51 protein-coding genes, 7 tRNA genes and 3 rRNA genes (2 of these 61 only partly in view) are annotated in these 57,671 nt (G+C 57.4%); 22 read left to right on the top strand and 39 right to left on the bottom strand.

Features of this window, described 5'->3' with window-relative positions:
- The 26 genes from rpoB to tyrS all read right to left on the bottom strand — a co-directional run.
- On the bottom strand, positions 1-3,584 hold the 5' portion of the coding sequence (rpoB, locus tag ACF8YQ_RS02595; RefSeq protein ID WP_206854965.1) for a DNA-directed RNA polymerase subunit beta. The gene continues 493 nt to the left of window position 1, outside the view; the window shows 3,584 of its 4,077 coding nt (coding positions 1-3,584); its start codon is at positions 3,582-3,584; the stop codon falls past the left edge of the window.
- A gap of 242 nt (positions 3,585-3,826) precedes the next feature.
- The gene (gene rplL / locus ACF8YQ_RS02590) at positions 3,827-4,201 is read right to left on the bottom strand and encodes a 50S ribosomal protein L7/L12 (RefSeq protein ID WP_011784240.1); all 375 of its coding nucleotides are present in this window, start codon (positions 4,199-4,201) and stop codon (positions 3,827-3,829) included.
- A gap of 40 nt (positions 4,202-4,241) precedes the next feature.
- Positions 4,242-4,772 (bottom strand): 50S ribosomal protein L10, encoded by a 531-nt coding sequence (rplJ, locus tag ACF8YQ_RS02585; protein ID WP_014420483.1) that lies wholly within the window; start codon positions 4,770-4,772, stop codon positions 4,242-4,244.
- 226 nt (positions 4,773-4,998) lie between these two features.
- Complete coding sequence (gene rplA, locus ACF8YQ_RS02580; RefSeq protein ID WP_014420482.1) at positions 4,999-5,697, bottom strand: 50S ribosomal protein L1; 699 nt, start codon at positions 5,695-5,697, stop codon at positions 4,999-5,001.
- 1 nt (position 5,698) lies between these two features.
- On the bottom strand, positions 5,699-6,130 hold the full coding sequence (rplK, locus tag ACF8YQ_RS02575) for a 50S ribosomal protein L11 (protein ID WP_014420481.1): 432 nt from the start codon (positions 6,128-6,130) through the stop codon (positions 5,699-5,701).
- A gap of 117 nt (positions 6,131-6,247) precedes the next feature.
- A complete protein-coding gene (gene nusG / locus ACF8YQ_RS02570) occupies positions 6,248-6,781 on the bottom strand; it encodes a transcription termination/antitermination protein NusG (RefSeq protein ID WP_011784236.1) in 534 nt (177 codons plus the stop codon).
- Between the two features lie 12 nt (positions 6,782-6,793).
- Entirely contained in the window at positions 6,794-7,162 is a 369-nt protein-coding gene (gene secE / locus ACF8YQ_RS02565) for a preprotein translocase subunit SecE (RefSeq protein WP_011784235.1), read from the bottom strand.
- Between the two features lie 33 nt (positions 7,163-7,195).
- Positions 7,196-7,271: transfer RNA gene (locus ACF8YQ_RS02560), tRNA-Trp, on the bottom strand.
- 44 nt (positions 7,272-7,315) lie between these two features.
- Positions 7,316-8,512 (bottom strand): elongation factor Tu, encoded by a 1,197-nt coding sequence (tuf, locus tag ACF8YQ_RS02555; protein ID WP_396622526.1) that lies wholly within the window; start codon positions 8,510-8,512, stop codon positions 7,316-7,318.
- 52 nt (positions 8,513-8,564) lie between these two features.
- Positions 8,565-8,640 (bottom strand) — tRNA-Thr (locus tag ACF8YQ_RS02550).
- Between the two features lie 13 nt (positions 8,641-8,653).
- A tRNA-Gly gene (locus ACF8YQ_RS02545) sits at positions 8,654-8,728 on the bottom strand.
- A gap of 10 nt (positions 8,729-8,738) precedes the next feature.
- Positions 8,739-8,822 (bottom strand) — tRNA-Tyr (locus tag ACF8YQ_RS02540).
- A 40-nt stretch (positions 8,823-8,862) separates the two neighbouring features.
- A tRNA-Thr gene (locus ACF8YQ_RS02535) sits at positions 8,863-8,938 on the bottom strand.
- A gap of 31 nt (positions 8,939-8,969) precedes the next feature.
- Entirely contained in the window at positions 8,970-9,614 is a 645-nt protein-coding gene (locus tag ACF8YQ_RS02530; RefSeq protein ID WP_396622525.1) for a hypothetical protein, read from the bottom strand.
- Entirely contained in the window at positions 9,614-10,342 is a 729-nt protein-coding gene (locus ACF8YQ_RS02525; protein WP_396622524.1) for a type III pantothenate kinase, read from the bottom strand. The genes ACF8YQ_RS02530 and ACF8YQ_RS02525 overlap by 1 nt, the downstream gene beginning before the upstream one ends.
- Entirely contained in the window at positions 10,339-11,298 is a 960-nt protein-coding gene (locus ACF8YQ_RS02520) for a biotin--[acetyl-CoA-carboxylase] ligase (RefSeq protein WP_396622523.1), read from the bottom strand. Before ACF8YQ_RS02520 ends, ACF8YQ_RS02525 begins: the two co-directional genes overlap by 4 nt.
- Before the next feature lie 104 nt (positions 11,299-11,402).
- Positions 11,403-13,796 carry a DUF6160 family protein gene (locus ACF8YQ_RS02515; RefSeq protein WP_396622522.1) on the bottom strand — a complete coding sequence of 798 codons (2,394 nt, stop codon included), beginning with the start codon at positions 13,794-13,796 and terminating at the stop codon, positions 11,403-11,405.
- 12 nt (positions 13,797-13,808) lie between these two features.
- Positions 13,809-14,366, bottom strand: a complete 558-nt coding sequence (locus tag ACF8YQ_RS02510; protein ID WP_396622521.1) for a hypothetical protein — start codon at positions 14,364-14,366, stop codon at positions 13,809-13,811.
- Entirely contained in the window at positions 14,363-15,322 is a 960-nt protein-coding gene (locus ACF8YQ_RS02505; protein WP_396622520.1) for a hypothetical protein, read from the bottom strand. The genes ACF8YQ_RS02510 and ACF8YQ_RS02505 overlap by 4 nt, the downstream gene beginning before the upstream one ends.
- A 107-nt stretch (positions 15,323-15,429) precedes the next feature.
- Positions 15,430-16,632 (bottom strand): DUF6160 family protein, encoded by a 1,203-nt coding sequence (locus ACF8YQ_RS02500; RefSeq protein WP_396622519.1) that lies wholly within the window; start codon positions 16,630-16,632, stop codon positions 15,430-15,432.
- A 341-nt stretch (positions 16,633-16,973) separates the two neighbouring features.
- Positions 16,974-17,088, bottom strand: a 5S ribosomal RNA gene (gene rrf, locus ACF8YQ_RS02495).
- Positions 17,089-17,171: 83 nt separating this feature from the next.
- Positions 17,172-20,063, bottom strand: a 23S ribosomal RNA gene (locus ACF8YQ_RS02490).
- 311 nt (positions 20,064-20,374) lie between these two features.
- Positions 20,375-20,450 (bottom strand) — tRNA-Ala (locus ACF8YQ_RS02485).
- A 123-nt stretch (positions 20,451-20,573) separates the two neighbouring features.
- Positions 20,574-20,650: transfer RNA gene (locus ACF8YQ_RS02480), tRNA-Ile, on the bottom strand.
- Positions 20,651-20,738: 88 nt separating this feature from the next.
- A 16S ribosomal RNA gene (locus ACF8YQ_RS02475) occupies positions 20,739-22,279 on the bottom strand.
- Together the 16S, 23S and 5S rRNA genes with 2 tRNA genes alongside form the textbook arrangement of a ribosomal RNA operon.
- 477 nt (positions 22,280-22,756) lie before the next feature.
- Positions 22,757-23,959, bottom strand: coding sequence for a tyrosine--tRNA ligase (gene tyrS / locus ACF8YQ_RS02470; protein ID WP_396622518.1), 1,203 nt, complete (start codon positions 23,957-23,959; stop codon positions 22,757-22,759).
- A gap of 304 nt (positions 23,960-24,263) precedes the next feature.
- On the opposite strand from tyrS, the gene ACF8YQ_RS02465 reads away from it, so the two are divergent.
- Together ACF8YQ_RS02465 and ACF8YQ_RS02460 are read left to right on the top strand one after the other, a co-directional pair.
- On the top strand, positions 24,264-25,643 hold the full coding sequence (locus ACF8YQ_RS02465; protein WP_396622517.1) for an OapA family protein: 1,380 nt from the start codon (positions 24,264-24,266) through the stop codon (positions 25,641-25,643).
- A 2-nt stretch (positions 25,644-25,645) separates the two neighbouring features.
- Positions 25,646-26,746: an anhydro-N-acetylmuramic acid kinase gene (locus ACF8YQ_RS02460; protein WP_396622516.1), complete on the top strand. Its 1,101-nt coding sequence runs from the start codon at positions 25,646-25,648 to the stop codon at positions 26,744-26,746.
- Position 26,747: 1 nt separating this feature from the next.
- Here the strand turns inward: ACF8YQ_RS02460 and erpA are convergent, their stop codons facing one another.
- From erpA to argC, 4 genes are all read right to left on the bottom strand, one after another.
- Positions 26,748-27,080 carry an iron-sulfur cluster insertion protein ErpA gene (gene erpA / locus ACF8YQ_RS02455; protein ID WP_011784224.1) on the bottom strand — a complete coding sequence of 111 codons (333 nt, stop codon included), beginning with the start codon at positions 27,078-27,080 and terminating at the stop codon, positions 26,748-26,750.
- 83 nt (positions 27,081-27,163) lie between these two features.
- On the bottom strand, positions 27,164-27,610 hold the full coding sequence (locus tag ACF8YQ_RS02450; protein WP_396622515.1) for a polymer-forming cytoskeletal protein: 447 nt from the start codon (positions 27,608-27,610) through the stop codon (positions 27,164-27,166).
- Between the two features lies 1 nt (position 27,611).
- On the bottom strand, positions 27,612-28,352 hold the full coding sequence (locus tag ACF8YQ_RS02445) for a DUF6776 family protein (protein WP_396622514.1): 741 nt from the start codon (positions 28,350-28,352) through the stop codon (positions 27,612-27,614).
- Positions 28,353-28,362: 10 nt separating this feature from the next.
- Complete coding sequence (argC, locus tag ACF8YQ_RS02440) at positions 28,363-29,400, bottom strand: N-acetyl-gamma-glutamyl-phosphate reductase (RefSeq protein WP_396622513.1); 1,038 nt, start codon at positions 29,398-29,400, stop codon at positions 28,363-28,365.
- 154 nt (positions 29,401-29,554) lie between these two features.
- Here argC and ACF8YQ_RS02435 point away from each other — a divergent pair, with 154 nt between their 5' ends.
- The 5 genes from ACF8YQ_RS02435 to hemL are packed head-to-tail and all read left to right on the top strand — an operon-like array spanning position 29,555 to position 34,508.
- Positions 29,555-31,330: a chloride channel protein gene (locus ACF8YQ_RS02435; protein ID WP_396622512.1), complete on the top strand. Its 1,776-nt coding sequence runs from the start codon at positions 29,555-29,557 to the stop codon at positions 31,328-31,330.
- A 3-nt stretch (positions 31,331-31,333) separates the two neighbouring features.
- Positions 31,334-31,756: a protoporphyrinogen oxidase HemJ gene (hemJ, locus tag ACF8YQ_RS02430; protein WP_396622511.1), complete on the top strand. Its 423-nt coding sequence runs from the start codon at positions 31,334-31,336 to the stop codon at positions 31,754-31,756.
- A gap of 41 nt (positions 31,757-31,797) precedes the next feature.
- Complete coding sequence (locus ACF8YQ_RS02425; RefSeq protein WP_396622510.1) at positions 31,798-32,559, top strand: hydroxymethylpyrimidine/phosphomethylpyrimidine kinase; 762 nt, start codon at positions 31,798-31,800, stop codon at positions 32,557-32,559.
- On the top strand, positions 32,547-33,215 hold the full coding sequence (thiE, locus tag ACF8YQ_RS02420) for a thiamine phosphate synthase (RefSeq protein WP_396622509.1): 669 nt from the start codon (positions 32,547-32,549) through the stop codon (positions 33,213-33,215). The genes ACF8YQ_RS02425 and thiE overlap by 13 nt, the downstream gene beginning before the upstream one ends.
- 12 nt (positions 33,216-33,227) lie before the next feature.
- The gene (hemL, locus tag ACF8YQ_RS02415) at positions 33,228-34,508 is read left to right on the top strand and encodes a glutamate-1-semialdehyde 2,1-aminomutase (protein WP_396622508.1); all 1,281 of its coding nucleotides are present in this window, start codon (positions 33,228-33,230) and stop codon (positions 34,506-34,508) included.
- A gap of 46 nt (positions 34,509-34,554) precedes the next feature.
- On the opposite strand, the gene ACF8YQ_RS02410 is transcribed toward hemL, so the two are convergent.
- The 4 genes from ACF8YQ_RS02410 to ACF8YQ_RS02395 all read right to left on the bottom strand — a co-directional run bounded on the left by ACF8YQ_RS02410 (position 34,555) and on the right by ACF8YQ_RS02395 (position 37,626).
- Positions 34,555-35,826 carry a tetratricopeptide repeat protein gene (locus ACF8YQ_RS02410; protein WP_396622507.1) on the bottom strand — a complete coding sequence of 424 codons (1,272 nt, stop codon included), beginning with the start codon at positions 35,824-35,826 and terminating at the stop codon, positions 34,555-34,557.
- A 114-nt stretch (positions 35,827-35,940) separates the two neighbouring features.
- Positions 35,941-36,345 carry a hypothetical protein gene (locus ACF8YQ_RS02405; protein WP_396622506.1) on the bottom strand — a complete coding sequence of 135 codons (405 nt, stop codon included), beginning with the start codon at positions 36,343-36,345 and terminating at the stop codon, positions 35,941-35,943.
- Complete coding sequence (locus ACF8YQ_RS02400) at positions 36,342-37,028, bottom strand: zf-HC2 domain-containing protein (protein WP_396623266.1); 687 nt, start codon at positions 37,026-37,028, stop codon at positions 36,342-36,344. Before ACF8YQ_RS02400 ends, ACF8YQ_RS02405 begins: the two co-directional genes overlap by 4 nt.
- A gap of 10 nt (positions 37,029-37,038) precedes the next feature.
- Complete coding sequence (locus tag ACF8YQ_RS02395; protein ID WP_286714531.1) at positions 37,039-37,626, bottom strand: RNA polymerase sigma factor; 588 nt, start codon at positions 37,624-37,626, stop codon at positions 37,039-37,041.
- Between the two features lie 196 nt (positions 37,627-37,822).
- On the opposite strand from ACF8YQ_RS02395, the gene ACF8YQ_RS02390 reads away from it, so the two are divergent.
- A complete protein-coding gene (locus ACF8YQ_RS02390; RefSeq protein WP_396622505.1) occupies positions 37,823-38,761 on the top strand; it encodes a DUF4382 domain-containing protein in 939 nt (312 codons plus the stop codon).
- 60 nt (positions 38,762-38,821) lie between these two features.
- Here the strand turns inward: ACF8YQ_RS02390 and ACF8YQ_RS02385 are convergent, their stop codons facing one another.
- On the bottom strand, positions 38,822-39,400 hold the full coding sequence (locus tag ACF8YQ_RS02385; RefSeq protein ID WP_396622504.1) for a tetratricopeptide repeat protein: 579 nt from the start codon (positions 39,398-39,400) through the stop codon (positions 38,822-38,824).
- The gene (mrcB, locus tag ACF8YQ_RS02380) at positions 39,397-41,715 is read right to left on the bottom strand and encodes a penicillin-binding protein 1B (protein WP_396622503.1); all 2,319 of its coding nucleotides are present in this window, start codon (positions 41,713-41,715) and stop codon (positions 39,397-39,399) included. Before mrcB ends, ACF8YQ_RS02385 begins: the two co-directional genes overlap by 4 nt.
- A 130-nt stretch (positions 41,716-41,845) precedes the next feature.
- Between mrcB and ACF8YQ_RS02375 the strand changes: the two genes are divergently transcribed.
- The 3 genes from ACF8YQ_RS02375 (at position 41,846) to ACF8YQ_RS02365 (ending at position 44,242) form a co-directional block, all read left to right on the top strand.
- The gene (locus ACF8YQ_RS02375; protein ID WP_396622502.1) at positions 41,846-43,426 is read left to right on the top strand and encodes an AAA family ATPase; all 1,581 of its coding nucleotides are present in this window, start codon (positions 41,846-41,848) and stop codon (positions 43,424-43,426) included.
- Between the two features lie 79 nt (positions 43,427-43,505).
- Entirely contained in the window at positions 43,506-43,874 is a 369-nt protein-coding gene (locus ACF8YQ_RS02370; RefSeq protein WP_396622501.1) for a pentapeptide repeat-containing protein, read from the top strand.
- Entirely contained in the window at positions 43,871-44,242 is a 372-nt protein-coding gene (locus ACF8YQ_RS02365; protein WP_396622500.1) for a Rieske (2Fe-2S) protein, read from the top strand. The genes ACF8YQ_RS02370 and ACF8YQ_RS02365 overlap by 4 nt, the downstream gene beginning before the upstream one ends.
- Here ACF8YQ_RS02365 and sfsA read toward each other — a convergent pair.
- Positions 44,226-44,957, bottom strand: a complete 732-nt coding sequence (gene sfsA / locus ACF8YQ_RS02360; RefSeq protein WP_396622499.1) for a DNA/RNA nuclease SfsA — start codon at positions 44,955-44,957, stop codon at positions 44,226-44,228. The genes ACF8YQ_RS02365 and sfsA overlap by 17 nt on opposite strands.
- 172 nt (positions 44,958-45,129) lie before the next feature.
- Here sfsA and dksA point away from each other — a divergent pair, with 172 nt between their 5' ends.
- The 11 genes from dksA to pgi all read left to right on the top strand — a co-directional run bounded on the left by dksA (position 45,130) and on the right by pgi (position 57,125).
- Entirely contained in the window at positions 45,130-45,570 is a 441-nt protein-coding gene (gene dksA / locus ACF8YQ_RS02355; RefSeq protein WP_011784204.1) for an RNA polymerase-binding protein DksA, read from the top strand.
- Positions 45,571-45,617: 47 nt separating this feature from the next.
- Entirely contained in the window at positions 45,618-46,535 is a 918-nt protein-coding gene (gene gluQRS, locus ACF8YQ_RS02350; RefSeq protein WP_396622498.1) for a tRNA glutamyl-Q(34) synthetase GluQRS, read from the top strand.
- A gap of 4 nt (positions 46,536-46,539) precedes the next feature.
- A complete protein-coding gene (locus tag ACF8YQ_RS02345; protein ID WP_011784202.1) occupies positions 46,540-46,716 on the top strand; it encodes a hypothetical protein in 177 nt (58 codons plus the stop codon).
- Positions 46,706-49,669 carry an ATP-binding protein gene (locus tag ACF8YQ_RS02340; RefSeq protein ID WP_236040640.1) on the top strand — a complete coding sequence of 988 codons (2,964 nt, stop codon included), beginning with the start codon at positions 46,706-46,708 and terminating at the stop codon, positions 49,667-49,669. Before ACF8YQ_RS02345 ends, ACF8YQ_RS02340 begins: the two co-directional genes overlap by 11 nt.
- 7 nt (positions 49,670-49,676) lie before the next feature.
- Positions 49,677-51,071 (top strand): sigma-54 dependent transcriptional regulator, encoded by a 1,395-nt coding sequence (locus ACF8YQ_RS02335; RefSeq protein WP_014420452.1) that lies wholly within the window; start codon positions 49,677-49,679, stop codon positions 51,069-51,071.
- A gap of 327 nt (positions 51,072-51,398) precedes the next feature.
- The gene (locus tag ACF8YQ_RS02330) at positions 51,399-51,686 is read left to right on the top strand and encodes a hypothetical protein (protein WP_141068050.1); all 288 of its coding nucleotides are present in this window, start codon (positions 51,399-51,401) and stop codon (positions 51,684-51,686) included.
- 93 nt (positions 51,687-51,779) lie between these two features.
- Positions 51,780-53,147: a polynucleotide adenylyltransferase PcnB gene (pcnB, locus tag ACF8YQ_RS02325; RefSeq protein WP_396622497.1), complete on the top strand. Its 1,368-nt coding sequence runs from the start codon at positions 51,780-51,782 to the stop codon at positions 53,145-53,147.
- Positions 53,144-53,641 carry a 2-amino-4-hydroxy-6-hydroxymethyldihydropteridine diphosphokinase gene (folK, locus tag ACF8YQ_RS02320; RefSeq protein WP_396622496.1) on the top strand — a complete coding sequence of 166 codons (498 nt, stop codon included), beginning with the start codon at positions 53,144-53,146 and terminating at the stop codon, positions 53,639-53,641. Before pcnB ends, folK (ACF8YQ_RS02320) begins: the two co-directional genes overlap by 4 nt.
- 137 nt (positions 53,642-53,778) lie before the next feature.
- On the top strand, positions 53,779-54,573 hold the full coding sequence (panB, locus tag ACF8YQ_RS02315; protein WP_222534976.1) for a 3-methyl-2-oxobutanoate hydroxymethyltransferase: 795 nt from the start codon (positions 53,779-53,781) through the stop codon (positions 54,571-54,573).
- Positions 54,570-55,418, top strand: coding sequence for a pantoate--beta-alanine ligase (gene panC / locus ACF8YQ_RS02310; protein WP_396622495.1), 849 nt, complete (start codon positions 54,570-54,572; stop codon positions 55,416-55,418). Before panB ends, panC begins: the two co-directional genes overlap by 4 nt.
- Positions 55,419-55,463: 45 nt before the next feature.
- Positions 55,464-57,125: a glucose-6-phosphate isomerase gene (pgi, locus tag ACF8YQ_RS02305; protein WP_396622494.1), complete on the top strand. Its 1,662-nt coding sequence runs from the start codon at positions 55,464-55,466 to the stop codon at positions 57,123-57,125.
- Here pgi and folK (ACF8YQ_RS02300) read toward each other — a convergent pair.
- Together folK (ACF8YQ_RS02300) and folB are read right to left on the bottom strand one after the other, a co-directional pair.
- The gene (gene folK / locus ACF8YQ_RS02300; RefSeq protein ID WP_396622493.1) at positions 57,099-57,623 is read right to left on the bottom strand and encodes a 2-amino-4-hydroxy-6-hydroxymethyldihydropteridine diphosphokinase; all 525 of its coding nucleotides are present in this window, start codon (positions 57,621-57,623) and stop codon (positions 57,099-57,101) included. The genes pgi and folK (ACF8YQ_RS02300) overlap by 27 nt on opposite strands.
- On the bottom strand, positions 57,620-57,671 hold the final stretch of the coding sequence (gene folB / locus ACF8YQ_RS02295) for a dihydroneopterin aldolase (RefSeq protein ID WP_014420448.1). The gene runs 320 nt beyond the window's last position; only the last 52 of its 372 coding nucleotides appear in the window; its start codon lies off the right edge, out of view; it ends in the stop codon at positions 57,620-57,622. The genes folK (ACF8YQ_RS02300) and folB overlap by 4 nt, the downstream gene beginning before the upstream one ends.

The raw sequence follows: 57,671 nt of genomic DNA, 5'->3' as shown, positions 1-57,671 counted from the left end.
CCACCACGCAGGTTGTTGCACAGCTCGAAAATCTCTTTGTCAGTCAGACTGTCAAGGTCAACCTTGAACACTTCGTCCGAGTGATTGTAGATCTCGTCCAGCAACTTGCGAAGCTCAGCCACCTTACGCTGCTCATCCAGCATGCGGCTGATCCGCTCACCCAGACCTTTCGCCGCAGCACCAAGGTGAGTTTCAAGTACCTGACCAACGTTCATCCGCGAGGGTACACCCAGCGGATTCAGAACGATATCGACGGTATTGCCAAACTCGTCGTAGGGCATGTCTTCAATCGGCATAACCGCAGAGATAACACCCTTGTTACCGTGACGGCCAGCCATCTTATCGCCCGGCTGAATACGACGCTTGATTGCCAGGTAAACCTTAACAATCTTGAGTACGCCAGGAGCCAGATCGTCGCCCTGCTGAAGCTTGCCCTTCTTGTCGTCAAAGCGAGCTTCGTGCTCTTTCTTGCGATCCTCGAGGCCCTGCTCGGATTTCTCCAGCAACTCGTTCAAAGCTTCGTCTTTCATGCGCAGCTTGAACCAGTCGGCTCGCGGCAGTTCCGCCAGATAGGCTTCTTCCAGCTTCGCACCCTTTTTCAGGCCCGGACCACTGATCACTTCCTGACCTTTCAGAGCGGCCATCAGACGCTCGAACGTCGCACCTTCAACAATGCGGTACTCGTCTTTCAGGTCCTTACGGTACTTGTCCAGCTGCTCTTTCTCGATCGAAAGCGCACGGGCATCTTTCTCGATACCGTCACGGGTGAATACCTGAACGTCAATGACCGTACCACGGGTACCGGTCGGCACACGCTGAGACGTGTCCTTAACGTCAGACGCTTTTTCACCAAAGATGGCACGCAGCAGCTTTTCTTCCGGGGTCAGCTGGGTTTCGCCTTTCGGCGTTACCTTGCCCACCAGAATATCGCCGGGGCCCACTTCAGCGCCGATGTAGACAATGCCGGACTCATCCAGCTTGGACAGTGCGCTTTCACCGACGTTCGGAATATCTGCGGTGATTTCTTCGCTGCCCAGCTTGGTATCACGAGCCACACAGGTCAGTTCCTGAATGTGGATGGTGGTCAGACGATCTTCCTGAACCACTTTCTCGGAGATGAGAATGGAGTCCTCAAAGTTGTAACCGTTCCAGGGCATGAACGCGATGCGCATGTTCTGACCCAGAGCCAGCTCACCCAGATCCACAGAAGGACCATCCGCCAACACATCGCCACGGGCAATCACGTCACCCTGACGCACGATAGAACGCTGGTTGATACAGGTGTTCTGGTTGGAGCGGGTGTACTTGGTGAGGTTATAGATATCCACACCTGCATCACCGGCTTCGGTTTCTTCGTTGTTGACGCGAACCACGATACGGGCCGCATCCACGCTTTCGATCACACCACCGCGACGCGCAGTTACACACACGCCAGAGTCCTGAGCCACCGTGCGCTCAACACCGGTACCCACCAAAGGCACCTGCGACTTCAGGGTCGGCACCGCCTGACGTTGCATGTTCGCACCCATCAGGGCCCGGTTGGCATCGTCGTGCTCCAGGAACGGGATCAGAGACGCCGCGACCGATACAACCTGGCGCGGAGACACGTCCATGAAGTTAACCGCTTCCGGCGGAGCCACGGTAAATTCGTTCTGGTGGCGAACGGTAACCAGCTCGTCGGTCAGACGCTTGCCTTCATCGGTAGCGGCGCTGGCCTGGGCGATCACGTAGTTGCTCTCTTCAATCGCAGAGAGGTAAACCACCTCGTCGGTCACCACACCATCAACCACCTTCCGGTACGGACTCTCAAGGAAGCCGTAGGAGTTGGACCGGGCGTAGGTTGCCAGCGAGTTGATCAGACCGATGTTCGGGCCTTCCGGAGTTTCGATCGGGCACACGCGGCCGTAGTGGGTCGGATGTACGTCACGGACTTCGAAGCCGGCGCGTTCACGGGTCAGACCACCTGGGCCCAACGCGGAAATACGACGCTTGTGGGTAACCTCGGACAGCGGGTTGTTCTGATCCATGAACTGGGACAGCTGGCTGGAGCCAAAGAACTCTTTCACAGCGGCCGCAACCGGCTTGGCGTTGATCAGGTCCTGCGGCATCAGGCCTTCGCTTTCGGCGAGACTCAGACGCTCACGCACTGCACGCTCAACACGCACCAGACCAACACGGAACTGGTTTTCGGCCATTTCACCCACGCAACGCACACGACGGTTGCCCAGGTTATCAATGTCGTCCACCTGGCCCTGGCCGTTACGGATGGCAATCAAGGTCTTCAGTACGTCGATGATATCGTCGTGCGTCAGCGTACCTTCGCCGGTGCTTTCTTCCCGGCCCAGGCGACGATTCAGTTTCATCCGGCCAACGGCGGACAGATCGTAACGCTCTTCGGAGAAGAACAGGTTGTTAAACAGATTCTCCGCAGATTCCTTGGTAGGCGGTTCGCCCGGGCGCATCATGCGGTAAATTTCCACCAACGCTTCGAGCGGGGTGCGGGTCGGGTCGATACGTAGGGTATCCGACATGAACGGACCGCAATCCAGGTCGTTGGTGTACAGCGTTTCAATGTCTTCAACACCGGCATCAAGGATCTTGGTAACCACTTCCTCGGTCAGTTCGGTGTTGCATTCTACCAGCACTTCGCCGGTAGACTGATCGATCATGTCCTTGGCCAGGACACGACCGTAGAGATACTCGGTCGGTACTTCCAGCTCGGTGATACCGGCTTTTTCCAGCTGCTTGATGTGACGGGCAGTGATCCGGCGGCCTTCTTCAACAATCACGTTGCCGTCATTGTCTTTGATGTCGAAGGTTGCGATATCGCCCCGCAGACGGCTTGGTACCAGCTCCAGCTTGCACACTTCCGCGCCCAGGCTGAACTTACTGGTTTCAAAGAACATCTCGAGCATTTGCTCGGAGGTATAGCCCAGACCACGCAACAGAATGGAGGCCGGCAGCTTACGACGGCGGTCGATACGAACGAACACGGCGTCCTTCGGATCGAACTCGAAGTCCAGCCAGGACCCACGGTAAGGAATCACCCGGGCTGAGTACAACAGCTTGCCGGAGGAATGGGTCTTACCCTTGTCGTGATCGAAGAACACACCAGGTGAACGGTGGAGCTGGGAAACAATAACGCGCTCGGTACCGTTAACAACAAAGGTACCGTTCTCGGTCATCAGGGGCATTTCGCCCATGTAGACTTCTTGCTCTTTGATGTCCTTGATCGCCTTGTTGGACGATTCCTTATCATAAATGATCAGGCGGACCTTCACCCGTAGCGGCGCGGCGTAAGTTACGCCCCTGAGCTGACATTCCTTGACGTCAAAGACTGGCTCGCCGATTCGGTAGCTCACATACTCGAGCGCGGCGTTGCCAGAATAACTGACGATCGGGAATACGGATTTGAATGCTGCATGAAGACCAGTTTCCCGGCGGTCTTCAGGCGCAGTTTCCATTTGGAGGTAGTCCCGGAACGAATCCAGCTGAATAGACAGCAAATAGGGGACTTCCATCACGGAAGGCAATTTACTAAAGTCTTTGCGAATCCGCTTTTTCTCAGTGTAGGAGTAAGTCATCTGCATTCCCCAGCTTTAGACCTGATACCTGGTATCAAGAAGCAATCAAATGTTCTGCTTCGGGGCCGAGTTGCTCGGCTTATCGCGCCGTCTTGAACAAGACTCTGGCTGTAGGTTATAGATCTGACATCAACCTGCAATTGCACACCAGACTCTATAGCATATACAACAGAAAAAGGCCGGTGGCACGAAGCCACCAGCCCGTCCATGCTTAACGCACGGTGTCGATCAACAGCCGACTCTTACTTGAGCTCAACAGAAGCGCCTGCTTCCTCAAGCTTCTTCTTGGCTTCTTCAGCCTCGTCCTTGCTTGCGCCTTCCTTAACAGTAGAAGGTGCGCCGTCAACCATTTCCTTGGCTTCTTTCAGGCCCAGGCCAGTCAGTTCACGAACGGCCTTGATAACGTTTACTTTCTTCTCGCCAGCGCCGGTCAGAACTACGTCGAATTCGGTCTTCTCTTCGGCGGCTTCGCCAGCAGCGGCAGCAGCCGGAGCGGCAGCAACAGCGGCAGCAGCAGAAACGTTAAACTTCTCTTCCATTGCTTCTACGAGCTCAACAACTTCCATTACGCTCATTTCAGCAATTGCATTCAAAATATCGTCTTTAGACAGAGCCATGACTTTCTCCCAAAAATGTAAAAAATGGTGTTCAACAGAATCAAGCAGCGTCTTGCTTCTGGTCCCGGACTGCAGCTACAACACGTGTGATCCTGCCCGGAATATCGTTCAGGGTACGTGCAAGCTTGGTAACTGGTGCCTGTGTAACAATGGCCAGCTTGGTCAACGCTTCGTGCAGCGTCGGCAGCGTAGCCAGGCGATCAATCTGTTCTGCACCCATCAGCTCACCGCCGACAGCCAGACCCTTGATTTCGAACGCCTCTTTCTCTTTGGCAAAATCCTTCAGCAGGCGCGCAGCGGCACCCGGATCTTCCATTGAGAAAGCCAGAATGGTCGGACCAACCAGCGCCGGATCAATGCACTCGAACTCGGTACCACGAATCGCGATCTTTGCCAGGTTGTTACGAACAACCTTCAGACGCACGTTTTCGGCACGAGCCTTGGCACGCAGCGCCGTCATGTCACCGGAGGTGACACCACGGTAGTCAGCCAAAACCACAGACAGAGCAGTACCAGCAGTCTCGTTGACTTCAGCGACGATCGCTTTCTTGTCTTCGAGTCTAATTGCCACTGGTTTTCTCCTCGATTTCGCCGGCTTATGCCAGCAAACCCATCTATGTCCCTCGCGGGACGCCTAACGGTGTTTGGGTTCAGAGAGAACGTCGTCACACCGTCTGCGCAGGCGTTGCTTTAACCCTTGAGGCGCCCTCAGGAGGGCGCTGCGGGGGCCTGCGGTCTTTGACAGCCTTGGCTTCCGCCCAGACTACAAAGTAACTACCGCTCAGAGCCTCAGATGCTCAGATGCTCAGAGTACCCTGATCGATAGTCAGGCCAGGACCCATCGTGGAAGAGATGGTGATCTTCTTCAGATACACACCCTTCGACGATGCAGGCTTGGCCTTTTTCAGATCTGCCACCAGAGCTTCAAGGTTTTCCTTGATGTTCTGCGCAGAGAATTCAACGTTACCCAGCGGAGCGTGGATAATGCCGTTTTTATCAGTACGGTAGCGAACCTGGCCGGCTTTGGCGTTCTTGACCGCAGTCTCAACGTCGGCAGTTACAGTACCAACCTTCGGGTTCGGCATCAGGCCGCGCGGACCAAGGATCTGGCCCAGCTGACCAACCACACGCATGGCATCCGGAGTGGCAATAACCACGTCGAAGTCCATATTGCCTTTTTTCACTTCGTCAGCCAGATCATCCATACCTACCACGTCTGCACCGGCAGCAGTGGCTTTCTCGGCATTGGCACCCTGAGTAAACACAGCTACACGAACAGTCTTGCCAGTACCGTGCGGCAGAACAGTGCTGCTACGTACGACCTGGTCAGATTTACGCGCATCAACACCAAGGTTAACGGCCACGTCTACAGACTCTTTGAACTTGACGTTCTGGCCCAGCTCGGCCAACAGTGCTACCGCCTCATCAACGGTGTAGGCACGGGTAGAGTCTACTTTTTCACGAATCAGCTTCTGACGCTTGCTCAGCTTTGCCATCTTACAGACCCTCCACGTTCAGGCCCATGCTGCGGGCAGTTCCGGCAATGGTACGAACCGCTGCTTCCATGTCGGCAGCAGTCAGATCCGGCTCTTTGGTCTTGGCAATTTCTTCCAGCTGAGCACGGGTTACCGTACCCACTTTGTCCGTGTTCGGACGACCGGAACCGCTCTTGATGCCAGCCGCTTTTTTCAGCAGCACCGGCGCCGGCGGGGTCTTGGTAACAAAGGTAAAGCTGCGATCACTGTATACGGTGATGACAGTCGGAATCGGCAAGCCCGGCTCCATGCCTTGAGTCTTGGCATTAAAGGCCTTACAGAATTCCATGATGTTTACGCCGCGCTGACCCAGGGCCGGACCAACGGGGGGACTCGGGTTGGCCTGACCGGCAGCAACCTGAAGCTTGATATAGGCTTCAATTTTCTTTGCCATGATAGTTCTCCTGTGGGTTCTGACGCCTCTCGGCTCCCCGTTTATATAACTGCCTTCAGCAGACACAAAAAGCCCGCGTCGCCGTGGCGCGCGAGCTCTCAGGTTTTCAGGCTACGCTCAGTCTTTCTCGACCTGACCAAACTCCAGCTCTACCGGAGTTGAACGGCCAAAGATCAGGACCGCAACCTTAACTCGACTCTTCTCGTAGTCGACTTCCTCAACAACGCCATTGAAGTCTGCAAACGGACCTTCAACAACGCGTACAATCTCACCCGGCTCGAACAAGGTCTTCGGCTTGGGCTTGTCAGCACCGCTTTCTACACGACGCAGGATTGCCTCAGCCTCGCGTTCGGTAATCGGTGCCGGCTTGTCCTTGGTACCACCAATGAAGCCGAGTACCCGAGGAGTATTCTTGACAAGATGCCATGAGGCATCATCCATTTCCATCTGGACCAATACGTACCCGGGATAGAACTTGCGCTCGCTCTTGCGCTTCTTGCCATCGCGCATTTCGACGACTTCCTCGGTCGGAACCAGGATCTCGCCAAACTTGTCTTCCATGCCTTCGAGCGCCACACGCTCCTTCAGAGTGCGCATCACGTGCTTTTCAAAGCCAGAATACGCATGAACGACGTACCAGCGTTTAGCCATTGCCCACTCCCGTTAGCCGATGAAGCCGGCGACCAGCCAGCTGATCAGCGAATCCATACCCCACAAGATCAGAGCCACAACCAGAACAAACACCACAACAATAATCGTGGTCTGAACCAGCTCAGGCCTGGTGGGCCAGACGACTTTCCGGATCTCTACGCGTGCTTCCTTCAACAGGGTGGCAAAACGACGGCCACGCTCGGTCTGCAGCGCAACAAATGCAGCAACAAGACCCAGCCCAACAAGAGCCAGAACCCGATACAGCACAGACTCGGCACTGAAATACTGATTACCAACCACACCAACGGCAATCAGAACAAAAACAACCAGCCATTTCAGAGCATCGAAACGGCTGGTCGACTGAACGGCTTTTGACTCCATAGGAATCAGCTTATGTATCCGGATGTTGAAAAATGGCAGGCCAGGAGGGAATCGAACCCCCAACCTGCGGTTTTGGAGACCGCTGCTCTGCCAATTGAGCTACTGGCCTGCACCGAAACAACTCAGCGCAACAACAAACGAGTAACCCGAAGGTTACTCGATGATCTTGGAGACCACGCCGGCACCAACGGTACGACCACCTTCGCGAATCGCGAAGCGCAGGCCATCTTCCATGGCGATCGGAGCGATCAGGGTGACGGTCATTTTCACGTTGTCACCCGGCATTACCATTTCTACGCCTTCCGGCAGTTCGCAAGAACCGGTCACGTCAGTGGTCCGGAAGTAGAACTGCGGACGGTAGCCCTTGAAGAACGGAGTATGACGACCACCTTCTTCTTTGGACAGTACGTACACTTCACACTCGAACTTGGTGTGCGGCTTGATGGAGCCCGGTACACACAGAACCTGACCACGCTCAACGTCGTCACGCTTGGTACCACGCAGCAAAACACCGACGTTCTCACCGGCACGACCTTCGTCCAGCAGCTTGCGGAACATCTCAACACCGGTACAGGTGGTCTTGGTGGTGTCGCGGATACCCACGATTTCCACTTCGTCACCAACCTTGATGATGCCACGCTCTACACGGCCAGTTACTACGGTACCACGACCGGAGATGGAGAATACGTCCTCGATCGGCATCAGGAACGGCTGATCGATCGCACGCTCCGGCTCAGGGATGTAGGCGTCCAGGGCTTCTACCAGCTTCTTAACCGCGGTAGTACCCATCTCGTTGTCGTCTTTACCTTCCAGAGCCATCAGGGCAGAACCGGTGATGATCGGAGTGTCGTCACCCGGGAAGTCGTACTGGCTCAGCAGGTCACGAACTTCCATCTCAACCAGCTCCAGCAGCTCCTCGTCGTCTACCATGTCGGCCTTGTTCAGGAACACGACAATGAAAGGAACGCCAACCTGACGGGACAGCAGGATGTGCTCACGAGTCTGCGGCATGGGGCCGTCAGCTGCGGAGCAAACCAGGATCGCGCCGTCCATCTGTGCCGCACCAGTGATCATGTTCTTCACATAGTCAGCGTGGCCCGGGCAGTCTACGTGGGCGTAGTGACGGGTCGGAGAATCGTACTCTACGTGAGAGGTCGCGATGGTAATACCACGCGCACGCTCTTCCGGTGCGTTATCGATCTGATCGAAAGCACGGCTCTCGCCAGTGCCCCAAACTTCGTGACATACACGAGTCAGGGCGGCTGTCAGAGTGGTCTTACCATGGTCAACGTGACCGATGGTGCCCACATTTACGTGCGGCTTGTTACGCTCAAACTTTGCTTTAGACATTTCGACCAATCTCCCTAATCAACCAGGATCGCAACGTTGACCGGATAAAAAATGGAGCTCATGACCGGAATTGAACCGGTGACCTCATCCTTACCAAGGATGTGCTCTACCGACTGAGCTACATGAGCATTGAAACCAAATTGGAGCGGGCAGCGGGAATCGAACCCGCGTCATCAGCTTGGAAGGCTGAGGTAATAGCCACTATACGATGCCCGCGAGCAATTAGTGGTGGAGGGGGCAGGATTCGAACCTGCGAAGCTTTCGCGTCAGATTTACAGTCTGATCCCTTTGGCCACTCGGGAACCCCTCCCGAACAAATCCGCAAAAGCGAACCTGCTTAAAACTTAAAGTGGAGCTGGCGGACGGAATCGAACCCCCGACCTGCTGATTACAAGTCAGCTGCTCTACCAACTGAGCTACGCCAGCTCACATTCGCCTGTTCAGCGAGGGCGGTATACTACGGATTTTTTTCCGGCCTTGCAACACCTTCACAAGCATTGCTTTCAACGAAATCGAACTCGTAACCGGTTTCCGCTTCAACCGCTTGAACCCATTCACTTTCTGCCATGGATTCAACCTCAAAAACGAGCGCGTATCCTAAACGATTTCGAGGGAACTTGGCCAGCACTACATTCAGATTTGCCTGTTTTTTTTCTGCCATTACCGATTGCGCAGCCTCAAGGGATTCGAACAGCCCCAGGGAAATGGCGTTACGGTACTCTCCACGGGAAACAATGTACGATTCCACGCCCTGAAGATAGAGCTCACGGAACTGGGCTCGCGCTGCTTCCGGCGGCTGCGGAGGAATCAATACCCAATGCAGGGGCGGTAACTCCTTCTCAACCTCAACAATGCCGACTCTATGCTTGAGACCGGCCGCCACATTCTCGGCGTCATCCCTCGCCTCAAACATTCCGAGCGTTATCCGTAGACAACTCTCTTCCCGGGAGAGGCTCTCCATGGTCTCGGAAGCCACTTTCAGACTGGAGACACGTGGCAGGATTCCAGATGAAACGCCGACATAACGGGATGGCTCGATCCAGGCCGGCACAAACCAAACGGCCAGATTGAGAGCTGCCAACAGAAACGCCAGCCACTTCATCACAGAACGCCCGCGCTGGCGATTCGCTCAAGACCGTCAAGCACCATACCCTCAATTACGTTTGCCTCAAGACCAAGGGCCTGCAAACGCCGGGCATCGCCACCGGTCAGGTAGATCGCAGAGAGTCCAAAGGCTTTTGCATCGTGATGAATCCTCTGGACAAGGGCCTCAGTGAGCCAGGCCAGACCGTGGTTGACGCATTCGCCGGTCGATTGTCCCGGGCGGGTGTCGAGTTGCTCACTCTGCTCAAATCCAATTCGTGCCGCATCCACTTTTAGACTACGGCGCATCATCTGGAGCCCAGGAAGAATGTAGCCACCGAGGTGTCGCCCGCCCGCATTGACATAGTCCACGGTGACGGCGCTACCGGCATCGACAACGGCGAAAGAAGCCTTACACCTGACCCAACCAGCCAGCATGACATGCCATCGATCAGCCCCCATGCGCGACACATCCCCATAGGAATTGGACAGGCCGTCGCGCGTCGACTCAGCCCAGCAATATTCAACAGGCACCTTGGCCCGGGCAAGCAACAGTTCATGAAGTTGCGCGCGGGCGCTTTCCGAGGCCACCGTCGACACCAGAATTCTGTCAATGTCAGACCAGTAGCCTGAAAGTCCGATCAGGGGCTCAGCATCTGCCATGACCGCTGCCCCTTCAAGAGGGCCGCCTGTTCCAGTCAGTCGCCATTTCAGGCGGGTATTACCAGCGTCAATCAACAAAATCATTCAGACACCCGCAAACTGATATCGCCCGCCCGCACCGGTATTTCGCCCTCTGCTGTTTTCAGGAGGTAGTTCCCGGTTTCGTCGATACCGCCTCCCACGCCCTTTAATTCACCGTCACGAGTGACGAGGGGCAGGCCGTTAAAGATATCACGGCGCTGCCAGCGCTCCCGGAATTGCCGGAAGCCGCCAGCCTCAAATTCTGTCACTGCTGCCAGAATGTGAGTAATCATCCCGGCAGCGAGTTGGTTGCGAACCCAGGCCTGGTCTGGCCAACGCTTGTCCAGGCTCGTCCAGGGCTGATCAACGTCTTCAGCTTGAGTCATATGCACGTTGATACCGATTCCTGCGATCACCTGAACACAACCTTCCTGGAGTTCGCCCTGGATTTCTACCAGGATCCCACCAAATTTCTGGCCCTGGGTAAACAGGTCATTGGGCCACTTGAGCCCTACCTCACCGCCCCCAACCTGCTCAATGGCATTGGCGACGGCAATGCCAAGGGCCAGACTGAGGCCATCCAGGGCCGAGAACCCACCTTTTATCGACAACCCAAGGCTCAGGTAGAGGTTCTGGCCCTTGGGGCTGGCCCAGTTCCGACCTCTTCGACCACGGCCGGACGTCTGACAGTCAGATAACACCACCGGGAGTGGCGCCGACGTCAGTAGGCGCGCAACCTCGGCGTTTGTGGAATCCACTTCATCCAGAACAGTGAGCTGTATCCGCTCTCGAACCGAAGCATTGAGCTGACCAAGAATGATGTCACGGTCAAGCAGGTCCAGTGCGGACACCAGCTGGTAACCCTGCCCGCGAATGGTCCGTATGTCAGTTCCGTCGGCGATAGCCTTGCGGATATGCTTCCACACCGCCGTCCGGGAAACGCCCAGCTTCTGGGCCAGCGATTCACCGGAATGGATTTCACGATCACTGAGCAGGGACAGCAATGCATTGGATTTCATCAATGAGCTTCCAGACGGGGAATAAACAAGCCCGGATTAAACAACAGGAGGGGATTGAAAAGCAAAGGGGCAGCACTGGCCTTACCCCTTTACCGGTCGCGACGTCAGGGGATAGGTGTCGCGGTCAGGTTTGCGCGAATATTCACGTTCTGCAGCACGGCGCCGAACACGGCGGTCTGGGCGCCACCCACAGGATGAACCAGATCGATATTATTTATGGTCAGTTCCTTGAAACGGGTTTCCGCCTTGACCGCGAATCCCAGTGGACGGTTCAGACGATCAGCCTCCGAAGGAGAGGACACATACCGATAACCCTGAGGGGCCGAGGCATCCATAATCTTTTCGTCACCACGGGCGCCATTCACCCCCAGCGAGTCCGCTCCATTTTCTTTCTTCACGACTCGGGTCTGGTAAACGTCAACGGATAGATCGGTTTGAATACCGTAGGTGTTGTCGTCGACGCCATCACCATCGAAATCACCACCGTCACTCGTGTATATGTTGTCCAGAACCAGGCGGGTTCCGGAACCATTCACGGCCTGCCCCTGGCCATCGACGGTCCGATTGGTTTCCCACAACAGCGAATTCCGCTTCTCGCTGCTCTGAGCACGGGCGAGGATGTTCTTCATCTCGATCGTGACACCTTCCTCGCCCCGCATTTCCCACTCACCGCCCGATGCCGAACAGGCCGAGGCCGAAGCACCAGCGCCACCCACACAGACGTTGCCGGCACCACCAGGCTTGATCAACGTCGTGCTCCCCTGTTCAAAACGCTGGATCTTCAAACGCCCAAGGCTCTCTCCATCGACACCATTACCGATCCGGACATTGCCGATATCCATGGTGCTCCAGGACTCTTCCGTTGCCAGCGCCAATCCTTCATCGGTAACATCCAGAGTCATGTTACGAACATGACCATCATAGGTCATATCGGTCAGCCAGAGACCTTTCTGGGGCTGCTCACCGTTACCTTCGTCATAAGGAGCGGCAATCACTGCAGCACGACCGTCACGAATGTGAATATCCGAATTAATCGTCAGGCCCTCACCGGAAGCGCCACCGGCTCCGAGCGTCATATGGCCGTCCAGCGTAAAGTCGTAGGCGGGATAGATGCCGAGCGCCAACAACAATTCTGTGCCACCCTGCAATGGCGCATCATCACTGCCAACGCGCATCCCATTAATACGGTAACCGGCCTCAAGCCCCTCAAAACCAATTCTCAAGCCGTCATAGAATCGGGTTCCCCCCTGAATACCGTCACGGGTAACGTTCACGGTAATATCACCCTGCCCCCAGGACTGAAGGCCGCTGATAATCACCCTGTTGCCGTCCTCGGTATAGCTCAGATCAGAAAGCCTGAGACTCCACTGGGCAGCCAGCCTCAAACCCTGGGCACCGGCATCGGCATGCCCTCCGCCCTGCAGGTAAAGCGCATTGGTGTAGCTGCGTCCACCAAATACCTGGTCTTCCAACAGAAAGCTCAGGTTGAAGGCCCCAAAGCTCTTACCAGCAGCGCCAATCTCAATGGCTCCGACCTCAAACTCGCCTTCCATTCGCCCAAGCGTTAAACCCACTGCCGGTCGGCCGCGCCAATCCTCATCCACATCCAGACGAAGGTCCTGAATTCGGTAGGAACCAGTGATGTCTCTCAGGGCGAGTGCATGGCCATCATCGTGATAGAGGAAAGACGCGCTATGTATGGTTGTCTCGTTATCAAACCTCAAACCCTCCCCTGCGCGGCCTCCTGCGGATATACCGGTCGTTGAGGACAGTTCGTACTGGCCAGAGAGACCGCCATAGCTGGGCAGCAGGTCACCGTTACCATTGGTGCTACGGCCATATATGGCAGGATCGCTGGAATATCGAATAGCACCGACCTGCCAGCTACCAGTCACTCTGGGAGCCGTCAGTTCCAGGGTCTGGCCCACCCTTTCCAGAGTTACCCCCAAGGCCTCAACGGACATCGTAATATCGTCCAGAAACACCGAATTGCCGTTGGTTCTGTAGCCCAGGCGGCCGCCCGTCATGGTGTACGCGGAATCAAATTCATAGCCATTTCCACCAGCGGTCTGCTGGCGCAGGCTCAAGGTGCCTTGAAGGCTATGGTCAAAGAAAATACCCCCCATGCTGACACCCGGCGCGCCGGCCAGCCTAATGTCCGAGAATTCGACCCGCCGGTCTTCCACCAGGTATTCAAGATTCAACGCGGCATCGCTGCCAATGTCGATCCTGGTTCGGTGAAATGCGCCCTGCCCGGGCACCTCGGAGGAACCCACACGCATACCTTCCAGATGGACGCCCTTTCCATCGTCGTAATAGGAAAGCTTGTCGGCGGCCATGGTCAGGTCAGTTTCGATGGTGATCCCGCTCTGGCCTCGTATCTCAGACAGCGCCCGGTCATCAAGGCTCTGGAGGTCTGCAGCGGTTATCATCGAATAGCTGCCGAGGCTCAGGGCGACCGCACTCAGTGGCAGGATTCCGGAAAGCTTACGAGTCATGATGCCTCCTGGCTAAGGGGTTCCGTCCGGAAAAACCAGAAGGTTACCCTGCATGATCACGTCCCCCTGCATTTCCACCGCAAAGATGTCGGTTTGCTGAAAGCCGGGGTCTGTTGGTCGTGGCGTGCTACTGGACGCGATTTTGAACTGTACGTCAGAAAACCGGACAACATTTGGCAAGCCCAGCTCAATCACATCACGGTCAAAGAGTGCACCATCCCCACCAAAGCCGGAATCGATCGAACGCACCCTCAGAGTCAGGCCCTCAAAGGCGAACATCCCCCGAATTTCATCCAGTACCATCCATCCGCCATCCTGCTTCAGCCGATAGGCAAAGCGAGCACCGCATTTCTTATCTGCCTCATCACACCGGCCAAAGTAATTGTTCTGAACCGGACCTCCCATTTCGTTTATGCTGATGTCGCCAGACAGATAGATCCCTCCCTGGCCGGAGACATCAGCCAGGGCGTCGTCCCCGAGCGGCGACATCTCGGAATACGCCAAGGCAGGAAGCAGTGCCGTAAAGAGCAGGCAAAACCGTGTAGCTGAACAACAAGTCAGACGGATCATGGCGCCAAGTCCTTGGTTCTGATTTCCAGGTGCTGAATGAGCATTCCTTCGATGCGGGCGGAGCCAAAATCCCGGTCACCGACACCAAAGTTGCCGATCCGGAGATTGCTCCGGTATTCCGGATTGGTGTAATAGGCTTCATAGAAGTCCCAGGTTGCGGTATCGCTGCCATCCCGAAGCCCGTTGGCGGCAATCTGCCCGGGTGCCGGTGTAGCAATAGCATCTACCTCCAGCACGAAATTACCCGTACCGTCGACATCAAAAAACACAGGCTGAAGCTCGTTACCGATCGCCAACTGAAGGACAAAATCGGACATGGTGATGCGGGAGCCACACTCGCTGCCATCCTGGGTGCAGGCGTTGATGGTTAGCTCCGGAGAGTAGAAGTTCAGCTTGAACTGGCCGGCCATTTGCTGGCGAGCGTCATCGCCCCAGAGGCGCAGGTAACTCCCGTCAATCACTGCACTTTTCGCATGTATATTCAGGTTGGCAGAGCGATCGTCACCCACGGCGACATTCATTTGCATTCCCATATCCGCTCGCTCGCCAATCCAGGATTCAGTTGCGGGGCGGCTTGAACAGGTACCGCTGCCAGCAGCCGCAGAGCCACCCAGGCAATCGTAACCCTCGGCCGCGCTGAGCATCGCGGGCCCGGCGATTTCCAACACCGATTTATCTCTGACCCCGATCGTGTTGCCGTCCACCACATCAATTCGCCAGGGATGCAGCAAACGCCCCAGGTTGACCGGGGTCAGATTCTGACCATAGGCGGAATCAGCGCCCGCGATATACAAATGATTCACGGTGATATCCACGTCCTGCCCGTCCGTGCTTTTGATGCCCGTGATTCGGAATATACGGGCCTGGTTGCCATTGGCATCCGGCGCGTCGGTTCCATGGGAGAAGGCAAAGTTATCGAGAACCAGGCCTATGCCGGCGCCATCGATCTCGGACATCTCGGACTCATTAAGAGTCACCATCTCAGCCTGGAGGGGCAAAGACCACAAGAGCGCTAACGACAACATTGAAGTGCAGGGGAAGTTGCAGAACCCGAATCCTCTCATCAGAACAGCCCCCGGCCACGGTCTATGTACTCAGTCCGATAACGGTCCGTGCCGTACAACGCCTCATTCAGGTTTACCTCGGTGGCGCCATTGGGGATATTGAAGAATGCGCCGGACGTCGCCCGAATAAAGTCCTCTACCGTGATGTCGGTTTTCTTGACGTCCTTCAGCCAATCCAGATCTTTGGTCTGAAACGAAATAAACGCACCATCGGCGGGACCGGTAATTCGCCGCTCACCATTGACCTCCTCAACCTGGCCAATCGGGAAGCTGTTGTAAATATCCAGATCAAAGCAGGAGTCTATACCCAGCACCATGCAATCCTGGGCATAGACATAGATGTCACCAGCACCACAGCTGAAGAAGGAACAATCCGGCACCTCGATCTCCGAACTGGATCCCCAGCCAATCAGGTTCTTCAGAGACCAGCGGGTGAATCCGGCGGCACCTTCGAGAACGAACTTTTCCCCGTTCGGAATACCGATATACTCCGCACGGATGGGATCAAGCTCGCCAATGCGCGGGTCGCCTTCCGCTCCGTAGACCAGCTGAGCCTTGGTGGCGAGCGGGCTGCCGGATTCGAGCAACGGAGTTAGAAGTACAATCAACTGATCAAAGAAATTGCCCATTGAGTTCGCTTCCCGGAGGCCCTCACCCCGATCGATAATGTCAACATTGACGTTACCGGTCAGTGTTTCGATCTTGCCGGAAAGAATACCCATGGACTCACCAAAGCCCAGACGAACACCTACCACCTCGTTGGTGGTCTCATCAAAGGCAAACTCGAAGAACGGGCTATCGATCATGAACGGAACAATTTCATTCTCGCCATAGGCTGAGCCATCGGGGCGATATTGTCGCGGGGCATCAGGGTTCTTGCTGTAGTAGGCCTGGTTATTGATGTACCCGAGCGCAAAATCGCGGATCAGTACATCGGAAGAACCCTGCTTCTCCCCCGCTCGCTCATATCGCCCCATCTCGAGAACATCGACATTGGTCTGGATTTCGATATCCATACCGAGATTGACACGGGTATAGGAGGTATTTTCGTTGGGATCGGGATGGTACTGGCGGTCTATGGAGACAAAGGCCTGACCTGTCACCTCGGACAGCTGGGCATCAGAAATGGGCTGCAAATCTGCATGGGCAGCCGAAGACAGCGCCATGGACAGCGCGAGGAATAGTCTTTTACGTGTACTCATAGCCATACCTGCCCGCCGCTTGTTGTTATTGACGGCAATGATCGAATGACTGATGAGTGTCTCTGAAGCTGGCTTTATAGTTTTTTCTTCGCCAGTCTTAAACGAATGTTAACGTTATTTATCGGGTGTAACTGTGCGGCTGGTCACAAGGGGGTCTGATGACCTGCATTGCTCGCGCTGGCGCGCTCGGCCCTTTGGGCCCGCCGTCGCTGCGCTCCCGCGTCCTGCGGCGTGCGTAGCACGCCTTGTCACATGGGGGGGTTGTGTAGTGCACAGCAGGGCCTCGATCCAAAATAAAAAAGCCCCGGCAGCAATTGCTGTCGGGGCTGTTTTATTTAGGAGCCTGACGATGACCTACTCTCACATGGGCAACGCCACACTACCATCGGCGCAGGTCTGTTTCACTTCTGAGTTCGGGATGGGATCAGGTGGTTCCAGACCGCTATGGTCGTCAGGCAAAACGGTTGATCACTGGGGGACGAGATGGAACTGAGTGATGTTGATTTCGTTGCGTCATCCGCAATTGTCTTGGGTGTTATATAGTCAAGCCGCACGAGCAATTAGTACCGGTTAGCTCAACGCCTCGCAGCGCTTACACACCCGGCCTATCAACGTCCTGGTCTTGAACGGCTCTTCAGGAGGCTCGAGGCCTCGGGGAGATCTCATCTTGGAAGGGGCTTCCCGCTTAGATGCTTTCAGCGGTTATCCTGTCCGAACATAGCTACCGGGCAATGCCACTGGCGTGACAACCCGAACACCAGAGGTTCGTCCACTCCGGTCCTCTCGTACTAGGAGCAGCTTTCCTCAAATCTCCAACGTCCACGGCAGATAGGGACCGAACTGTCTCACGACGTTCTAAACCCAGCTCGCGTACCACTTTAAATGGCGAACAGCCATACCCTTGGGACCGGCTTCAGCCCCAGGATGTGATGAGCCGACATCGAGGTGCCAAACACCGCCGTCGATGTGAACTCTTGGGCGGTATCAGCCTGTTATCCCCGGAGTACCTTTTATCCGTTGAGCGATGGCCCTTCCATACAGAACCACCGGATCACTATGACCTACTTTCGTACCTGCTCGACGTGTCTGTCTCGCAGTCAAGCGGGCTTGTGCCATTACACTAACCGCACGATGTCCGACCGTGCTTAGCCCACCTTTGTGCTCCTCCGTTACGCTTTGGGAGGAGACCGCCCCAGTCAAACTACCCACCACACAGTGTCCTCAACCCCGATAAGGGGCCAGAGTTAGAACCTCAAACATGCCAGGCTGGTATTTCAAGGTTGGCTCCACCGGAACTGGCGTCCCGGTTTCAAAGCCTCCCAGCTATCCTACACAAGCATGCTCAAAGTTCACTGTGAAGCTATAGTAAAGGTTCACGGGGTCTTTCCGTCTAGCCGCGGATACACCGCATCTTCACGGCGATTTCAATTTCACTGAGTCTCGGGTAGAGACAGCGCCCCCATCGTTACGCCATTCGTGCAGGTCGGAACTTACCCGACAAGGAATTTCGCTACCTTAGGACCGTTATAGTTACGGCCGCCGTTTACCGGGGCTTCGATCAAGAGCTTCGCACGAATGCTAACCCCATCAATTAACCTTCCGGCACCGGGCAGGCGTCACACCCTATACGTCCACTTTCGTGTTTGCAGAGTGCTGTGTTTTTAATAAACAGTCGCAGGGGCCTGGTATCTTCGACCGGCTTCCGCTCCACCCGCAGGGGTTTCACGTACACACCGGCGTGCCTTCTCCCGAAGTTACGGCACCATTTTGCCTAGTTCCTTTACCCGAGTTCTCTCAAGCGCCTTGGTATTCTCTACCTGACCACCTGTGTCGGTTTGGGGTACGGTCTCGAATAGCCTGAAGCTTAGAAGATTTTCCTGGAAGCAGGGCATCAATGACTTCGCGCCCTTGGGCACTCGTCGTCGCGTCTCGGGATTGTGGACCCGGATTTGCCTAAGTCCACTCCCTACATGCTTAAACCGGGGCAACCGTCGCCCGGCTCACCTAGCCTTCTCCGTCTCTCCATCGCAGCTATCCAAGGTACGGGAATATTAACCCGTTTCCCATCGACTACACCTTTCGGTCTCGCCTTAGGGGCCGACTCACCCTGCGCCGATTAGCGTTGCGCAGGAACCCTTGGTCTTCCGGCGTGCGGGTTTTTCACCCGCATTGTCGTTACTCATGTCAGCATTCGCACTTCTGATACCTCCAGCATGCTTCTCAACACACCTTCGCAGGCTTACAGAACGCTCCCCTACCCCGCATACAAAGTATGCAGCCGCAGCTTCGGTGACCAGTTTGAGCCCCGTTACATCTTCCGCGCAGGCCGACTCGACTAGTGAGCTATTACGCTTTCTTTAAAGGGTGGCTGCTTCTAAGCCAACCTCCTAGCTGTCTGAGCCTTCCCACATCGTTTCCCACTTAACTGGTACTTTGGGACCTTAGCTGGCGGTCTGGGTTGTTTCCCTCTTCACGACGGACGTTAGCACCCGCCGTGTGTCTCCCGGATAGTACTCACAGGTATTCGGAGTTTGCATGGGGTTGGTAAGTCGAGATGACCCCCTAGCCCAAACAGTGCTCTACCCCCTGTGGTATTCGTCCGAGGCGCTACCTAAATAGCTTTCGGGGAGAACCAGCTATCTCCGGGCTTGATTAGCCTTTCACTCCGATCCACAAGTCATCCCCTGGCTTTTCAACGACAGTGGGTTCGGTCCTCCAGTGCCTGTTACGGCACCTTCAACCTGCTCATGGATAGATCGCCCGGTTTCGGGTCTATGCCCAGCGACTAATTCGCCCTATTCAGACTCGGTTTCCCTACGGCTCCCCTAAACGGTTAACCTCGCCACTGAACATAAGTCGCTGACCCATTATACAAAAGGTACGCCGTCACAGAACAAGTCTGCTCCGACTGCTTGTACGCATACGGTTTCAGGGTCTATTTCACTCCCCTCACAGGGGTTCTTTTCGCCTTTCCCTCACGGTACTGGTTCACTATCGGTCAGTCAGGAGTATTTAGCCTTGGAGGATGGTCCCCCCATGTTCAGTCAACGTTTCTCGTGCGCCGACCTACTCGATTTCACTGAACTCAGGTTTCGGATACGGGGCTATCACCCACTATGGCGGCACTTTCCAGAGCCTTCTCCTACCAGTTGTTCAGCTTAAGGGCTGGTCCCCGTTCGCTCGCCGCTACTTAGGGAATCTCGGTTGATTTCTTTTCCTCAGGGTACTTAGATGTTTCAGTTCCCCTGGTTCGCCTCTTACACCTATGGATTCAGTGTAAGATACCAACCCGAAGGTTGGTGGGTTTCCCCATTCAGAGATGTCCGGATCACAGCTCGTTTGCCAGCTCCCCGAACCTTATCGCAGGCTTCCACGTCTTTCATCGCCTCTGACTGCCAAGGCATCCACCGTATGCGCTTAGTTGCTTGACTATATAACCCCAAGACAACTGATCACGAATCCACACTCTTCACCAGGCAAGCCTGATTCCGAGGCATCTTCGAGACAGCCACTTGAAGCAATAGAACAACCACTTCAACGACAACACCGGATAACGCTTGAAATCGCTATCACTTTGAACATTTTCTCTCGGAGATAATGAGAGAAAAATATTCGTGTTCTATCTCGTCCAATTTGTTAAAGAGCAAATCTGACCCAGTGATCAGAAAGAAGGGCTTCGAACTTTCATCAAGTTGAAACACTTGTTTCTGCACACTGCTAACCGAAGTTAGTCAGTAAAGTTTGGTGGAGCCGAGGAGGATCGAACTCCTGACCTCCTGCGTGCAAGGCAGGCGCTCTCCCAGCTGAGCTACGGCCCCTTTTCGAAACCACTCACCGAGTTGACTGTCGCCTTACTCGGAAAATCGTTCAGATCTAGGCGCGGCAAGGCGAAGCATACAATCCGTATGCGAGTCTTGGCGCAACGACGAGCTGAGCGATTTTGGTGGGTCTGGGTGGACTTGAACCACCGACCTCACCCTTATCAGGGGTGCGCTCTAACCACCTGAGCTACAGACCCAAAACACGGGCCTGATAGACCCATCTGCTCTCTTTATTAGCCAACCAAGTAATTCGTGTGGACTCTGACCGAAGCATTCGGCTTCGTTTAAGGAGGTGATCCAGCCGCAGGTTCCCCTACGGCTACCTTGTTACGACTTCACCCCAGTCATGAACCACACCGTGGTAATCGTCCTCCCGAAGGTTAGACTAACTACTTCTGGTGCAATCCACTCCCATGGTGTGACGGGCGGTGTGTACAAGGCCCGGGAACGTATTCACCGCGACATTCTGATTCGCGATTACTAGCGATTCCGACTTCACGGAGTCGAGTTGCAGACTCCGATCCGGACTACGACGCGTTTTAAGGGATTGGCTCACTCTCGCGAGTTGGCAGCCCTCTGTACGCGCCATTGTAGCACGTGTGTAGCCCTGGCCGTAAGGGCCATGATGACCTGACGTCATCCCCACCTTCCTCCGGTTTGTCACCGGCAGTCTCCCTGGAGTTCTCAGCATTACCTGCTAGCAACCAGGGATAGGGGTTGCGCTCGTTACGGGACTTAACCCAACATCTCACGACACGAGCTGACGACGGCCATGCAGCACCTGTCTCAGAGTTCCCGAAGGCACCAATCCATCTCTGGAAAGTTCTCTGGATGTCAAGGCCAGGTAAGGTTCTTCGCGTTGCGTCGAATTAAACCACATGCTCCACCGCTTGTGCGGGCCCCCGTCAATTCATTTGAGTTTTAACCTTGCGGCCGTACTCCCCAGGCGGTCAACTTAGTGCGTTAGCTGCGCCACTAAGACTTCAAGAGTCCCAACGGCTAGTTGACATCGTTTACGGCGTGGACTACCAGGGTATCTAATCCTGTTTGCTCCCCACGCTTTCGCACCTCAGTGTCAGTGTTGGTCCAGGTAGCCGCCTTCGCCACTGGTGTTCCTTCCTATATCTACGCATTTCACCGCTACACAGGAAATTCCACTACCCTCTACCACACTCTAGTCTGACAGTTCGAAATGCCGTTCCCAGGTTAAGCCCGGGGCTTTCACATCTCGCTTACCAAACCACCTACGCGCGCTTTACGCCCAGTAATTCCGATTAACGCTTGCACCCTCCGTATTACCGCGGCTGCTGGCACGGAGTTAGCCGGTGCTTCTTCTGTAGGTAACGTCAAGCCTCATGGGTATTAACCATAAGGTTTTCCTCCCTACTGAAAGTGCTTTACAACCCGAAAGCCTTCTTCACACACGCGGCATGGCTGGATCAGGGTTGCCCCCATTGTCCAATATTCCCCACTGCTGCCTCCCGTAGGAGTTCGGGCCGTGTCTCAGTCCCGATGTGGCTGATCATCCTCTCAGACCAGCTACGGATCGTCGCCTTGGTAGGCCTTTACCCCACCAACTAGCTAATCCGACTTAGGCTCATCCAATAGCGCAAGGTCCGAAGATCCCCTGCTTTCTCCCGTAGGACGTATGCGGTATTAATCCGGGTTTCCCCGGGCTATCCCCCACTACTGGGCAGATTCCTAAGCATTACTCACCCGTCCGCCGCTCGTCAGCGGGAAGCAAGCTTCCCCTGTTACCGCTCGACTTGCATGTGTTAAGCCTGCCGCCAGCGTTCAATCTGAGCCATGATCAAACTCTTCAGTTTAAATCATACAAGAACCCGAAAGCTCTTAATTCTTGCTCAAGACAAAACTCAATTTCGACGAGTCACTGTCCTGATATTTCGTGTCCGAAATACCTCGGCCAGCGCCCACACGAATTACTTGGTTAACTTTTTAAAGAGCGTTTGAGCTGTTGCTCAATCAAGGCCGCGTATTCTACATCGTTCCGCTACCCTGTCAACCGTTTATTTTTCGCTGTTTTCGCTTCCGAAAACCGCCGAAAAACTCTCCGGCTTACTGCCTGTTTCGAGGCGCGCATTCTACACTGAACCGCCTTCCTGTCAACCGCTTTCTGAAGTTTTTCTGAAACATTTTCTTCAGCGCTTTCAAGCAGTTATCGCTCAGGCTTTGCCTCTTTTCAGTGGCCTGCCCCTCAAGCGAGATGCGCATTCTACAGACCTCAGCCGAGGAGTCAACGGCCAATCTGAAAAAAATTCAGATTGGCCAAAACGCCACGAAAATCACTCGACAATGATCACCCGAGCAATCTTCTTTTTACCCGCCTGGATGACACACTCATCCCCTGCTACGAACATGCGCTGCCCCTCAAACTGCTGGCCATCCACATAAACCGCTCCACGCCCAAGCACGTCACGCGCCGCAGCACCGTTCTTCACCAGACCAGCAAGACGCAGAACCGCAGGCATCGGAATCTCACCCTGACCTTCCAGCGAAACCTCCACGACCGGTACGTTGTCCGGAATCTCACCGAGAGCAACCCGATTACCCGCCGACTTATGAGCCGTCTTTGCGGCCTCCTCATCATGGAAGCGGGTAATCAACTCTTCAGCGAGCACCTTCTTATAGTCCTGAGGGTTTTCGCCGCCGGCAACCGCGGCTTTGAATTGCTCGATCTCAGCCATCGGCCGGAAACTGAGCAACTCGAAGTAGCGCCACAGCAACTCATCTGGCATGGAAAGCAGCTTGGTATACATCTCCCCCGGGGAGTCGCTGACCCCCACATAGTTACCGAGAGACTTGGACATCTTCTGGAAACCATCCAGCCCCTCAAGGATAGGGACGGTCAGGATGGCCTGCGGTTTCTGGCCGTAATGCTTTTGCAGAATCCGCCCCATCAGAAGATTAAACTTCTGATCAGTGCCACCCAACTCAATATCAGCTTCCAGCGCCACTGAGTCGTAGCCCTGCACCAGAGGATAGAGGAATTCATGAATAGCGATTGGCTGCTCGGAACGATAGCGCTTGGTAAAGTCATCGCGCTCAAGCATACGGGCAACCGTATATTGCCCGGCCAGGCGAATCATATCCGCCGCTGTCATCTTGCTCATCCACTCGGAGTTGAAGACAACCCGGGTTTTTTCCCGATCCAGAATCTTGAACACCTGCTCTTTATAGGTAATCGCATTGTCGCGCACCTGATCTTCAGTAAGCGGAGGCCGGGTAGCACTCTTTCCTGTGGGGTCACCGATCATGCCGGTAAAGTCACCAATCAGGAAAATAACTTCGTGCCCAAGGTCCTGGAACTGACGCAGTTTGTTTATAAGAACCGTGTGGCCGAGGTGCAGGTCTGGCGCGGTTGGGTCGAAGCCGGCCTTCACTCGCAGCGGCCGACCTTCTTTCAGCTTTTCAACCAGGTCTTCCTCTGGAATCAGCTCATCAATACCCCGTTTGATAATCGCCAGCGCTTCATCTATTGATGCCATGAACCCCTCACCCCGTCTGTGACAATAAAGCGGGAGCCGGTTACAGAGGTCTACAAAAGAAATCTGTGAGTTACCAGCACCCTTGGTACAGTAGAAATGCTCAGAAAACGACCAATCAGAGCATGAAAAGCCCGGGATTATAGCAGCGGCAGCGCAGTTTGTACGACCAGCACAGCCGCTCGACTGTAATGTTGGACACTGTCGCAATTCTGTTATATGCGGTACTCTGTTGGTCTATACTTGACCTGGCGCTTTAATAAGCCGGTACAAATTACTGGATTACCGATTAAAACGGGTGAGCCACGTGCTGAAAACATTCCCCAAAACACACATTACCCTGGCGGCAGCCGCCACGGTGATCGTCTCTGCTGCTGTCCTGATGAGCCCAAGTGCAGACGTTGAAGCCAAGCGGATGAGCTACACCGTCGACCTGGAACAGGGCCTGATTTCCGGGGCATCCTCACAGGAAGCCAGCACCCAAGCCGCCGCTCCGGAGGCTGAGACAACAAGCCAAACAACTGAAAGCCAGAGCCAACCAATGGCAGCTCAGGCAGACGTTGGACCCGAGCCTGATATTCAGTGGCAGGAATTCACCATCAAATCTGGCGACACACTCTCCACGTTGTTCCGGAAAGCCGGATTTAACGACGGCCTGATGCTTTCGGTGATTCACGGTGACGGCGAGGCCGACAAGCTCCAACGCCTTTATGCCGGCGAGGATATCCGGTTCGGCGTTAACTCCGAGGGCGAGCTGGTTGCGATTGAACTCCAACGCTCTTTGTTGGAGTCCCTCAAAATCGCGCGTACGGAAGATGGCTTTCTTGGTGAGACCGTCGTTCGCGAACCTGAAGCCAGACCGGCATTCGCCGCAGGCGTTATCGACGGGTCTTTATACCTCTCAGCCAGAAACGCCGGGCTGAATGATCGCCTGACGATGGAACTGGCCGGCATTTTCGGCTGGGACATCGACTTTGTATACGATGTCAGAAAAGGCGACAGCTTCGAAGTGGTTTACGAAGAGCTTTATATTGATGGCGAAAAGTTTGATACCGGCCGAATTCTCTCTGCCCGCTTTATCAACCGGGGAGAAGATAACCTTGCGCTGTTATATACCGATGCGAACGGAGAAAGTGACTACTATTCACCCGACGGCAAGAGCATGCGCAAGGCCTTCCTGAGAGTGCCGATCAATGCCCGCGTTTCCTCGCCCTTTAACCTGCAACGCCGCCATCCGGTTCTCGATGTGGTTCGTCCACACGAAGGTACCGATTATGCGGCACCTCCGGGCACCCCAATCAAGGCCGCCGGCAGCGGCCGGGTGAAGTTCGCCGGCTGGAAAGGCGGCTACGGCCGAACTGTAGTGCTGCAGCATGGCGACAACATTACAACACTCTACGCTCACATGAGCCGTCTGGGCAAAGGCATCAAGAATGGTACCCGGGTCAAGCAGGGAGAAACCATTGGCTATGTCGGTTCATCCGGCATGGTGACTGGCCCCCACCTGCATTATGAGTTCCGGATCAACGGTGCGCCGAGAAACTCCAGAACAGTCAAACTCCCCGACGCCAAGCCGGTACCGGACAGCGAGATGGCCAGGTTCCAGAAGTTCACTGAACAGCGCCTGGCACAGTTCAACGTGTTCCGCGAAAGCAATCAGCAGCTGGCGCTGGCCTCGGATAACTGAGCATGGACTACTGGCTAGGCCTGATGTCAGGCACCAGCATGGACGCAGTTGATGCGGTGCTGGTGTCTTTCGACACGGACAGCCTGGCCGTCCACGAAACCTTCTCTCTACCCTATACCGACGCGCTGCGCCAGCGATTGCTGCTGGCAACGCGCAACCAGGCAGACCCCGATGAGCTGGGTGAACTGGACTCCCTTGTTGGCCAGCATTTTGCGGAAGCCGGTGCCCAACTGATTAAAAAGTCCGGCGTTGATCCTCAAAAGATCCGGGCCGCAGGCAGCCATGGCCAGACCATTCGCCACCAACCAACCGGAAACGCCCCCTTTTCCCTTCAGATCGGCAACGCCGCGTGGCTATCCGAACGCCTGGGAATCACCACAGTTGCCGATTTCCGACGTCGGGACATCGCCGCCGGCGGACAGGGCGCTCCCCTGGTACCCGCTTTTCATCGCTGGCTCTTTGCCTCACCCACTCAGGATCGATGCATTCTGAATCTCGGCGGTATCGCCAACATCACCTGGTTGCCGGCCAGCTCGAGAAAGCCGGTCGTCGGCTTCGATACCGGCCCGGCCAATGCTTTGCTGGATGCCTGGTGCCTGGACCAGACCGGGCGGCATTTTGATGAAGACGGCCACATGGCCAGTGAGGGTGCTACCCATTCCGAGCTGCTTGCCAGCATGCTGTCAGACGCCTACTTCAGCAAACCAGCCCCGAAAAGCACGGGCAAAGAGCGCTTCAATATCGACTGGGTGCGCACGCATCTTCAGCGTTTCGACGAGATCCCCGCCGAGGATGTGCAGAGAACCCTGCTGCAACTGACGGTGACAACCATTCTCCAGCAGTTACCACAGGAAAATGCGGACATGGCCGTGTATGCCTGTGGTGGTGGCACCTTCAATCGATTACTGATGAGAGAACTCAAGGTAGGCCTTGGGTCCGCCGCACTGCACACCACGGCGGATCTTGGTCTTGACCCCCAATGGGTAGAGCCGGTGGCGTTCGCCTGGCTGGCCCGACAGACCATCACACAGTTGCCGGGTAACGTGCCCGAAGTCACCGGCGCTTCGGGCGAGAGAATACTGGGGGCGATTTACCCGCCCTGAGTCAGATGGAAAATGAGCTGCCGCAACCGCAGGTCGAACTCGCATTCGGGTTCTGAACCACAAACTGTGAACCCTGAAGCCCTTCCTGATAATCGATAGTAGCCCCTACCAGATACTGATAGCTCATGGAGTCAACCAGCAGCTTGACGCCGTCCCGCTCGATGACGGTGTCATCCTCTTCCTGACTTTCATCAAATGAAAAGCCGTACTGGAATCCGGAGCAGCCGCCGCCTGTCACAAACACGCGCAACTTGAGATCGGGATTTTCTTCTTCCTCGATCAACTCGCGCACCTTCGCGACGGCGTTGTCGGTGAAAAACAACGGCGTGGCCATTTGTTGCTGAACTACACTCAAAGTCTGCCTCCGGCATGATATTGCTGTCAGGAAATTATGGTATTCCTGACTAAAACAATCAACTATTCGGACTTGTCCTCATCTTCACCTGCGATTGAACTCTCTGACTGCTTTTGCTCATGCGTCAGCAAACCACTGGTTTCATCCTTGCGCACCAGATTGCCGTTGACCGAGGCGCCCATGGCCATCTCAATCAATTGGTAATAGACATTGCCGGTAACAACCGCTTTCTCTGCCAGCTCGAGGTGGGCAGAGGCATGCACGTCACCCTTTACCTTGCCATTGATGATGATATGGGGAGCCACGACGTCGCCAACGATTTCCCCCACCTCTGACAAACGCACCACCGCATCGGAGCCTTCTTCGGCCACAACCCGGCCCTTGATGGTGCCATCCACGTGAAGGCCACCGGAGAAATGAACATCGCCCTCAACGGTCGTCTTGCCGGAAATCAGGGTATCAAAATGGCCGGGGGAACGGCGGGGTTTCTGCTTTTTCTTGCCAAGCATCTCAGTTCTCCGTTAAATCTTTCCAATCAAAGGTTCGTTCAGCCTGGGATGCCTTGCGGCCCTCCGCCTGGGCGACGACCTGAATCTCATAGGGCTCAAAGCTCTCAGGAAGGCGCAGGCTGCCCTCCACATCCTGGAAGTAGCGGAACCGGAATTTCACGCCCAGATCATCAATTTCATCCGACAGATCCCTCAGCGCAATCACCTCTTTCTCGCCATCCAGACGACCGATGACATTCACGGCCACCAGGCCCGAAATATAGCTCTTGTTATTGCCAACCTGAGTCAGCACCATTTTGAAATCGAAAACACCAGACTCCCTGGCCGGGCTCAGCGTAAAACTGTCTACCTGCAGGCCCTTGCTGGTTTCCGAGGGCGCCATGATATTGCGGTAGAAGGTAAGATCCGCCTCCAGCTCCAGGATGCGGGTTTCCAGGCCGACAATCGTGTTTCGTGCCTCCCGCAGTGCCTGCTCATCGATCGCGCGCCCACGTTCGAGATTCACCAACCCCTGGCGTGCCTCCCGGTATTGCTCCCGAAGGTTCTCCACCTCCTCCACCAGTTGCTCGGCAGACGCTTCCGCCGAGCTGAAACGGAAACCGCCCTGGGCGAGCCCGGCGGCATATCCGGCCACAGCCGCAATGACGGTGAATGTCAGCAGAATCAAGCTTCGACGCAACCGGTAACCTGGCCGATGGCGGATAACAACGTATTCATCCGCCGGTTTTCGAGGATCACTCACGTGCCCGACCTCACGGCAGCAGAGCCGGAGCGTTCAGCCCCATGGTTTCATCCAGGCCGAACATGATATTCATATTCTGAACCGCCTGGCCGGCGGCGCCTTTTACCAGGTTGTCGATCACCGATGACACAATCACGATATTACTGTCTTCCTGGCGGTGTAATGCCATCCGGCAATGATTGGCACCACGAACACTGCGGGTCTCCGGATGACTGCCGAACGGCATGACATCAACGAACGGCTCATTTTTATAACGCGCCTCATACAGAGCCTGAAGTCGGTCAAAATCCTGCGGGTTTTCAAGCTCGGCATACAGCGTGGCTTCGATGCCGCGGATCATCGGTATCAGATGCGGCACAAAGGTAACACCAACACCTTTGCCTGCGGCGGCCGTCAGGCCCTGGCGGATCTCCGGCAAATGCCGATGCCCGGAAGCCCCGTAGGCCTTGAAACTCTCGCCTATTTCACCGTGGAGCATGCCAATCTTGCCTTGCCGGCCAGCACCGCTGGCGCCGGACTTGGCATCGGCTATCAGCCGTGCAGGATTGACCAGACCGTGTTCCAGCAACGGCAGGAATCCCAGCTGTACAGCTGTCGGATAACACCCTGGATTCGCAACCAGCTGAGCGTCACGGATGGCCTCGCGGGCCACTTCCGGCAAGCCGTACACCGCTTTTTCGGCCCAGTCGGCACTCTCGTGGGGCATGCCATACCAGTTTGCCCAGGTATCAAGATCCTTCAGGCGGAAATCCGCCGACAGATCGACGACGCGAACACCTGAGGCCATCAATTCCGGAACCATGCGCATGGCAACGCCGTGAGGCGTGGCAAAAAACACCAGATCACAGCTCGCCAGCACCGATACGTCGGGCTCGGAGAACTCAAGGTCATAATGGCCTCGCAGATTGGGATACATATCGGCCACGGGCATACCCGCTTCCGATCGCGAGGTGATGCAGATAACCTCTGCTTCCGGGTGGACGGCCAGAATTCTCAGCAGCTCTACACCCGTGTATCCGGTTCCGCCGACGATGCCTACTTTAATCACTCTTATCTCCAACGTGGTCTGGACAGAATTGGGAAGTCAGGGCACGTAGTCTAACATGATAAACCAAGGACTTATTGCAGCCTGCGGGCCCGCCGTTACAATGTTGTCAGAAATCTGCTGATAATCCCGACACTCCAACCGGAACACCCCGCCAATGCGTAGCATCAGGCAACAGATTACCGAGAATCTGATCCCCGTATTTCGGCGGAAGCTCTCCGGCGTTGATGCGTTACCGCAATTGGCGGTTCTTGGCCTGCTCTCCGGCATTGTGACCGGCGGCGTGATCCTGCTGTTCCGACTCGCTATTGAATGGCCACTGGAGCACTTCCTGCCGGGCCAGGGTTCAGAGAGTTTCGAAGAGCTGGACCTGCTCACCCGCGGTCTTCTGCCCCTGGCCGGGGCTCTGGGGTTGGGCCTTTTTTTGCACAAACTCGGCCTGCACGACCGCAAGGTCGGCATTGTCCATATCATGGAGCGGCTGAACTACCATCAGGGCTACATCTCCTTCCGCAGTGCCATGGTTCAGTTTGTTTCCGGGGTTACTACGGTCATCACCGGGCAATCCGCCGGCCGGGAGGGACCTGCCGTACATCTGGGTGCGGCCTTTTCCAGCCTGCTCGGGCAATGGATGCGGCTACCCAACAACAGCATTCGCACGCTGGTCGCCTGCGGTTGTGCCGCTGCCATTTCCGCCTCCTTCAACACCCCCATCTCCGGCGTAATTTTCGCCATGGAAGTGGTGATGATGGAGTACACGATTGCCGGCTTCACCCCGATTATCCTGGCGGCGGTCAGCGCTGCTATCGTCACCCAGGCGGTTTACGGCACCGAACCGGCGTTCAGTGTCCCGGCTCTGACCATGAATTCGCTGCTGGAGATTCCCTGGATTCTCGCCATTGCCGTTATTATCGGCATCGCGGCGGCCGGATTTATCCAGCTGGTAGACAGTATGGGCCGTTACCATCACCGCCCGGTCTTGCTACGAATTGCCGTGGCCGGCCTGTTGATGGTGCCCTTCGCCCTGGTGATCCCGGAAACCATGGGCATCGGCTACGATACCGTGAGCGAAACCATTCATGGTGAACTGGGATTCTGGTTACTGCTCGGCGCGGGCAGCGCCAAGCTGATCATCACCGGATTGTCCATCGGACTGGGCATGCCCAGCGGTGTTATCGGCCCCACCATCTTCATGGGCGCCACCCTGGGCGGCGCCATGGGACTGATCGGTGCCCAGATGTTCCCGGACATTGCCTCATCGGTGGGGTTTTACGCCATGCTGGGTATGGGGGCGATGATGGGCGCCGTGCTGCAGGCGCCACTGGCGGCATTGATGGCGCTGATGGAGCTCACCCGGAATCCGAACATCATACTGCCAGGCATGCTGATGATTACTACCGCCAGCCTGGTGACCAGCGAAGCCTTCGGCAAGAAATCCCTGTTCCTGACCATCCTCAAGAGCCAGGGCCTGAGCTACCAGAACTCCCCCGTTATCCAGGCACTGAGGCGGGTTTCGGTTGGCGCCATCATGGAACGGAATATTCTTCGAACCGAACGCGCGCTCACGCCTGAGGAAGCCAAGAAAGCCCTGAAATCGGAACCGAAATGGCTTCTGGTGGAGGGCAGCAACGGCCCCACCGCCCTGCTACCGGCGGTCGACCTGGCCCGCTTTCTTGAGGACACCGAGAAACAGGCCGCCGAGGAAGGCACCGAATTACCGGAATCCATTGATCTGATGGAAATCCCCGCCAACCGGCGGGATGTGGCACCGGTTCAGTACCAGGCAACACTGGAAGAAGCCCTGCAACAATTCGACAGCACCCAGGCTGAGGCGCTATACGTACAACGCCATGTGGCCCCCATGATTCAACGGGTTTATGGTGTTGTGCTGCAAACGGATATCGAAAGCTACTACCAATACCGACGGAGTTAACGAATGCTTTGGGTGAAAGCCTTCCACATTATTTCCCTGGTCTGCTGGTTCGCCGGCATTTTCTATCTGCCCAGACTGTTCGTGTATCATGCCGCCTGCGAGGATGAACCAGGCAAAGAGCGGTTCAAGGTGATGGAACGCAAGCTTTACCGTGGCATCACTACGCCTTCCATGGTCGCCACGGTTGTATTCGGTGTCTGGCTGCTCAGCTACAACTGGTCCGGCTATTTCAGCCAGGGTTGGCTGCATACCAAGCTAACGCTGGTGGCTTTGCTGATCATCTACCACTTCTACTGTGGTCACCTTGTCAAAGTGTTCCGGGATGATCAGAACACCCGTAGCCACGTGTTCTACCGCTGGTTTAATGAGCTGCCGGTGTTTGTCCTGCTCGCTGTCGTGATTCTTGCTGTTGTTAAACCATTCTGAGGAGATCGGCCATCAAAAGCTTCACCCGCCCCCACGTACTGGTGCTCTCCGGGCTGGATCCGTCTGGTGGCGCCGGCATACAGGCAGACATACAGGCCATCACATCCATCGGCGCCCATCCGCTACCCGTGCTCACCTGCCTGACCGTGCAGGACACCCGCAACGTATATGGCGCCGAGCCCGTCAGCCCGGACCTGATCAAACAGCAACTGGAGTGCCTTGCCCAGGATACGCCCATCCACGCCATCAAAACCGGGGCTCTCGGAAATGCCGAAGTGGTGGAGGTACTGGTGGAGTTTGTGCAGAAGCATTCGGGCGTGCCTTTGATTGTCGACCCGGTGATCAAGGCGGCTGGCGGTGGCGATCTGGCTGATGATGCGCTTGTCACAGCCATGAAAGACAAACTGTTTGCCAGGGCTGAAATGATTACGCCCAACGGCATTGAACTGGCTCAGCTCGGCGGCAGCGACAATCCGGTAGAGGCCGCCCGCAACCTTTTGCAGACGGGCTGTGAGTCCGTGCTTGCCACCGGCGGCCACGGCACCGGCATCCACATCATCAACACACTGTATAACCACGCCCCGGAGCCCATGGAATGGGAGGTAGAACGGGTTGGCAGCAATGAATATCACGGCACCGGCTGCACGCTGGCAGCGGCCATTGCCGCCGGCCGGGCCATGGGACTGTCACCAAGAGCCGCGATTTCCCAGGCGCAGAATTACGTGCATCGGGCGCTGCTGCATGCACTGACGGTTGGCCAGGGCCAGCGGGTTCCCGACCGGGGTATTCTGTGGGAACGGTAAAGTCTTTGCTTCGACCCGGCCTGTACGCCATCACCGATAACCGGCTGACGCCTGCCGACATCCTGATTGCTTCGGTAGAGGCGGCTCTGGCCGGAGGCGCGCGGCTGGTTCAGTATCGGGACAAGGGATCGACAGCCTCTGAACGGCTGGTTCAGGCCAGGAACCTCAACAGCCTGTGCCAGGGGTTCGACGTTCCGTTACTGATTAATGACGACCCGGAACTTGCCGTCAGAGTCGGCGCCGCTGGGGTTCATCTGGGTCAGGATGATTGCTCACTGGTCGACGCCAGGCGCTTGCTCGGGGAGCATGCCATTATCGGCATCACCTGCCATCACAGCCTGAATCTGGCCCAGACAGCCGCTGACGGCGGTGCGGATTACCTGGCCTTCGGCCGCTTTTACGATTCGACTACCAAGCCCGGTGCGCCGCCGGCTTCGCCGGACGTTTTAACCGAGGCAAAAGGCCTCGGGTTACCCATTACAGCCATAGGCGGAATCACCGGCAACAATGCGGAGCCCCTGATCCGTGCCGGGGCAGACCTGGTTGCCGTAGTCGGCGGCCTGTTCGGCGGCCAACCCTCAGACATAGAAGCCCGGGCCAAGGCATTTCACCGCCTGTTCGCCCGGCATCATCCACTTTTTTCACTTTCCGAATAACAGGAGACAACCGTGAATCATTCCGAAACCCTCTTTGAACAGGCCCAGAAATATATTCCCGGCGGCGTAAACTCCCCGGTTCGGGCATTCCGTGGTGTTGGCGGTACTCCGGTCTTTTTCAAACACGCCGAGGGCGCCTATCTCTATGACGAGGATGACCGGCGGTACATCGATTTTATTGGTTCCTGGGGCCCGATGATCCTGGGCCATTCCGATCCCCGCATCAAAGCGGCGCTGCACGCTCAGGTGGATCTGGGTGTGGGTTACGGGGCCCCGACCGCCATTGAAACCGAGATGGCGAAAAAGGTATGCGAGCTGGTGCCTTCCATCGAACTGGTGCGCATGGTCAACTCCGGCACCGAGGCCACCATGAGTGCCATCCGCCTGGCCCGCGGCTACACCGGCCGCGACAAGATCGTGAAATTCGAAGGTTGCTACCACGGTCACGTAGATTCCCTGCTGGTCAAAGCCGGTTCCGGCGCCCTGACCCTGGGTGTACCCAACTCACCTGGAATTCCGGCCAGCCTGGCGGAGCACACCCTGACCCTGACCTACAACGACGTTGACGAGGTTCGTGATACCTTCCGCCAGATGGGCGACCAGATCGCGGCCATTATCGTTGAGCCCGTAGCCGGCAATATGAACTGCATCCCGCCCGTGCCCGGCTTCCTGGAAGCGCTGCGGGAAGTGTGCGATGAGCACGGGACGGTGCTGATCTTCGATGAGGTGATGACCGGTTTCCGGGTATCGCTCGGCGGCGCCCAGGCATTCTACGGGGTGAAACCGGACCTGACGGCTCTGGGCAAGGTGATTGGCGGAGGACTGCCCGTCGGTGCATTCGGCGGCAAACGCGAAATCATGGAGCATATCTCGCCGCTGGGCCCGGTTTATCAGGCCGGCACCCTGAGCGGTAACCCGCTGGCAATGACCGCCGGGCTGACCACGCTGAATGCGATTTCCGAGCCCGGGTTCCACGATCGGCTGACGGAAAAAACCAATCGGGTGAAGGATGGCTTCAAGGCGGCAGCGGATGAAGCCGGCATCCCACTGGCGGTTCAGTCCGCGGGTGCCATGTTCGGCTTCTTCTTTACAACCGAACCATCCATCACGCGCTTTGACCAGGTGATGGCCTGTGACGTGGAACGCTTCAAGGCATTCTTCCAGGGCATGCTGAAGGAAGGCGTTTACCTTGCGCCCTCAGCATTCGAGGCAGGCTTTACTACCGCAGCGTTGTCAGATGAGGATATTGAATTCACTCTGGCAGCTGCGCGCAAGGTCATGAAAACGTTGTGAGGCACCATTGCCCCCGGGATCAATCCGGGGGCAAACCTCGGCTGGGCTAGAATACGCCCTCGAGGGAGAGCAACAGCGTATGCCGACGAAAATCGTATTCGTTGAGCTCACTATGCTGATGACGGAAAAACCATTGCGGCCTTAATAACCAGCGCGCAGTGAGATCATACTCAGCCATCAGCCCTACTCCGGTCAGGACGTCTTCCCACCTGCGCTCCACCAACATCCCCGACTCAACCCAGCGATGCGGCTTGCCATAGCGACTGTGGCGAACCGATAGCTCACCCGCCAGGGCCAACTCCGACGACAGCTGGTAATTCGCTTCCAGTATAAGCTCGTGCCTTGTGGGCGATACGCTGACAAACCGTTCGGGCACGTCCAGATCTTGCCGGTTGTTCAGTTCCAGGCGGTACTCGCCTGCCAGGTCCAGATCACCAAACGGATAACCCAGCCCTGCCTTCAGCTGGTACCACTGGCCATCGTAGGCCTGGTAGCCGTCACCACCATTCACCTGCTCCACGGCAAACGCCACGTCACACCTCAGATCTTCGGCAGGTGAACACTCGGCAGACCGGGCCAGAAACTCAGCACCCCAGCGGGTTTCCAGACTATCTCCGTCAAGCCACGAACGCGACACCACGGGCCGAATACCAACCGCCCAAAGCCCCCAGGCACGCATGACACCGAAGCGCGCCTGTAACAACTGCTGATCGTAATCGCCGTCCTCGGCATAGTGTCGGGCAAACGCGATCAGATCCAGCGAGAGCCAACGGTGGGCATCCAATGCATAGTCAACCGAACCGGCGGCTATCACTTCGCCAAGTGCACTTCCCTGATTACTGGCGGAGTCTTCAGGGGTTGCCGAGAGATTGCTGTCGTAACCTGCGCCGAGGGACAAATAACCATAGGCATCCACTCGGCGCTCAGCCCGAAGAAGTGCCGGACCGTCGAGTTGTGCCAACTGCTCCTCGGCAAGACGCTGGACAGATTCCGGTGGTGAAGCCGCGAGGCTCGCCTCAAACCATCTACGGGCTTCCCCCGGCCGATCATCAGCAAGGGCGACCAGGCCCAGGTTATACGTGGCCAAGGCGCGATCGTCGCTGTCCAGTAAACGGGAAAACCACTGCCGGGCCGCCGGATAATCTTGCAGCCGATAACAGACCACACCCAGATTGTAATGCAGTGACGGAGACTGAACGCCCAGCTCTGCAGCCAACTGGAAACTTTCCCGGGCCTGACCAAGGTTGCCTTGCTGAAACTGGACCACGCCCTGGGCCAGAGCTTCGCTTGCCCCATCAGAGAAAGCGGATGGTGCCAACAGGGGCTGACCAAGAAGAAACAAAAAGATGAAGAGGAGACGCAAAGACAACCCCGGGTTCAGTCAATAAATAGAAAACCGTTGACGGAAACCGAGGTTACCACAAGCTTTGAGTTACGGCTTCGAGGATTGAGGCGGACGTTCCGGCTTTTTGCCAGGATCAATATCGGGGCGCTTGTCGGAACCAGGCCGCTCCGGCCGGTTCTCACGAACGTCGCGGGCACGCTCTGACATGGACTGACCAAAATCCCGCCCTTTTTCACGGGCCTGCTCGCGAATTTGCTGGCCCGGCGGCTCACCATCGCCACGTCCAAGCCCGGAGGAACGACGCTCCAGTGCCGGCAGCTCCGGTAGCTCCGGTAACCGAATTTCACGGGCAACCGATTCCGTTACGTCCTCATTCTCACCAACCAGCCGCATGGTGACGTCAAGATCGTCCCGGCCAAACGCCGGCGCGGACATCAGGGCAAGTATAAGGCCAGCGGTTGCGAAGCCAAGGGATCCGTTATAACCACTCATGTTGCAGGCTCCTTAACATCCACAGGGGCATGCCGGCTCGCCCCCGGGTAATCGGGTATGGTGGCCCGAAAAACTTTCTGCCGGCCCTCAGCATCCAGTTCGGCAACAAGCTCGCCGGCCCCGGGGAACAGAATTCGCAGAGGCAGGGCCAGCACATTGGCACCCTGCTCCAGGCTCACCTGCCAGCGCACCTGATGCTGCCCGGGCAAGCCTGCGATTTCCACATGAGGCGGCAGATTCAAGGTAAGGGTAACGTCATCCAGGGGCTCTCCCGCCGTGAATGCAAGGCGTACGGTTCTCTCCACCGGCGCGACAACGGGGGTGTCCACCACCTCCGCCAAAGCGATAGCCTCATGACCAGTCTCATCAGGCTGCCACAGTTCGGACTGTCCGATGAACAACCCCAATGCCAGTGCTGCCGCCACCGCACCACCCCAAGCCATATGGACACGCCGGCCCGCACCGGAAGACAGCTCCCGAAACACACGCGATTCAAAATCCGGGGCCGGCGGAGGCACATCAAACTGCGTCGCCATCCGGGACATCAACTCTTCTTCCATATCACAACGACGCCGGCACCGAGGGCAACGTTGCAAATGCTCACACACCACTGCCGCCTCATTCTCGGGGAGTGTCGCCCTGACATAATCAGGTAATTGTGATCGAGTGCTTCGACAGGACATGGTCATCACCTCACTCCTCAACACGCCGGATGTCGCTTCCCGGTTCCATGCGCTGCTGCAGGTATTTTCTCAGCGTGGCCCGGCTGCGATGCAGCCGTGATTTCACGGTACCAACCGCAACGCCCAGTACTTCAGCCACGTCTTCCTGTCGCCAACCGTCAACATCATGCAGAAGCAGCAAGGTTCGCTGATCTGGCGAAAGCTGCTCCATAGCCTCGTCCAGCATTGGCCCGAGGCGCGACTGATCGAAGGCATGCTCTGGTGTGGTGCCATCAGACTCCAGCGCATCGAACCAATCCGACTGATGATCCGCCTCCATGAGTTCACTGGCTGCCCGGTCGGCACGGCGCCCCTTGCGGCGAACCGAATCCACAAACTGGCGATAAAGCACACGGTTCAGCCAGGGCCGAAGTTGTTCCACCGTCTCCAGTTCGGATAATCGGGGATACAGTTTGACGACTACATCCTGCACCAGATCCTCGGCATCCTGACGTGTTCCGGTTAAACGGTAGGCAAACGCATACATCCCCTCGAGGTAGGGCTGAACCAACCGATGGAAACGTTTCTGTGCGGAGGGGCGGAAAGGAAAAATTGCCAAAGACCAACTGCCTGATCGAAATTCTGGAAGCGGGCAGTCTATCGCACGCCCACCCTGAGTGCACTTCAGGCAATGATGACGGATTTATGGCCGGATGTTAATGCAACAACCGGAACCTTTTTCGAACCCTCTGCGTTGGGTTCTGACTGGCACCCAACGACAAGGCCAGAACTGGACCAAAAAACCGGAGGGTTTTATGAAGCAAATGAGCAGAGTATTTGTCGTTTCTGCGCTGGCCAGCGCACTGGTGGCATGCGGTGGTAGCGGCGGTTCCTCATCATCGGGTGAGACCGGCTCGGTCTCCGTTGGACTGACCGACGCCCCGACCATGGAGCTGTCCAGCGTCAACATCGCGTTCAATGCCATCCGGCTCAAGCCGGCCGACGGTGACTGGCTGGAATTCAGCCTCGATGAAACCGGTGTGGTTGACCTGCTCACGCTGCAAGGCGGTGTAACCGAGCCACTGATCACCAACGAGGAAGTGCCGGCCGGGGTCTATAACGAAATCCGGCTGATTATCGACACTGACAGCTCGACGGTAACAACTCCGGATGGCGGCACCGGGACCTTGGCAGTTCCCTCTGGCGAACAGAGCGGCCTGAAGCTAAAAGGTGACTTCGTGGTGGCGGCTGATTCCAGCAACAACTTCACCATCGATTTCGATGTGCGGAAATCCATTGTAAATCCACCCGGAAATGCCCTGGCTGATTACATGCTCAAGCCTGTGCTTCGGCTGGTAAACAATCTTGAGGTCGGTGAAATAGAAGGCACGGTTGATTACACAAATATTGTGCAAACCCGAGGTACTGCCGATACAAATGGTGAATTAACCGACTGTAGCCCCAATTACGAAGGTGCCGTTTACGTATACGAAGGGGCTGACGTCCAACCGATTGACCTTAACGTCACTCGCGATGGCACCAACCCGTTGATGGTGGTTCCGGTCACCGCTCAGGAATCTGGATCTCTCTATGAGTGGACCGCAGCATTCCTGACCGAAGGCCAGTACACCATCGCCTACAGCTGCCAGCTGGACAACAACGAGACCGATGAAGTTCTGGAGTTTGATGGGCAACAGAACGTCTCCGTTGTTGCCGGTGAAACAACCGTGGCAGACCCCATACCACAGCCCTGATTTTGCTGTGGCGTTCAGAGACCAGGGACGGTCTCTGAACATTCATTCCGTCAACCCGGGTTACAACGCAGCAGCCCTGGCCTCAGCCTGATCGGCCCCCGCCACGTTACCGCGAGCCCGGCGGATATCCGCCAGCAGCAACCAGCCAGAACGCTGCATACGTTCATCGTTGCCCGCCAACGAGAGTCCCTTCAGAGTAAACTGCTCCGCAGCCCCCAGATTGTCCCCGGCAACGTAGGCCTCTGCCAGTTTGAAATAGACTTCAGCAGATCTTGGCGCAATGCGCTGGGCACGTTCCAGTCGGGCGATGGCGCCGGCGGAATCACCCTGCCGAAGGCGCTGATCAGCATCACGCACCAACGTGAGCGCGGCGGCCGGCAACTGGTCACCGGATTCGCTGTAGCTGGGCGCCCGGGTGCTCGGCGAGTCCGGCTCAGTGACCGTCGGTTGCTCACTCTTGCGCCATACCTGTTCGTCCTGCTCTTCAGGAATATTAGTGCGTGGTGGTTCCGGCGCCGAACGGCGGTCATCGCCCCCCACGGGCACATAGATGGAGCCACCACCCGGCCCCGTGGCGCAACCGGCCAGGCCGACAAACAGGGCCAGACAGGCTGACCGTGCAATAACATGTTTATTCATTGAAACAATCCTTCAAACCAACCTCGAATTTGCCGGCCAAGACTGCCGTTACAGCCCGCGTGCTGTTCCGGCTCGCTGCCGGCGATAAACGGTATCAGCCGGGCATTGTCGCAGTTTTCTCCGGTCAGCGCCTGCTCACCCGGATTCACCCAGTGATACTGAACGCCATCCGGCATCACCGGTGAGAAACCGTGCTGGGGAATCTGTGCCATGGTGGCAGACCAGACCGGCAAGGCGCCGGAAGCCCCGGTCAGCGCGGTCGGGCCGTTATCATCACGGCCGACCCAGGCGACCGCCAGCAGGTCGCCACTGAAACCGGCGAACCAGGAATCACGGCCATCGTCGGTGGTACCGGTCTTGCCCGCCAGTGTCAGGGAATCCGGTAACCGGTAGTAGGCTGACCGGCCCGTGCCTTCCTGCATGGTTTCCTGCATAACATACTGCACCAGATGCACCGCGGCAGGATCGGCCACCTGATCCACTTTCAGGCTATACCGGGACAAAGGCTCATTCGCGGCATCGGTGACTTCCCGAATGGTACGCAGGGGCGTATTGAAACCGGAGGTTGCCAGCCCTTGATACAGCTGTGCGACATCCACCGGCGACAGGGAAATGGAACCCAGAAGCATCGACGGATAATCCGAAATAGGCGTGGTCACCCCAAAGGCCCTCAGCGTCTCCTGCACCGCCGGTATGCCCACATCCAGCCCTACGCGCACGGCCGGCAGGTTGTACGAACGGGACAGAGCTTCATGCAAGGGCACCAGGCCACGCTCCTTGCCATCATAGTTCTGCGGCTGCCAGCGCCGACCATCGTCAAACTCGAGGGTGAAGGCCTTATCCTGAACCGGCGAAATCAAGGTGTAGCGCTCCGGCTGAGACAGCGCCGTCAGGTAGATAAACGGCTTCACCAGCGAACCGATAGGCCGGCGGGCATCCACTGCCCGGTTAAAACCGGCGAAGCGGGGGTCTTTGCCCCCCACCAGCGCCAACACCTCGCCGGTATCCTTGGCGGTGACGACCACCGCCGCTTCCAGCGCCTCAGCCACCTCACCCGAGGCCAGGCGAGGCAAGGTATCGGTTGCGGCCTTCTCAGCGGCCTGCTGAACTTCCGGATTCAGGGTGGTGAATATTCTCAGGCCCTCGCTCTGCAGGTCTTCCTCCCGGTAGTCCCGCGCCAGGTGTCGGCGCACCAGGTCGATATAGGCCGGGTAGCGATTATCGGTATAGGACGGTTTTGCGCTGAGGCCGAGAGGCCTGGCACTCGCCTGCCTGGCCTCTTGCCCGGAAATCACCCCGGCCTCGGCCATTTCGTCCAGCACCAGGTTACGCCGCGCTTTGGCCCGCTCCGCATGCCGACGCGGATTGTAATAACTGGGGCCTTTGACCATGCCGATCAGCAGGGCAATCTGATGGACATCAATATCCTTCAGCGACTCGCCGAAGAAAAACTGGCTGGCCAGGCCAACACCATGAATGCTGCGAGTGCCTGCCTGGCCCAGATAGACTTCATTCAGGTAGGTTTCGAGGATGTCGTCCTTGTCGTAATGCAACTCCAGCAATACCGACATCAGGGCTTCGTTGCCCTTGCGCAGAAGGGTTTGCTCCCGGGTCAGGAAAAAGTTCTTCACCAGTTGCTGGGTCAGTGTACTGCCACCCTGGACTATTCGACCGGCCTTGATGTTCGCCACCATCGCCCGCGCAATGGAGAGTGGCGCGATGCCGAAATGCTCGTAGAACTGCCGGTCCTCCACAGCCATCAGACCGGCAATCATGGCCTCTGGCACCTCATCCAGCTCCACAAGAATCCGATCCTCCCGGTGGGACGGGTATATTCCGCCAATCTGAGCCGGCTCCAGTCGAACAATCGGAGAGCTGTCGCCCTCCATTACGGAAAACGAATCTACCCGATCGCCACGAACCGCCAGCGAAAGACGCCGTCTCGGCTCCTTGCCATCCGGGAAAGAAAAACCCCGGGTGCTAATGACAAAACGGTCGCCATTTCGCTGCCAGGTTCCGGGCCGACGACCGTCGCCCGAGCGATAGCCTGCCAGCTCCAGTTCACGGACCAGCGCGGCGGCGCTGATACCGGCACCGTCGTAGAGTTCCAGGGGCCGGGCGTACACCCGGGAGGGCACTTCAAAGCGACGTCCTTCGAAGCGGGAGGTCACTACGGCATCGAGATAGACCATCCATCCCGCCAGCAGCACAAGACACAGGGCAGCTGCGCGAAACAGAAAGCGCCAGAGACCGGAGCGTTTGCGGCGAGGACTGGATTCGGTTTTTTTCTTGCGGGGAGGCGTTTTTTTACTCATGGCGGGATTATATCGAAGGGGGTACCGCTATCGGCAGGTCTGGTGTGTGTTATTTCTGTAATCTGCCCGTTATAGTGGAGCCCTCCAAAAAACGAAAAATCAACAACTTCAAGGATTCCAGGAGCACAACGTGAGCGCCAACGGCCCGGATACACTGATCAAGGCACTGCAGAACCCGGAACTCTACGATCATCCGGTCAAGGATTTCCGCGTGATTGAGACCCACATCTCACAGGTTCTGCTCACCGGTGAGTTTGCCTACAAGATCAAAAAGCCCATGGATTTCGGGTTCCTGGATTTTTCCACCCTGGAACGCCGCAAACGCTTCTGCGAGGAAGAGCTGCGCCTGAACAGTCGTCTGGCGACCGAACTCTATCTGGAGGTGGTGCCTATTACCGGTACCCCGGAGCAACCTCGCCTGGGCGGTGACGGCACCCCTTTCGAGTACGCCATTCGCATGCGCCAGTTCGATCAGAGCCAGCTGTTTGATGTGCGCCAGGAACGCGACGACCTGCCTGCCGACCTGATCACCAATCTTGCCCGCCAGGTTGCTGACTTTCACAGAAGCCTGCCACCGGTCGGCGATGAAAAGCCCCTGGGCACCCCGGAGGCGGTGTATGCCGCCATGCAGGAAAACTTCGACCAGATCCGCCCCATGCTGGATGATGCCGGGTTACTGGCGCAGCTGGACAACCTGGAAGACTGGACCCGCACCACCTTCGAACGCTGCCGGGACTTAATCGCCCACAGACGGGAAAACGGGCTGGTGCGCGAATGTCATGGCGACCTGCACCTGGCCAACATTACCGTGTTCAATGATCAGGTGACGGTGTTCGACTGCATCGAGTTCAACGAGCCGTTCCGCTGGATCGATGTAATAAACGATCTGGCGTTCCTGCTGATGGACCTGGAATCCCGCCGGGAACCGGCGCTGGCGAACCGGGTGCTGAATACCTATCTGGAATACCGCGGTGATTTTGAAGGCCTGGCCTTGCTCCCCCTGTACAAGGCGTACCGCGCCATGGTGCGGGCCAAAATCGCCCTGTTCACCCTGGGCAACCCGAACCTGAGCGAGGCCGAGAAAACCGACCTGATGCAGCGTTACCGGAGCTACGCCCAACTGGCGGAGGATTACGGCGCCATACCGAATCATTACCTGCTGGCCACCACCGGCCTTTCCGCCAGCGGCAAGACCTGCGTGAGTGCCGCCATGGCGGAGGAACTCGGGCTGATTCGCCTGCGCTCTGACGTAGAGCGCAAGCGCCTGCACGGTCTGGGACCACTGGACGACAGCAAATCGGGTCTGGGCACCGATCTTTACAGCCCGGAAGCAACCGAAAAAACCTACGCGCATCTGGCAGATCTGGCCGGAGAGCTGCTGGCCTCAGGGCTGTCCGTCATTGTCGATGCGGCCTGCCTGAAAGAAAAGGAGCGGGCTCAGTTTGCCAGCGTGGCGGAAAACCAGGGGGTCCCCTTCGCTCTGCTGCATTGCGAGGCGCCGGAAGCTTTGCGCCGGGAGTGGGTGCGCAAACGCAAAGGCGATGCTTCGGAGGCAACGGAAGAGTTGCTGGATGCTCAGCAAAGCTGGTTTGAGCCGCTGACCACTGAGGAGAAAACCCACACGGTGCACCTGCACACCGAGGATGAGCACGTTGCCGAGGCGGTTGCTGATCGTATCCGCCAGCATCTGGGCATGGCCGGGCCGGCCTGATCCGACCCGCCCTGTCATTTCGGCAGGGCACACTATACTGACACTAAAAACAAACCCTGCTGTCCGCGCGAGGTGTGAGATGGACGATATTCAGGAAAGCGATCTCCAGCATATAGACCACCCCCTGTATGGCCTGCTCCGTAGCGAGGATATCGACGCCTTTAATGCCGAGAAAGCCAAGCTAAGCGAGTTTCCGAGCTTTGCCCATGGCGATTTCCGCGGTCTGGATCTTCGCGGCATGGACGCAAAGGGCCTGGACTTCCGACATGGCTACTTCCGCGGCGCCGACCTCCGCGGCATCGATTTCTCGAAATCGAGAATGGAAGGAGCCAGCATCGCCAGCGCCAAGATATCCGGCTGCTATTTCCCGCACCGCCTGGAAGCCGATGAAATCGTGATGTCACTCAACCACGGCACCCGCATGCGTTACGCCATCCTGCCCAAATGAGTGCTCACTCAGCCAACTGGCAAACCGTCGCGCCGGCGAGCGAGCTTGTTGCCGGCCAGTTCCTGGAATTTCGCCTGAACGAGAAAGCGAAAGAACCGGCCGGCATGCCCCTCACCGGTTTCGCCTTTCTGGATGGCACCACACCCCGGGCCTACCTCAACCTTTGCCCTCATCTGGGTATTGAACTGAACTGGATGCCGGGCCGATTCATGGACAGCGACAATCTGTTTATCCAGTGCTCCACCCACGGCGCCCTGTTCAAACCCGGTACCGGTGAGTGCATTGCGGGCCCTTGCCAGGGCGATGCGCTCTCCGCCCTGGACATTCGCCTGCACGATGGTGAGGTGCAGGTCAAGGTTCCAGACTGACCGGCACCTCCTCAACCAGCTCCAGGCGCCCCGAAGGGTTGCCATCTTCACCGGCCAGTGCGGCCCGATAGGCGATCACCTCTACCCCGGCTTCGCAGGCTTCTCGAAGCAGCTGACCATAGCGGGCATCAATATGATCCGCAGGCCGGACCTGCTCGATTCCGGTGTGGTTTACCACAAAAAACAGCACTGCCCGGTCTCCGTTCTGAACCTGAGCCATTAGCTCCCTCAGATGTTTCTGGCCACGCTCGGTGACGGCGTCCGGGAAATAGCCTTCCCCGCCCTCGGCCAGGGTAACGTTTTTTACCTCCACCCAGACATCGGGATCGTGATCATGGCCCGACAACAACAGATCGATCCGGCTCTTCTCCGAACCGTAACGCACCTCTGCCCGGCATTGGGAATAGCCGGCCAGGCTCTGCACCACACCGGCTTCGATAGCGGCGCGGGCCTGAGCGTTGGGGCGTGCCGTATTGACGCAGGCAAGCCCCCCCGGCTCCGTCTCTACCAACTCCCAGGTGTACTGGAGCTTACGCTTGGGATTGTCACTCCGGCTCAACCACACCCGGGCATTTTCCGGCTGGCACCCCAGCATGGAACCGGTGTTGGGGCAGTGGGCGGTTACCTCAGTGCCATCCGGCAATTGCACGTCCGCCAGGAAGCGTTTGTAGCGGCGAATCAGCCGCCCTTCTACCAAAGGTTCAGGAAACTTCATGTGCTCTCCGCAAAAAGTACGTGTCACAAGGCTGGCACCCCTGTGACTTATCTGCTATTTTCCGCAAATTCCCGTTTCAGGACGAATGCTATCCAGGGTAAAACCGCGCAGCCACACTGGCGCGGAGGGAAGCAAAGCGTTCTTGTGAAGTACAAACAAGAGGCCGGGTTCAATGGCAAACACTGCAGAACAACCACGCGAACGTTTTACCAACTTCACCCCTTATGAAATGAAGAAGGGTGAAGACTACATGAGTGCGGAAATGCTCCAGCACTTCAAAGATCTGCTGCTGCAATGGAAGCAGGAGCTGATGGAAGAAGTCGACCGCACCATGCACCACATGCAGGAAGACGCAGCAAACTACGCGGATCCCAGCGATCGCGCAACCCAGGAAGAAGAGTTCAGCCTGGAACTGCGCACCCGCGACCGCGAGCGGAAGCTGATCAAGAAAATCGACCAGACTATCGATCGTATCGACAAGGACGACTACGGTTTTTGCGACCAGTGTGGTGTGGAAATCGGCATTCGTCGTCTGGAGGCCCGTCCGACGGCCACTCTGTGCATCGATTGCAAGACCCTGGCTGAGATTCGCGAACGCCAGACCGGCATCTGACGCTGCCCCGGGCCGGCGGCGTGTCCTCCGCCGGCCCTTCTACGCCTATGGCGACTTCACGTTATCGCGGGCGGTTTGCCCCTTCCCCCACCGGCCCACTGCACTTCGGTTCCCTGGTCACGGCTCTGGCCAGCTGGCTGGAAGCAAAGCTTGCCCGCGGTGACTGGCTGGTTCGCATCGAAGACCTTGACCCACTAAGGGAGCCCCCGGAAGCCACCGGCCAGATACTGCATTCACTGGAATGCCACGGCCTTTTCCCCGACGAATCCGTCCGCTTCCAGTCCCGGCGACACGACGCCTACCAGAGTGCCATCGAAACCCTGCTGGCGCAGAACAAAGCCTATCGCTGCCGGTGCTCACGCAAACAACTCAAAGACAACCACGGCTACCATCCCAATCGGTGCCGGCGAGGTGACACCAGCCCCGGGGATGGCCCACACGCCGTTCGCTTTGCCCTCGAAGAGGAAGCAAGTCACTGGCAGGACGATCTGCTTGGCCCCCAGGTACAGATGGTGCACGCCGAACTGGACGATCCGGTCATTCTGCGCAAGGAAGGTTTCTACGCCTATCAGCTGGCAGTCGTTGTCGACGATATCGACCAGGGCATCACTCATGTGGTTCGCGGCTCTGACCTGCTCGACATGACCGCGCAGCAACAACAGGTCTTCCGGGCCCTGGGTGCCCAGCCACCCCATTGGCTGCACATTCCGGTAATCGTCAACGAACAAGGCCAGAAACTCAGCAAGCAGACCCACGCTCCGGCCCTGGATAACGATCACCCTGCCCGCAATCTCTTTCTGGCACTTCAGGCCCTGGGGCAGCAACCGGAGCCGACACTCGCTCGTGCCACGGTTGAAGAAGTTCTCAATTGGGCCGAGGCCCACTGGCAACGGAGCGCCATTCCCCTGACATCCGGGCAGGCCCGTGGTATAACCGGCGGGACACTCTCGCCTTCGGACCGATAACCCGATGTATATCTACCGCCTGGTATTTCTGCTGGTACTGGCTATCTATATTTTTTCGCCCAATATCCTGGATTGGTGGACATCGCCGGAGAATGCCTGGTACAGCCCCTTCGTGATCTGGGGTGGGCTGATTGCTATCGGTTTCTGGCTGGAATGGCGGCGGGATCCCAATGAGTTTTAGCGCCACCGGCCTGCTGCTGGCCAGCCTGTTTTATCTGATCGTTCTGTTCGGCATTGCCTGGGGCACCGAACGGGGCACGTTATTGCGCCGCTGGGTTCGCCACCCACTGATCTATACCCTTAGCCTTGGGGTTTATGCCGGCATCTGGGCCGTCTACGGCGCCATTGGTATGGCGGCGGACTCCGGCTACGGCTTCCTGGCCTATTACCTGGGCATCAGCGGCGCCTTCCTGCTGGCACCGGTTCTGCTCAACCCGATTCTCCGCATAGGCCGCGCCTACCAGCTGACGTCGTTGGCCGATCTTTTTGCCTATCGTTACCGCAGCCAGTGGGCGGGCACCCTGGTTACCCTGTGTTCGGCTGCGGCCATTCTGGCCTTGCTGAGCATGCAGATTCAGGCAGTCTCGGTTTCCGCCAGCCTGCTCGCCCCGGATGCGCCGCCGAAAGTGATCAGCGTCATGTTCAGCCTGATCGTGGTGCTGTTCACCATGCTGTTTGGTGCCCGTCGCCATCAGGCCTCCGGCAACCATCAGGGGCTGGTACTGGCCATCGCCTTCGACTCCCTGGTGAAAGTGGTTGTCCTCCTGGTTTTAGGCGGCGTTATCCTGTTCTCGGTTTTCGGTGGTACCAACGGGCTTGAGGCCTGGTTGGCGGAAACTTCACATCCGGAAGCCACCATGACCATGGCAATCAATGACGGAAGCTGGCGGGCACTGCTGCTGATGTCGTTCGCCGCAGCCCTGGTGCTCCCCCACATGTACCACATGACTTTCAGTGAGAACCCGTCCCCCCGGGCCCTCGCAAAGGCCAGCTGGGGGCTGCCACTGTACCTGCTGCTGGTCGGCCTGCCGGTGCCGCTGATTGTCTGGGGTGGCCAGGCGCTGTCGGTTGACGCTCCGCCGGCCTTTTTCAGTATTGGCGTAGCCCAGGCCCTGGAGAGCCCCGTCCTGACCATGGCCATGTACATTGCCGGGCTTTCCGCCGCCAGCGGACTGATGATCGTCAGCACCCTGGCCCTGTCCGGCATGGTGCTTAACCACGTTGTCCTGCCACTCAAGACGCCCCGGGATCAAGGTGACATCTATCGCTGGCTGCAGTGGGTCAAACGCCTACTGATTGCCGTCATCCTGTTTCTGGCCCTGCTGTTCCATGAAACCATTGGCCAGCATCTGGACCTGTCTATTCTGGGCGCCATCTCGCTCTCCGGCACACTGCAGCTGCTGCCGGGCGCGCTTGGAGTCATCTACTGGCCCGAAGGCAACCGCCGTGGCCTGATTGCCGGCCTGTTTACCGGCCTGTTCATCTGGTTGATCACCTTGGTGTTGCCGTTCTCGGTGGCGGCAGACATCCTGTCCTGGCTTGAGTTGCCGGTTACGCCCGGCTACGACAACTGGCACCTGTTCACCTTCGTCAGCCTGACCGCCAACATCAGTGTGTTCGCGCTGGTCTCAATTCTCAGCCCGGCGTCACCGGAGGAAACCAGTGCCGCTCAGGCGTGCTCGCTGGGCGCCCTGTCCCGGCCGCAGCGGCGGGAACTGCTGGCAGCATCCTCCAACGAATTCGTCCAGCAGCTGGCCGAGCCACTGGGCATCCGGGTCGCCCGCCGGGAAGTGGAGCGGGCCCTGAACCAGCTCAAGCTACCCAATGTCGAGTTCCGGCCTTATCAGTTGCGGCGGTTGCGGGATCAGGTGGAAATCAATCTGTCTGGCCTGCTGGGGCCTTCGGTCGCCCGGGACATCGTCAAGCGCCATCTGGGCTTCAAACCGCTTACCCACGGGGGTACCGGGCAAGATATTCGCTACGTGGAGCGGGCTCTGGGTGATTACCAGAATCAGCTCACTGGTCTGGCCGGCGAACTGGACAACCTTCGCCGCCACTACCGGCAGACCCTGCAGAATCTGCCCATCCCCGCCTGTTCAGTAGGTGAAGATGGCGAGATTCTGATGTGGAATCATGCCATGGAGAGCCTCACCAACATTTCCGCCGAGGAAGTGGTCGGGGCCAAGCTGCTGGCCCTGCCGGAGCACTGGCACGCCCTGCTGGACGATTTCAATCGAGGCGACGACCTGCACCGCTACAAGCACAGGCTGGATCTTCGCGGCAAGCCACATTGGCTGAACCTGCACAAGGCGGCGCTAAGCGGCCCGGATCACACCGAAGGCGGCTCGATCATCCTGGTGGAAGACCAGACCGAAACCCGCCTGCTGGAAGATGAATTGATGCACAGCGAACGACTGGCCTCCGTGGGGCGCCTCGCGGCCGGCGTCGCTCACGAAATCGGTAATCCCGTCACCGGCATCTCGTCTCTGGCCCAGAACCTGAAACTGGAAACCGATGATCCCTCCATTCTGGAAACCGCAGACCAGATCCAGCAGCAAACCCGACGCATATCCACCATCCTGCAGTCGCTGATGAACTTCGCACGTACCGGCAACCACGCCCACGCCAACCGTTATGAGCCGGTCAGCCTGCACCGCTGCATTGATGAATCCATCAACCTGCTGTCGCTCAGTGACAAGGGGCTTGGCATCAGTTTTCTGAACGAGTGCCCCGCCAGCCTGCAGGTGCTGGGAGATGAACAACGGCTGGTGCAGGTATTCATCAACCTGCTGGCCAACGCCCGGGACGCCTCCCCAGACGGCGGTACCATCCGGGTTGCTGGAAAGGCCGACGGCTACTCCGCTATCATCGAGGTCATTGACGAAGGCTCCGGCATACCGGCAGACCAGCTGGATCATATTTTCGAACCGTTTTACACCACCAAGGCCCCCAACAAAGGAACCGGACTTGGCCTGTCACTGGTGTACAGCATCATTGAAGAGCACTATGGCAACATTCAGGTGGAAAGCCCGGCCAATCCGGAAACCGGCCTGGGCACCTGCGTGAGACTCCGCCTGCCTGCCTACGAGCCTGATACCGACAGCGGTTACAGCAGCCCGAACGAAAGGTCGTGAACACCCTATGCCCCGTATTCTGATTGTTGAAGACGAAGACATTATCCGCTCGGCGGTTCGCAAACTTCTCCAGCACGCCGGCTATGAGGTGGCAGATGCTGTCTCGGTGGAAGAAGCCGAGGGCCTCGACCCGGACAGCTTCGACCTGGTCATCACCGATCTGCGCCTGCCAGGCGCCGCCGGTACGGAAATGATCAACCGCGCCCCCAACACGCCGGTACTGATCATGACCAGTTATGCCAGTTTGCGGTCCGCGGTTGACTCCATGAAGATGGGCGCCGTGGACTACATTGCCAAACCCTTCGACCATGACGAAATGCTCGCGGCTGTAGAGAATATTCTGGCACGCAAGTCTTCGGCTTCCGATGAAACAACCGGTTCTGGTGATGCCGCCAGCACGAGCGGGCCCGACTCGGACCCATCCGAGATCATGTTTGGCCAGTGTGAGCCCATGCAGAAGGTGTTCACCCTGATTCGCAAAGTCGCCCCCACCGAGACCACAGTGCTTATCCAGGGCGAATCCGGTACCGGTAAAGAACTGGCGGCACGGGCTCTGCACCTGCTCAGCCCGCGAGCCCGCAAACCGCTCATCTCCGTAAACTGCGCTGCCATTCCCGAAAGCCTGATCGAATCGGAACTGTTTGGCCACGAGAAAGGTGCCTTTACCGGCGCCGTCTCGGCCCGCACCGGGCTGATTGAAGCGGCAGACGGCGGCAGTCTGTTCCTGGATGAAATCGGCGAACTACCTGCCGAAGCCCAGGCCCGATTGCTGCGGGTGTTGCAGGAAAGCGAGATTCGCAAAGTGGGCTCGACCCAGAGCCGGACCGTGGACGTGCGGATGATCGCCGCAACCCACCGAAACCTGAAAGCCATGACCAGAACCGGCGAGTTCCGGGAAGACCTTTACTACCGACTGAATGTGATGCAGATCCGCATACCGCCCCTGCGGGAACGTCGCGCCGACATTCTGGGCCTGGCTCGCCGATTCCTGAAACGCCAGGCCAGCAAGCTTGGCCGTCCGGAGCTGTCTCTGAGCCCGGAGGCCATGCAGGCCCTGGAACGCTACCGCTGGCCCGGTAACGTCCGGGAACTGGAAAACGCCATCGAACGGGCCTCAATCCTGACCGATGGCGATGTCATTACCCCGGCGGTACTGGACCTGGACAGCGACTCCGCCGACGAATACATCCCGGAAACACTGGTTGAGGGCAATAATGAACAAACCCCTGCAAGGGATGTCGATTCGTCCAACGATCTGTCGCTGGAGGATTACTTCCAACACTTTGTGCTTGAAAATCAGGACCGGATGAGCGAGACCGAGCTGGCACAGAAGCTGGGCATCAGCCGGAAGTCACTTTGGGAGCGTCGGCAACGCCTGGGCATTCCCCGCAAAAAAGCCTGACCCAAAGAATGAACCTAGAATCAGTTGTTACCACCTGTTCCTCTCGGTAACACTTCCTGTCCAGATCATGAGACCCAGGTAACACTTTCAGGAGATACGGGGTAACACTTACACACCTCATTTCCACAACCCCTTGTTTAAAAAGACTTTTCAAAAACTGGCACGACCACTGCACTCTAATAAGCGCACAACAACAAAAACAAAAGTGACAACGCAGCGCCAAAACAAAAACAAATAGCTGCACGAGCGCCCGGCAACAAAAACAAGAACAGGGTGCAAGCGAACTGAGTGTTTTGGGTACTATGCTTTTTAGGGGTCCCACGACACGTGCGAGTTGTAGATGTAGAGAAGAATCGTCTTCCAGGCGACACTGCAGATACTCCCATAACCCGCACCGTGTTCCTGGCCGCTCTATGTATTCAAAGCTTTCCGTTTGCATTGCTTAAGGTCCTTATCTTGGGGACAACACAGTGGGGTAAAAGAATCAAAAAGAATCCCGGCAACAACAAAAACAATGCAGATCGTCAACGCTTTCAGGGCGGATTCGTGAAAACGGATCCGCCTTTTGATTTTCCGGACTGCCAAAAACAGCCTTCCCTCAACAGGCCTCCATGACCACTTTATTCACTGGCATTTCCGTCAAACATGTGCAATTCCTGCGCAAACCGTTAAAATCCCCGTTTTTGCGCTTCGCAAACACGGAATTCCATGCCTAAACGACTTGTTGAAAAACTACGCTCCTTCATTCCCGGCAACGGGAAGAAGAAAGCCCGCCACTACCAGCGGCAGGAGATCCCGCGGGATCAGCACAACGTCTCCCGCTCCATGATCAGTGAACCGGCCAAGAAGGTACTGCACCGTCTGAACAAGTCCGGCTACGAGGCCTATCTGGTGGGCGGTGGCGTTCGCGACATTCTCCTTGGCGGACAACCCAAAGACTTCGACATAGCCACCAACGCAACACCCGAAGAAGTTCACGACCTGTTCCGGAACTCCCGCCTGATTGGTCGCCGCTTTCGCATTGTGCACGTGGTGTTCGGGCGGGAAATCATCGAAGTAACCACCTTTCGTGGTAATGCCCGGGATACCGATGACGACCTGGCCGACGACGAGCACAAGACCAGTGAACATGGTCTGTTACTGCGGGATAATGTCTATGGCAATCAGGAAGAAGACGCACTGCGGCGCGACTTCACCATCAATGCGTTGTATTACTGCATCCGGGATTTCTCCATTATCGACTTTGCCAACGGCGTGCAGGATCTGAAAAACCGTCAGATCCGCCTGATTGGCGACCCGGAAACCCGCTATCGGGAAGATCCCGTGAGAATGCTGCGCGCCATTCGTTTTGCGGCCAAACTCGATTTCGAGATTGAACCGGAAACAGAGGCCCCCATTCGGGAGCTGGCCCCGCTCTTGGCGCACATCCCTCCGGCCCGGCTGTTCGATGAAGTCCTCAAACTGTTCTCCGCCGGCCACGGCGAGGCAACCTATCGACTGCTTCAGGACTATGGTCTGCTGGCCCCACTGTTCCCGGAGACCGCCCGGGCACTGGATGCCGGCGAACCCGATGAACTGATACTGCAAGCCCTTCGCAACACCGATGCCCGGATTGCCCAGGGCAAATCAGTGACCCCGTATTTCCTGTTTGCGGCCATGCTCTGGCCGGCTCTGCAGGTGGAATGGCGCAGGCGCCAGGACAATGGCGATCCGGTTCAGCCCGCGCTGCACGGCGCCATCGGCAAGGTGATCGGCCGCCAGGTGCAGGCAACCGCGATACCGAAACGTTTCTCGGGCCCCATGAAAGAAATCTGGGAACTGCAGATGCGGCTACCCCGTCGCCAGGGCAAACGAGCGTTCGGTACCATGACCCATCCGCGCTTCCGGGCGGCCTACGATTTTCTGCTGGTGCGGGAAGCTGCGGGCGAGATCGAACCGGGCCTCGGGCAATGGTGGACGGAATTCCAGCAGGCGGATGAACGCGCACAGGAGAAAATGCTTTCCGAGTTGGGCTCGGGTGGCCCGAAAAAGCGCCGTCGCAAGCGCAAGCCCGCCAGGAAACCGGACCAGCCATGACAGTCGATGCCTACATCGGGCTGGGCAGCAACCTGGAACAGCCTGCGGCCCAGCTGGCAAAGGCCGTGTCGGAACTCGCCGGTTTACCCAAAACCACGCTGGTGGCGCAATCTCCGTTCTATGCCAGCCGCCCCGTCGGCCCGCAGGATCAACCGGATTTTGTGAACGGCGCCGTTCACCTGCGTACCGATCTGTCTGCCCACGAACTGCTGGATTGCCTGCAAGCCATTGAACAGGCCCACGGTCGTGAGCGGCTGAGGCACTGGGGGCCACGCACCCTGGATCTGGATCTGCTGCTGTTTGGTCAGACGACCCTCAACGACGCACGCCTGACCGTTCCCCACGCGGAACTGGCCAACCGTGATTTCGTCCTGCAACCCCTGCTGGACCTGACGCCGGACCTGGCACTGCCGGACGGCACCACCGTTGCGGAATTGCGCCGGCACTGCCCGGACAACCAGCTGCGCAAGCTGCCTGCCCAGGCGTGCCCCTGATCGCATCCCTTATGGCCACCACGCACGATAGACCATGCTACTCTTGTGTCTGATATATCCGGGATTTACATTAACGCTCTGAGTACCGGTCGACCCCGGTCCAAAACTGGCCCATCCACCCAAAAGGCAAGGATTCTATGGCAGTTACCATCAATACCCTGCGGGAATACAAGCAAAAAGGCGAAGCCTTCTCGGCACTGACCTCCTACGATGCAACCTTTGCTCAGGTTGTCAGCGAGGCAGGCGTTGATGTCATCCTGATTGGCGACTCTCTTGGTATGGTGCTGCAAGGCCACGACAGTACGCTCCCGGTCACCATGGATCAGATGGTGTATCACACCAGCTGTGTCGCCCGCGGTAACAAAGGCGCCCTGATCATGGCCGATATGCCGTTCATGTCTTACGGCACCGTTGCCGATGCACTGGACAATGCTGCGGAGCTGATGCGCGCCGGCGCCCACATGGTCAAGCTGGAAGGTACAGACTGGATGAAGGACACCATCGAAGCCCTGAGCGAACGTGGTGTGCCTGTTTGTGCCCACCTGGGCCTGACGCCACAGTTCGTCAACAAGTTCGGCGGCTACAAGGTGCAGGGCCGTGATGAGAAGGCCGCCGAGGCAATGATTGAACATGCCTGTGAGCTGGAAGCCGCCGGTGCCGACATCATCCTGCTGGAGTGTGTACCGGCCCCGCTCGCTGCCCGTATCACCCAGGCGGTGAAGGCACCGGTCATCGGCATCGGCGCGGGCTCGGATACCGACGGCCAGGTACTGGTACTGCACGATATGCTGGGCGTCACCACCGGCCGCAAACCCCGTTTCGTGAAGAACTTTCTGGCCGAGACCGACTCCATCCCGGAAGCCATTGCGGCTTATGCCAAAGCCGTCAAAGAACGCACTTTCCCAGCCGAGGAGCATACGTTCAAGGCATGAGAACCGTACACTCACTCAAAGAACTGCGCACCATTTTGCGGGGCTACCGCCAGCAGGGCAAGACCATCGGCCTGGTACCCACTATGGGCAACCTGCACGAAGGCCATATCTCACTGGTGCGCAAGGCCGCCGAGGCCTCCGACATCGTCGTTACCAGTATTTTCGTGAACCCGATGCAGTTCGGCGCCAACGAAGATCTGGACACCTACCCGAGAACCCTGGCCGAAGACCAGGAAAAGCTGGCCGCAGCGGGCAATACTCTGGTCTTCGCCCCGGGCGTTGAAGAAATCTACCCGGAAGGGCTCGCCAATCAGACCAAGGTGGTGGTGCCCGAAGTCAGCGAGGGCCACTGTGGCGCCAGCCGGCCGGGCCACTTTGAAGGCGTGGCCACCGTGGTTACCATGTTGTTCAACATGGTTCAGCCCGACATTGCCGTGTTTGGCGAAAAGGATTTTCAGCAGTTGGCGGTGATACGCAAACTTGCCCGGGATCTGATGATTCCGGTGGAAGTGATTGGCTCACCGACGGTGCGGGAAGACGATGGCCTGGCGAAGAGCTCCCGCAACGGCTATCTGTCCGAGCAGGAACGAGCCATTGCCTCGGTGGTGTTCCGGACGCTAAGTCATACCGCCGACCAGTTGGCACAGGGGCGCACCGACTACAGCAACCTGGAGCAGGAGGCGCGCGAGGCACTGTCTGAGGCCGGGCTCAGGCCGGACTACTTCAACATCGTCAACAGCCTGACCCTGAAACCCGCCAACGAGGCAGACCGTGAACTCACACTGCTGGTCGCAGCGTTTCTGGGCACCACCCGTTTGATCGACAACCTCTCGATCACGCGCTAAAACCTCACTATGGAGCTTTACCCCAGACAACGGAAGGGACCCCTAATGCCTGAGAAACACCCTGCGCTCACCAGCCGAGCAGAATGGCAAGCTCTCAACGACGCCAAAGCCCGGCTCGAACACCTACCCATGCGGGAGCTGTTTCAGCAGGATCCGGGCCGTGCCCAGCGTTATCTGGTAGAGGGTGCCGGCCTGTCGCTGGATTTCTCCCGCAACCGGCTGACGGACGAAGTGCTGGAGGCTCTGCTCAACCTGGCCCGGGCCTGTGGTCTGGAGGAACGTCGTACGGCCTTGTTCCGGGGCGGTCTGGTGAACCTCACGGAACAACGCCCCGCCCTGCACACCGCCCTTCGTGAGGGTAAACAGGGCGAGGTTCGGGTTAACGGCGACAACATCATTCCCGAAATCCATCGCACACTGGGGAAGATGGAAGCGCTGGTTGAAAGCATTCACAGTGGTGAACGCACCGGCCATTCCGGCGCCCGCTTTACCGACGTTGTCAGCATTGGCATCGGAGGCTCGTTTCTCGGGCCGAAGCTGGCCGTCGAGGCGCTACGCCCTTACTGGCAGGGCTCCATCAACTGTCACTTTGTCGCGAACATCGATGGCACCGACATTACCGAAACCCTCACCCGCCTGAACCCGGACACCACGCTGTTTCTGGTGCAGTCAAAATCCTTCCGTACCCAGGAAACCCTGGAGAACAGCCTGCTCGCCCGGCAATGGTTTCTCGATAATGGTGGCAACGCAGCCTCGGTCTCCCAGCATTTCATGGCAGTCACGGCCAACGTCGAAGAAGCGGCCCGGTTCGGCATCGAACCCGCCAACACCTTTCCCATGTGGGATTGGGTAGGTGGTCGTTATTCCCTCTGGTCCGCCATCGGCCTGCCGATTGCGTTAACGCTTGGCATGGCGGCATTCCGGGAGCTACTCGCCGGTGCACATGCCATGGACTCCCATTTCAGGGAAGCGCCCGAGCGGGAAAACCTGCCGGTCATCATGGCCATGCTCAGCGTGTGGTACAACAATTTCTGGGGCGCCGAGAGCCATGTGGTACTGCCTTATGACGAATACCTGAAATACCTGCCGGAGCACCTTCAGCAGCTGGATATGGAGAGTAACGGCAAGCGCGTAACCCAGAATGGCATCAGCGTGGATTACCCTACCGGGCCCGTGCTCTGGGGCGGCGTGGGAGCTAACGGCCAGCACGCATATCACCAACTGATTCATCAGGGTACCCGGCTGATTCCTGCCGACTTCATCATTCCCCTGAGGTCCCACAATCCCGTGGCCAGCCACCATGCCGCCCTGTTTGCCAACTGTCTGTCTCAGGCACGGGCCATGATGGCCGGAAAGACGGAAGCAGAGGCCGAACAGGAACTGCTGGCCGGCGGTCTTGATGGTGATGCCGCCCGCCAGCTGGCCCCACACAAGGCCATTCCCGGTAACCGGCCCTGCAACATCCTGCTGATGGAACGCCTGACTCCGCACACCCTGGGGGCACTGATTGCACTTTATGAACACCGCACCTTCGTGCAGAGCGTGATCTGGGATATTGATTGCTTTGATCAATGGGGCGTGGAGCTGGGCAAACAGATTGGCAACGAAATTCTTCCGAAACTGCTGGGCGAGAGTGAAGATGGCAGCGCTGGAGACAGCGCCACCGACAACCTGATCCGGTTATTCCGCGACCGCTCCGGAACTTGAGATCTGACGCCCCTGCCAGGTGAAATCGACGGGCCAGAGCTTCTGGTCCTTCTGGTAAGACTGCCAGAGGCTGCGATAGCTCTCTCCGCACACGGGGTGCAATTCGTCCGGAGCAATATCGGCCAGCGGCCTCAGGACAAATGCGTTTTTTAGGATTTCAGCCCGGGGCAGTTCAACCCCATCAAGGGTGCCGGTCGCATCGCCCCAGGTGAGAATATCCAGATCCAGAGTCCTTGGACTGAACTTGGGCGCCGAAGCTTTGCGGCCGTTGTCTGCCTCGAGTTTTTTGAAGCGCCGGGAAAGCTCTCCTACCGACCTATCGGTATCCACACCCACCACCAGGTTCAGAAAATCCGAGCCATCGAAGCCGACCGATTCGCTCTCGTAAACCGGAGAAATGGCCAATTCTCCAAACCAACCGGCCAGAGCATCCAGCGCCGCGCTGACATGGCGATAGCGTTCAATATTACTGCCGATACTGATGTATACACGTTTCATGCCCGTGCCCCCCGCTCAATTCTCACGCCCACCGAGCGTGCGGCCGGC

Source organism: Marinobacter sp. W-8, assembly GCF_044342215.1.
Classification (GTDB): Bacteria; Pseudomonadota; Gammaproteobacteria; order Pseudomonadales; family Oleiphilaceae; genus Marinobacter; species Marinobacter nauticus.
This window is presented reverse-complemented; position numbering and strand designations above follow the sequence as displayed.

What these genes read in the sequence shown, in the direction of transcription:
- ACF8YQ_RS02340 (WP_236040640.1), top strand. Translation starts at nt 46,706, where the DNA reads ATGAGTTTTAGCGCCACCGGCCTGCTGCTGGCCAGCCTGTTTTATCTG.
- ACF8YQ_RS02400 (WP_396623266.1), bottom strand. Translation starts at nt 37,028, where the DNA reads ATGTCCTGTCGAAGCACTCGATCACAATTACCTGATTATGTCAGGGCG.
- ACF8YQ_RS02500 (WP_396622519.1), bottom strand. Translation starts at nt 16,632, where the DNA reads ATGAGTACACGTAAAAGACTATTCCTCGCGCTGTCCATGGCGCTGTCT.
- rplA (WP_014420482.1), bottom strand. Translation starts at nt 5,697, where the DNA reads ATGGCAAAGCTGAGCAAGCGTCAGAAGCTGATTCGTGAAAAAGTAGAC.
- ACF8YQ_RS02505 (WP_396622520.1), bottom strand. Translation starts at nt 15,322, where the DNA reads ATGTCCGAGATCGATGGCGCCGGCATAGGCCTGGTTCTCGATAACTTT.
- ACF8YQ_RS02520 (WP_396622523.1), bottom strand. Translation starts at nt 11,298, where the DNA reads ATGAAATCCAATGCATTGCTGTCCCTGCTCAGTGATCGTGAAATCCAT.
- ACF8YQ_RS02335 (WP_014420452.1), top strand. Translation starts at nt 49,677, where the DNA reads ATGCCCCGTATTCTGATTGTTGAAGACGAAGACATTATCCGCTCGGCG.
- sfsA (WP_396622499.1), bottom strand. Translation starts at nt 44,957, where the DNA reads ATGAAGTTTCCTGAACCTTTGGTAGAAGGGCGGCTGATTCGCCGCTAC.
- ACF8YQ_RS02450 (WP_396622515.1), bottom strand. Translation starts at nt 27,610, where the DNA reads ATGCTTGGCAAGAAAAAGCAGAAACCCCGCCGTTCCCCCGGCCATTTT.
- ACF8YQ_RS02460 (WP_396622516.1), top strand. Translation starts at nt 25,646, where the DNA reads ATGGACTACTGGCTAGGCCTGATGTCAGGCACCAGCATGGACGCAGTT.
- nusG (WP_011784236.1), bottom strand. Translation starts at nt 6,781, where the DNA reads ATGGCTAAACGCTGGTACGTCGTTCATGCGTATTCTGGCTTTGAAAAG.
- hemJ (WP_396622511.1), top strand. Translation starts at nt 31,334, where the DNA reads ATGCTTTGGGTGAAAGCCTTCCACATTATTTCCCTGGTCTGCTGGTTC.
- ACF8YQ_RS02390 (WP_396622505.1), top strand. Translation starts at nt 37,823, where the DNA reads ATGAAGCAAATGAGCAGAGTATTTGTCGTTTCTGCGCTGGCCAGCGCA.
- ACF8YQ_RS02515 (WP_396622522.1), bottom strand. Translation starts at nt 13,796, where the DNA reads ATGACTCGTAAGCTTTCCGGAATCCTGCCACTGAGTGCGGTCGCCCTG.
- rplL (WP_011784240.1), bottom strand. Translation starts at nt 4,201, where the DNA reads ATGGCTCTGTCTAAAGACGATATTTTGAATGCAATTGCTGAAATGAGC.
- secE (WP_011784235.1), bottom strand. Translation starts at nt 7,162, where the DNA reads ATGGAGTCAAAAGCCGTTCAGTCGACCAGCCGTTTCGATGCTCTGAAA.
- tuf (WP_396622526.1), bottom strand. Translation starts at nt 8,512, where the DNA reads ATGTCTAAAGCAAAGTTTGAGCGTAACAAGCCGCACGTAAATGTGGGC.
- ACF8YQ_RS02510 (WP_396622521.1), bottom strand. Translation starts at nt 14,366, where the DNA reads ATGATCCGTCTGACTTGTTGTTCAGCTACACGGTTTTGCCTGCTCTTT.
- ACF8YQ_RS02345 (WP_011784202.1), top strand. Translation starts at nt 46,540, where the DNA reads ATGTATATCTACCGCCTGGTATTTCTGCTGGTACTGGCTATCTATATT.
- dksA (WP_011784204.1), top strand. Translation starts at nt 45,130, where the DNA reads ATGGCAAACACTGCAGAACAACCACGCGAACGTTTTACCAACTTCACC.
- ACF8YQ_RS02365 (WP_396622500.1), top strand. Translation starts at nt 43,871, where the DNA reads ATGAGTGCTCACTCAGCCAACTGGCAAACCGTCGCGCCGGCGAGCGAG.
- ACF8YQ_RS02405 (WP_396622506.1), bottom strand. Translation starts at nt 36,345, where the DNA reads ATGAGTGGTTATAACGGATCCCTTGGCTTCGCAACCGCTGGCCTTATA.
- erpA (WP_011784224.1), bottom strand. Translation starts at nt 27,080, where the DNA reads ATGGCCACGCCGTTGTTTTTCACCGACAACGCCGTCGCGAAGGTGCGC.
- ACF8YQ_RS02370 (WP_396622501.1), top strand. Translation starts at nt 43,506, where the DNA reads ATGGACGATATTCAGGAAAGCGATCTCCAGCATATAGACCACCCCCTG.
- mrcB (WP_396622503.1), bottom strand. Translation starts at nt 41,715, where the DNA reads ATGAGTAAAAAAACGCCTCCCCGCAAGAAAAAAACCGAATCCAGTCCT.
- folK (WP_396622496.1), top strand. Translation starts at nt 53,144, where the DNA reads ATGACAGTCGATGCCTACATCGGGCTGGGCAGCAACCTGGAACAGCCT.
- pcnB (WP_396622497.1), top strand. Translation starts at nt 51,780, where the DNA reads ATGCCTAAACGACTTGTTGAAAAACTACGCTCCTTCATTCCCGGCAAC.
- panB (WP_222534976.1), top strand. Translation starts at nt 53,779, where the DNA reads ATGGCAGTTACCATCAATACCCTGCGGGAATACAAGCAAAAAGGCGAA.
- panC (WP_396622495.1), top strand. Translation starts at nt 54,570, where the DNA reads ATGAGAACCGTACACTCACTCAAAGAACTGCGCACCATTTTGCGGGGC.
- pgi (WP_396622494.1), top strand. Translation starts at nt 55,464, where the DNA reads ATGCCTGAGAAACACCCTGCGCTCACCAGCCGAGCAGAATGGCAAGCT.
- ACF8YQ_RS02530 (WP_396622525.1), bottom strand. Translation starts at nt 9,614, where the DNA reads ATGAAGTGGCTGGCGTTTCTGTTGGCAGCTCTCAATCTGGCCGTTTGG.
- folK (WP_396622493.1), bottom strand. Translation starts at nt 57,623, where the DNA reads ATGAAACGTGTATACATCAGTATCGGCAGTAATATTGAACGCTATCGC.
- ACF8YQ_RS02435 (WP_396622512.1), top strand. Translation starts at nt 29,555, where the DNA reads ATGCGTAGCATCAGGCAACAGATTACCGAGAATCTGATCCCCGTATTT.
- rplK (WP_014420481.1), bottom strand. Translation starts at nt 6,130, where the DNA reads ATGGCAAAGAAAATTGAAGCCTATATCAAGCTTCAGGTTGCTGCCGGT.
- tyrS (WP_396622518.1), bottom strand. Translation starts at nt 23,959, where the DNA reads ATGGCATCAATAGATGAAGCGCTGGCGATTATCAAACGGGGTATTGAT.
- gluQRS (WP_396622498.1), top strand. Translation starts at nt 45,618, where the DNA reads ATGGCGACTTCACGTTATCGCGGGCGGTTTGCCCCTTCCCCCACCGGC.
- ACF8YQ_RS02525 (WP_396622524.1), bottom strand. Translation starts at nt 10,342, where the DNA reads ATGATTTTGTTGATTGACGCTGGTAATACCCGCCTGAAATGGCGACTG.
- ACF8YQ_RS02385 (WP_396622504.1), bottom strand. Translation starts at nt 39,400, where the DNA reads ATGAATAAACATGTTATTGCACGGTCAGCCTGTCTGGCCCTGTTTGTC.